This window comes from Pelomonas sp. BJYL3 (genome assembly GCF_027257975.1).
GTDB classification, from domain to species: Bacteria; Pseudomonadota; Gammaproteobacteria; order Burkholderiales; family Burkholderiaceae_C; genus Roseateles_B; species Roseateles_B flavus.
On record NZ_JANZKX010000006.1, the window covers coordinates 225,197 to 281,238 of the forward strand.

Genomic DNA, 56,042 nt, shown 5'->3' on the forward strand with positions numbered 1-56,042 from the left:
CAGACCCTGCCGCCGAACATCGAGGTCCACGAGTTCTTCCTGAAGACCGGTGACTACCTCGGCAACCCGCTGGCGCAGCAGGGCTTCGTCTGCACCAACTACAGCTTCGTGGTGCGGGACATGATGAGCCACGGCGTCAACCTCATCCTGCAGGCGGTGGCTTGCCGTGAGGACGCGAACGGGCGCCAGCTGTCCCTCTCCTGCAATCCCGACCTCAGCCTGGACCTGATCGAGCGCCTCGCCGCCCAGGGCCGCAAGCCGCTGACGGTGCTGATGATCAACCGCCAGCTGCCCTTCATGCCCGGCCCCGCCGTGGTGCCACCGGGCATCGTGGACCTGCTGGTCGAGACACCCGAGACCTCCCACCAGCTCTTCGCCCCGCCCAATGCCGCCATCGGGTGGGCCGACTACGCCATCGGCCTGCATGCCGCCAGCCTCGTCAAGGACGGGGGCACGCTGCAGATCGGCATCGGCTCGCTGGGCGATGCCATCGCGCAGGCCCTGATCGTGCGCCAGACACGGCCCGAGGCCTTCCGCCAGATGCTGGCCGGGCTGACGCTGGAGGGCACGGCCGCACGCGAGCTGGCGCCCTTCGAGCAGGGGCTCTATGGCTGCTCGGAGATGTTCGTCAATGGCCTGCTGCAACTGATCCGCGCGGGCATCGTGAAGCGCTGCGTCTACCAGGACGAGGCCCTGCAGACCCTGGCGCTGGAGGGCGCGCTCGGCGAGGCGCCCAGCATCGGCACCCTGCTCGCCCTGCAGGCGATGGGCGCTCTGCGCCTGCCCCTGGACGCCGCCGCGCTGCGGCACTGGCAGGCCCAGGGCCTGCTGAGCGACACGTTGACCCTTGACGCAGCACGGGCCCTGCCCGCCGAGCTGGCCAGCAGCCAGTCCCTGCAGGCCTGGAGCGAGGTGCTGGGCCCGAGATGGCGTCAGGCCGCCCTGCTGCATGGCGGCTTCTTCCTGGGGCCGCGGGATTTCTACCAGACCCTGCGTGAGCTGGACGAGCCGCTGCGCGAGCAGATCGCCATGACCCGTATCGGCTACATCAACGAGCTCTACGGCGATGCCCTGGGCAGCGAGCGCCTCAAGCGCCTGCAGCGCCGCGACGCGCGCTTCATGAACACCACCATGAAGATGACCCTGCTGGGCGCGGCGGGCTCGGACGCACTGGAATCGGGCCAGGTGGTCTCGGGCGTGGGCGGCCAGTACAACTTCGTGGCCATGGGCCACGCGCTGCCGGACGCCCGCTCCGTGCTGATGCTGCGCGCCACGCACGACAACCACCACGGCCTCACCAGCTCCATCGTCTGGAACTACGGCAACGTCACCATCCCGCGCCATCTGCGGGACCTCGTCATCACCGAGTACGGCGTGGCCGACCTGCGCGGCAGGACGGACACCGAGGTCGTGCAGGCCCTGATCCGCATTGCCGACTCGCGCTTCCAGGACGAGCTGGTGCGCGAGGCCCAGGCCCACGGCAAGCTCGCCGCGGACTGGCAGCTGCCCGACACCTGGCGCTGCAACCGCCCCGAAACCCTGCGCGAGCTGCTGCGTCCCTGGCGCAACGAGGGCCTGCTTCCGGACTTCCCCTTCGGCACCGACCTCACGGAGGACGAACTCAAGATCGTCCGCGCCCTGAAGAAGCTCAAGCACGCCAGCACGCATCCCGTGGAGCTGGTCAGTCTCGTGCTGCGCAGCCTGCAGGGCCTGCCCGAGGTGCCCGAGGCCTACCTGGAGCGCCTGGGTCTGGACCAGGCCCACAGCTTCAAGCAGCTCTTTCTCAAGCGCCTGTTCGCCGCCAACCTCTGAATGCGGGGGCGGCCGGGGCGGACGCTCAGGAAGGGCTTGCCAAGACGGCAAATCTGGAATTAAAGTGATATCACATTAATTCACCGGAGGGCCTCCATGAGCACCGTCGCATCGATCCCGCTGCAAGCCCGCACCACCGAGCGCCTGGCGCGCGCCGCCAACGGCTACCTGGCCCTGCTGGGCATGCTGGCGCTGTGGGCACTGGCCGCGTTCATGGCCGCCGGAGCGCACCACCTGATCGGGGCGGTGCTGAGCATGGTCCTGTCCGGCCTGGTCGGTGCGGGCCTGTACATGCAGCAGCCCAACGAGGGGCGGGTGATGACCCTCTTCGGCCGCTACATCGGCACCGACCGCGAGGCCGGCCTGCGCTGGGCCAATCCCTTCGCCGGCAAGCAGCGGATCTCGCTGCGCTCGCGCAACCTCACCTCGCCCACACTGAAGGTCAATGACAAGCGCGGCAATCCCATCGAGATCAGCGCCGCCGTCGTCTGGCGGGTGAGCGACACGGCCCAGGCCCTGTTCGACGTCGACAGCTACGAGACCTATGTGCAGATCCAGGCCGAGGCCGCACTGCGCCACACCGCCAATCTCTACGCCTACGACGACGGCGAGGACCTGCAGCCGGGAGAGACCACGCTGCGCGCCGGCCAGGACGAAGTGGCCGCGGCCATGAAGGGCGAGCTCCAGGAGCGCTTCGCCGCGGCGGGCGTGGAGGTGCTGGACGCCAAGCTGACGCACCTGGCCTACGCCCCCGAGATCGCCCAGGTGATGCTGCGCCGCCAGCAGGCCGAGGCCATCATCAGCGCCCGCCAGCGCATCGTGCATGGCGCGGTGAGCATGGTGGAGTCGGCGCTGAAGGGCCTGTCCGAGCGCGAGATCGTGGTGCTGGACGACGAGCGCAAGGCCGCCATGGTGTCCAACCTGCTGGTGGTGCTGTGCTCCGACAAGGACACCCAGCCCATCGTCAACGCAGGCACGCTCTACAACTGAGTGCCACATGGCCAGCCCGGGCAAGAAGAGCTTCCTGCTGCGCCTCCCGCCGGAACTGTGGGACGAGATCGAGCGCCTGGCCGCGCGTGAGCTGCGGTCCAGCAATGCGCAGATCGAGTACCTGCTGCGGGAGTCCTTGCAGCGGCGCGGCATCCGCCTGGACACCGGTCCCGCCGCCAAGCGGGGCCGCCCCCCCAAGGAGTCCGAGGCCGACGAGACGGCCGCAAACGAAAAGGGCGAGGACCGCTGAGGCCTCGCCCTTTTTTATGCCGACGGCTTCAGTGCGCGCCGCCCGCGTCGACCGGCGCCGCCAGGCGCGGCGGCCTCTTGGTGAGCCACACGGAGGCGATCAGCACCAGGAAGATGGCGGCCGAGGCGATGAAGATGTCGTCCGCCGCGCGGGTGAAGGCCTGCTGGTCCACCATGCGGTTGAGCCAGGCCAGGGACTGCTCCTGGCTCATGCCGCCGGCCTGCAGCTGGCGCAGGGTCTCGGTGGTCACCGCATCGCCCTGCGCCAGGCGCTCGGCCAGGTGGTGGTGGTGCAGCGCGGCGCGGTTCTCCCACAGCGTGGTCGAGATCGAGGTGCCCATGGCGCCCGCCGTGATCCGCACGAAGTTCGACAGCCCCGCGGCCGCCGCGATGCGGTCCGGCGTGATGCCCGACAGCGTCAGCGTGGTCAGCGGAATGAAGAAGAAGGCCAGCGCCGCGCCCTGCAGGATCGTGGGGATCATGATGGTGGCGAAGTCCGTCTGCGTGGTGAAGTTGCCGCGCATCTTCAGCACGATGGCGAACATCACGAAGGCGAAGCTGGCCATCCAGCGCGGGTCCACCCGGGCCACGTTGCGGCCCACCACCGGCGACAGCAGGATGGCCAGCAGGCCCACCGGCGCCAGCGCCATGCCGGCATCGGTGGCCGTGTAGCCCATCCACTGCTGCAGCCACAGCGGCAGCAGCACCACATTGCCGAAGAAGAGGCCGTAGGCGATGGACAGCGTGGCCGCACCGAAGAGGAAGTTGCGCCGCGCGAAGAGGCGCAGGTCCACCACCGGGTGCTCGTCCGTCAGCTCCCACACCAGGAAGAAGGCGAATCCGATCAGCGCCGTCAGGCCCAGGATGCAGATTTCGGGGCTGGCGAACCAGTCCAGCTCCTTGCCCTTGTCCAGCATGACTTGCAGCGCGCCGACCCACAGCACCAGCAGGGCCAGGCCCACGCCGTCGATGGGCAGCTTCTTGATCTGCGTCTCGCGCGAGCGGTAGATGCTCCAGGTCATGCCTGCGGCCAGCAGGCCCACGGGAACGTTGATGTAGAAGATCCAGGGCCAGGAGACGTTGTCCGTGATCCAGCCGCCCAGCAAGGGCCCGACCACGGGCGCGACCAGCGTCGTCACCCCCCACAACGCGAGGGCCGTGCCGGCCTTGGCCGGCGGATAGCTGGACAGCAGCAGGGTCTGGGACAGCGGGATCATCGGCCCCGCCACCAGGCCCTGCAGCACGCGGCAGGCCACCAGCATCTCCAGCGAATGCGCGAAGCCGCACAGCCAGGAGGCCAGCACGAAGAGCAGCACGCTGGTGGTGAACAGGCGCACGGCGCCGAAGCGCTGGGTCAGCCAGCCAGTCAGCGGCACGGAGATGGCATTGGCCACGCCGAAGCTCGTGATCACCCAGGTGCCCTGCACCGGGCTCACGCCCAGGTCACCAGCGATGGCCGGCAGCGACACGTTGGCGATGGACGAGTCCAGCACGTTCATGAAGGTCGCCAGTGACAGGGCAACGGTGCCCATCACCAGGTCGGAGCCCTTGAGCGGTGGCGGTGGCGCCACGGCAGCAGCGGGGGCGCTCATGCTCAGGCCTTTCCGTGCAGGGCGTCGGTGTTGCGATGGGCCTTGGCCACGGCCTTGGGCGCGGTGGCCACGGGCTTGGCCGCGCGTCCCAGGTTGGACTGGATGATGCGCTGGACCTCGGCGTCAGCCGCGCGGTCCTGGTCCTCGAAGACCTTGGTCGCGGTGGCGCTGCCGGCGGCAACGGTCTCGGACAGCGGCTTGCCCGACTGGTCCTTCACGTCGACGGCCACGTTCATGGACAGGCCCACGCGCAGCGGATGCTCGGCCAGCTCCTTGGCGTCCAGGGCGATGCGCACCGGCACACGCTGCACGACCTTGATCCAGTTGCCCGTGGCGTTCTGGGCCGGCAGCACGGCAAAGGCCGCACCGGTGCCCGCGCCCAGGCCCACGACCTTGCCGTGGAACTCGGCCTTGTCGCCGTACACATCGGCCACCAGGGTCACCGGCTGGCCGATGCGCAGGCGGGCCAGCTGGCCTTCCTTGAAATTGGCGTCGACCCAGGCCTGCTGCAGGCCCACCACGCTCATCAGGGGGGTGCCGGCGGCCACGCGCTGGCCCAGCTGCACGCTGCGGCGTGCCACCCAGCCGTCGACCGGAGCAACGAGCTCGTTGCGCTGCACGGCCAGGAAGGTCTCGCGCACGCGGGCGGCGGCGCGCTGCACATTGGGGTGCTGCTCGACGCTGGTGCCATCGGTCAGCGACTGGCTGGAGGCCAGCTGCTCGCGGGCCGCCTCGGCCGCGGCTTCGGCGGCCGCGACGGCAGCCTGCGCGGTCTTGAGCTGGGCGCGGGCATGCTCCAGCTCCTCCTTGCCGACGGCGCCGGTAGCCACCAGGGGCTCGCGGCGGCTGACGTCGTCCTTCAGGCGGGCCGCCTCGCTGCGGGCGCGCAGCAGGTCGGCCTCACGGCTGCGGACCTGGGCCTGCAAGGTGGCGTTGTTGGCGAAGAGGGTGCGGACCTCGCGCACCGTCTGGCCCAGCTGGGCCTGGGCCTGGTCCAGGGCCATGCGGGCATCGACCGGGTCCAGGCTCACCAGCTTCTGGCCGGCCTTGACGGCGTCGGTGTCATCCACATGGATGGCGCGCACGGTGCCGCCCACCAGGGGCGTGATCTGCACGACATTGGCCTGCACATAGGCGTTGTCCGTCTTCTCGAAATGGCGGCCGACGAGCCACTCGTAGGCGCTGTAGGCGCCAAAGCCCAGGATGAGGGCGACGGCCACGGTGGTCAGGCCCTTCTTGCGCTGGGGGTTGCCGTTCTTCGCCGGAGCGGTGGCGGAGCTGTTGCTGTTGTCTTGGCTCATGGTGTGCTGGTCTTGATGTTGGGGGGCGGCCCGCTCGGCGGCGCCGCTGGACTATTCGGGCGTGTGGTCAGGCGCGGGGCTCGGTGCGGAGGGCTTCGCCGCCCAGGGCACGCATCAGCTGCACGCGGCTGTCGAGCTGCTGGGCGCGCAGGTCCAGGGACTGGCGCTGCTGCTGGATCAGCGCCTGCTGCGCCTGGATCACCGGCAGGCGGTTGCCCAGGCCGGCGGCCTGCCGCTCCTGGGCCAGGCGCAGCTGCTGCTCATTGCTGCGCAGCAGGGCCTCCTGGGGCGACTGCTGGGCCTGCAGCGAGCGCAGCGCTTCCCACTGCTCGCGGGCGTCGCGCACGCCTTCGAGCACGGCGGCGTTGTAGGCAGCCACCGCGGCCTCCTGCTCGGCCACGGCGGACTTGAAACCGGCACGCAGGCGGCCGGTATCGAACAGGGGCAGGCGCAGCGAGGGCCCGAAGCCCAGCTGGTGGCTGCCGCTCTCCAGCAGCTTGTCCAGGCCGATGCTGCTGAAGCCGGCGAAGGCATTGAGCGTCAGGTCCGGATAGAAGCGGCCACGGGCCGCGGTGATCTCGTAGCCGGCGGCCTCGACGCGCGCCAGAGCCGCGCGCACGTCAGGCCGCGAGGCCAGCAGGTCCAGGCTGGGTACGGTGGCCGGGGCGACCGTGGCTGGCAGCGCCGGCTGCCAGTCGGCCAGCGATTCCAGCGGCTGCACACTGAGGGCCGCCAGCTGCACGCGGTAGCCCTGGGCCTGCTGCTGCAGGACCAGGAGCTGGCGCTGCAGGTCGGCCAGAGGCGCCTCGGCGCCGCGCAGTTCGATGTCGGTATCCAGGCCGGCGGCGCGGCGCTGGCGGACCAGCTCCAGTGCCTGCTGGCGCAGCACGACTTGCTGCTGCAGCAGCTGCTCCTGGCTCACGCTGCGAGCCAGGCCCAGCCAGGCACGCAGCACGGCGCTGGCGATGTTCAGCCGGGCTGCCTCGCCCTCGGCCTGCAGGGCGCGCTGCTGGCCGAGGCTGGCCTGCAGCGCGGCCTGGTGGCGGCCGAAGAAGTCCCAGTCATAGCTGACGCCCGCCTGCAGGGTCGCGGTGTTGTAGACGTGACCGGCCAGGGGCGGCGGGTACATGCCGTGCTCGCTGAAGCGCTGGCGCTCGACGTCCAGACCCACGCCGATGATGGGCTTGTCGGCCGCGGCGGCGTTGTCCACCACGGCGCCAGCCTTGGCGATGCGGGCACGGGCCAGGGCCAGGCTGGGGGCATCGCGCAGGGCCTTGTCCATGAGGGCGTTGAGGCGCTCGTCGCCCCAGGCGCGCCACCAGGCGGCGTCAGCCACCGCGCCACCGGCCTGCAGACCCAGCGCCTCGCCCTTCAGGCGCTCGGGCACGGCCGGCTGCGGCGGCACGGGCGCACAGGCCGTCATCAGGCCCAGGGCCAGCATCAGCGCTGGCAATGCAGACAGGCGCAGCGCGCCCAGGCGGGGGTGTGGGTACATCGGTTTCATTCCTTGCTTGCCTCGCGCAGCGCTTCGCCATTGGCCATCAGGCGCTGCAGCAGTTCGATCAGGGTGCGCCACTCGGCCTCGGTAAAGCCGGCCAGGTGGGCGTTGAAGACTTCGGACAGCACGGCCGGCAGCTCGGCAGTGACCCGCTGGCCTTCCTCGCTCAGCGAGACCTGGACCACGCGGCGGTCCGTGCTGGAGCGCTCGCGCTGCACCAGGCCCTTGGCCTCGAGCCGGTCCAGCAGGCGGCTGAGGGCGCCGGCGTCCATGTCGAGGTCCTTGCCCAGCTGCAGGGTGGAGTTGGGCCCATGCAGGCGCAGCTTGAGCATCGGCGCCCATTGCGCGTGGGTCAGGCCGTGCTGGCACAGGCGCTTGTCGGCCAGGTGGACGATGGACTGCTTGATGCGGTGCATCAGCCAGCCGATGCTGTCCTGGCTGCGGTAGGTGTCGGCGCTGTAGAAGGCGGCCGGCGGAGGGAGTGGTGTGGGTTGCTTCATATCAATTGCCTAGGCAATTATTGCTCAGGCAAGTATCCTTGTGGAAGACGGGGATTTCGCGATTCCCGTTCCAATTGCCGCATCTCGCACAGATCTGCTTGCAAAGCGCGGACCTGTCCCCAGATGCCTGCCACCCCTGCCGCACGCCCATCCCATGCCGGACACCGCCCAAGCCATCGCCTCACCCGCCCCCGCCCAGCGCAGCGCCCCTGGCGCCGACCAGGCCAAGGGCCCGCCCCAGGCCCTGGCCGCCCTCTGGCCCTTCCTGCGGCCCTACCGGGGGCGCGTGGTACTCGCCGGGCTCTTCCTGCTCCTGGCAGCCGTCAGCACCCTGCTCTTTCCCGTCGCCCTGAAGCAGTTGATCGACCAGGGTCTGGTGTCCAGCGACCCCAGCCAGCGCGTGATGGCCTTGCGCGGCCATTTCGGCGCCCTGTTCGGCGTGGGCATCGCCCTGGCGGTGTTCTCGGCAGCGCGCTTCTACAGCGTCACCTGGCTGGGCGAGCGGGTCACCGCGGACCTGCGCAACGCGGTCTACCGCCACGTGCTGAAGCAAAGCCCCGCCTTCTTCGAGACCACCCAGACCGGCGAGGTGCTGAGCCGGCTCACCACGGACACGACGGTGGTGCAGACCGTCGTGGGCTCCAGCTTCTCCATGGGCCTGCGCAATGTGGTGATGGGGATCGGCGCCCTGCTGATGCTGGTCTGGAGCAATCCCGGCCTGATGCTGCCGGTGCTGGGCCTGCTGACGCTCGTGGTGCTGCCCGCGGTGCTGCTGGGGCGCCGGGTGCGCAAGCTCAGCCGCGCCAGCCAGGACCGCGTGGCGGACACCAGCGCCATCGCCGCCGAGGTGATCAATGCCGTCACCGTGGTGCAGAGCTACACGCAGGAAGCCCGCGAAGGCCAGCGCTTCGAGCAGGCCAGCGAGGCCGCCTTCGACACCGCCCGCAAGCGCATGAAGGTGCGCGCCGGCCTCGTGGCCTTCCTGATCACCGCCACCTTCGGGGCCATGCTCTTCGGCCTCTACCGCGGCACGGAGGCCGTCATCGAGGGCCGCATGAGCGCCGGCCTGCTGGGCCAGACCCTGGTCTACGTCACCCTGCTGGTCTCCAGCGTGGCGGTGCTCGCCGAGGTCTGGGGCGACGTGCTGCGCGCGGCCGGCGCCATGGAGCGCCTCAGCGAGCTGCTGGCGGCCCAGTCCCCCATCCAGGACCCGCCACGCACGCTGACTCTGCCGCCGGCCCGCGCCGGCGCCACCCTGGTGCTGGAGGACGTGCATTTCCACTACCCCTCCCGGCCGGACAGGCCGGCCCTGCAGGGCCTGAGCCTGCGCCTCGCACCCGGCGAGACTGTCGCCCTCGTCGGCGCCAGCGGCGCGGGCAAGAGCACCGTGCTGCAGCTGCTGCAGCGCTTCTACGACGCGCAGCAGGGCCGGATCGAGCTCGATGGCGTGCCCATCACGCAACTGCCCCTGCAGGCCCTGCGCCAGCGGGTGGGCCTGGTGCCCCAGGACAGCGTGATCTTCTCGACCAATGCGCTTGAGAACATCCGCTACGGCCGGCCGGACGCCACGGACGAGGAAGTCATCGCCGCCGCCCGGGCGGCCTTCGCGCACGACTTCATCAGCGCCCTGCCCCAGGGTTACGAGACTTTCCTGGGCGAGCGCGGCGTCCGACTCTCGGGCGGCCAGCGCCAGCGCATCAGCATTGCGCGGGCCATCCTGAAGAACCCGCCCCTGCTGCTGCTGGACGAGGCCACCAGCGCCCTGGACGCCGAAAGCGAGCGCGTGGTGCAGGCCGCGCTGGAGGCCGCCATGCGCCAGCGCAGCACCCTGGTCATCGCCCACCGCCTGGCCACCGTGCAGCGGGCTGACCGCATCCTGGTGCTGGACCACGGACAGATCGTCGAGCAGGGCACGCATGCCGAGCTGGTGGAGCGCGGCGGCATCTATGCGCGGCTGGCGGCGCTGCAGTTCCAGACCGGCACCTGAGGCGGCTCCCGGCGGGTAGAGTTGGGCCCGCCCTGCTCACCCGGACCGCCCATGACACGGACCTGCCCACCCGCGCGCCTGCGCCCCTTCCCGACGCTGCTCGACCGCCTCGCTCACGGCCTGCTCCTGCTGCTGCCGGTCCTGCTGACGGTCCTGCTGATGGCACTGCCCCTGGCCGGTCTCGCGCAGACGCCGGCGGCGGCGCCCTCCTCGGCCGTGACTGCAACGCTCCCGGCAGGCGTCCCTGCGTCAGGGCCCGCTCTCGCCGAGCCCCGGCTGCAGCTCGCGGGGCGAGAGATCCTCGTGTTCCGCGCCAGCTCGCTGGGCCTGAGCCCGGCCGACCGGCAGCGGCGCGCGCAGGCCCAGCTGCAGGGCGTGCTGGAGGCGCAGGCGCCCGAGTATCAAGTGACGCTGCGCCCCGCCCCCGACGGCCGGGCCCTGCTGGTGAACGGGCAGCTGATCAGCACCCTCATGCCGGCCGACCTGGGCCTGGACGCCCCCACGGAGCAGGACCTGGACCAGCGTGCCCAGCACGCCAAGACCCAGCTGCAACGGGCTCTGGCCGAACACCAGGAGGCCCACAGCTGGCAGCGCCTGGGGCTCTCGGCGCTGTGGGTGCTGGGCTCGCTGGGCCTGCTGCTGCCGCTGCTCTGGGCCCTGCGCAGGGTGTCGCGGATCAGCCTGCGCCTGCTCGCGCGCGGGGCCGGCGCACAGGCCCGCAAGCTGCAGGTCAGCGGGGTCACGCTGCTGAGCCTGGACCGCCTGGGCGACGGCGTGCGACTGGTCGTGCGCCTGCTGCATGCCGGCCTGTGGCTGCTGCTGGTGTACGAGTGGCTGGGCTGGGCCCTTCGCCAGTTCCCCTACACACGGGTGTGGGGCGAGCAGCTGCATGCCGCGCTGCGCGACGCCCTGGGCGGCGTGCTGATCGGTGCGGCCAGTGCTCTGCCCCAGCTGCTGGTGGCCGTGCTGATCTTCGTGCTCGCGCATTTCCTGAGCACTGCCCTGGACCCCTTCTTCGAGCGAGCCGAATCCGGCGCCGTCGACCTGGGCTGGCTGGACGCCGACACCGCCCGCCCCACGCGCCGCCTGATGCGACTGGGCATCTGGACTTTCGCCGTGGCCATGGCCTACCCCTACCTCCCCGGCGCGCAGACCGAGGCCTTCAAGGGCCTGTCCGTGCTCATCGGCCTGATGGCCTCGCTGGGCGCCTCCAGCGTGGTGGGCCAGGCCGCCGCGGGGCTGATCCTCATGTACACGCGCACGCTGCGCATCGGCGAGTACGTGCGCATCGGCGAGCATGAAGGCACCGTCACCGAGCTGGGCACCTTCGCCACCCGCATCCGCACCGGCCAGGGTGACGAGCTCACGCTGCCCAACGCCCTGATCGCCGGAAGCGTCACGCGCAACTACTCCCGCACCGGCGGCGGCGCAGGCTTTGCGCTGGACACGACCGTGACCATCGGCTATGACACCGCCTGGCGCCAGGTCGAGGCCATGCTCAAGCTCGCGGCAGCCCGCACGCCTGGCATCCTCCAGGATCCCGCGCCGCGCGTGTTCCAGACCGCGCTGTCGGACTTCTACGTCGAGTACCGCCTGGTGGTGCAGGCCCAGCCCACGGAGCCGGGCCCGCGGGCTCAGGTGCTGAGCCTGCTCCACGCGGAGATCCAGGACGTCTTCAACGAGTTCGGCGTGCAGATCATGTCCCCGCACTATCTGGGCGATCCCGACGCAGCCAAGGTGGTTCCACCCGCCCACTGGCACCCCGAGCCTGCGCAGGGCGGGCCGGCGGCACAGGCCCCGGCAGGCGAACAGCGGCTCGCATAAACTACGCTGCCTCATCTGCTGCCCTGACGCTGCCCGGACCCCTGCCGTGACCACCCGCCCCGTTCGAAGCCAGTACGAAAATTTCATGCGCCTTGTCTTTGAACAGGGCGTGAGCAAGGGCGACCGCACGGGCACCGGCACGCGCTCGCTCTTCGGCCACCAGATGCGCTTCGACCTCAACGAGGGCTTCCCGCTGGTGACCACGAAGAAGGTGCACCTCAAGTCCATCATCCTGGAACTGCTGTGGTTCCTGCGCGGCGATTCCAATGTGCAATGGCTGCAGGAGCGCGGCTGCACCATCTGGGACGAATGGGCCCGCGAGGACGGCGACCTCGGTCCGGTCTACGGCGTGCAATGGCGCTCATGGCCCACGCCGGACGGCGGCCACATCGACCAGATCAGCGAGGTGCTGCAGCAGCTGCGCAGCAATCCGGACTCGCGCCGCCTCATCGTCAGCGCCTGGAACGTGGCCGATCTCTCGAAGATGGCCCTGATGCCCTGCCACGCCTTCTTCCAGTTCTACGTGGCCCCCGCCACCGAGCCCGGCGGCCGCGGCAGGCTCTCCTGCCAGCTCTACCAGCGCAGCGCGGACATCTTCCTGGGCGTGCCCTTCAACATCGCCAGCTACGCCCTGCTGACCCACATGGTGGCCCAGCAGTGTGACCTGGACCTGGGCGACTTCATCTGGACTGGCGGCGACTGCCACATCTACAGCAATCATTTCGAGCAGGTGCAGACCCAGCTCGGCCGCGAGCCCTTCCCCTACCCCACCCTGCACATCCGTCGCAAGCCCGACAGCCTGTTCGGCTACCAGCTCGACGACTTCGAAGTGCAGGACTACCAGCACCACGCCGCCATCAAGGCGCCCGTGGCGGTCTGAGGTCCGGGGCAAGCATGCAAGACCTGACCCTCATCGCCGGCCTGTGCCGGGATCGCGGCATCGGCCTTGGCAACGAGCTGCTGGTGCGCCTGCCCGAGGACATGGCCCACTTCAAGGCGCTCACCCTGGGCCACACGGTGCTGATGGGGCGCAAGACCTGGGATTCCATCCCCGCGAAGTTCCGCCCCCTGCCCGGCCGCCGCAACCTGGTGCTGAGCCGCCAGGCGGGCCTGCAACTGCCCGGCGCCGAGGTCTTCACCGACATCACCGCGGCCCTGGCCGCCTGCGGCCCCGCAGAGCGGGTCTTCGTGATGGGCGGCGCCGAGATCTACGCCCTGGCCCTGCCCATGGCCACGGCCCTGGAACTGACGGAGTTCGACCTGCAGCGCCCGGCCGACGCCTTCTTCCCGGCCTGGGATGCCACGCAGTTCCGCATGAGCCGCCGCGAGGCGCACACGCACCGCGCCGGCGAGCCAGAAGGTTTTTCTTACAGCTTCGTGCGCTACGAACGCGTAGGCTGAGCGGTTTTTCAATTTCGGGAGGAATGAACAATGTCCGGAGGCGGTTTCCACGTCCACGGCCCGCATGACCACGAACTGGAGCATGCGGCCCAGCACGAACCCAAAGGCATGGCCGGCCAGCTGGCCGTGATCACGGCCATCCTGGCCACGGTGGGTGCGCTCTTCGCCTACATGGGCGGTGCCACCCAGGCCAATGCCGGCCTCTACAAGAACGACGCGGCCATCAAGAAGACGGAAGCGGCGAACAAGTGGGCCTACTTCCAGTCCAAGAGCAGCAAGCAGAACCTGGCCGAGATTGCCATGGACCTGGCTCCCAGCGAGGAGCAGAAGGCCAAGTACAAGGCCAAGATCGAGCGCTACGAGACCGAGAAGAACGAGATCAAGAAGGAAGCCGAGGCCCTGGAGAAGGAGTCCGCCGACTTCGACCACCAGAGCGAGCAGCAGCTCCACCAGCACCACCGCTGGGCGCAGGCCACCACGGCGCTGCAGGTCTCCATCGCCCTGGCCGCCATCGCCTTGCTGACCCGCCGCCGCTGGATGGAAGGCGCGACGCTGGCCGTGGGCGGCGTGGGCGTGCTGATCGGCATTGCGGCCTGGCTGCATTACTGAAGCCTGCAGGTCGCGGGCCGCAGTGAGCGGCCCGTTTCCGGGCGGCGGCCTCAGGCCGTCGGTTCCAGCCTGAAGGCCCGCACCGCCTCGATCAGGGCCTGGGCCTGCTGGCTCAGGCTTTCCGCCGCAGCGGCACTCTCCTCCACCAGGGCGGCGTTCTGCTGCGTGACCTGGTCCAGCTGACCCACCGCACTGCTGATCTGCTGGATGCCCGTGGTCTGCTCATTGTTGGCGGTGCTGATTTCGCTGATCAGATCCGTCACGCGACGCACCTGGCTGACGATGTCCGCCATGGTGCTGCCCGCCTCGTTCACCAGCTGACTGCCGGCCTCGACCTTGCCCACGCTGTCGTGGATCAGGCCCTTGATCTCGCGGGCCGCCTCGGCGCTGCGCTGGGCCAGGCTGCGCACCTCGCTGGCCACCACGGCAAAGCCACGGCCCTGCTCGCCAGCCCGCGCGGCTTCCACAGCGGCATTCAGGGCCAGGATGTTGGTCTGGAAGGCAATGCCGTCGATGACGCCGATGATGTCGACGATCTTGCGTGAGGCCCCGTTGATCTCCTCCATGGTCGAGACCACGCGGCTGACCACCTCGCCGCCGCGCTCGGCGACCGCGCTGGCCGAGCCCGCCAGCTGCGTGGCCTGGCGGGCGGTGTCGGCATTGCTGCGCACGGTGTCGGACAGCGTCTCCATCGAAGCCGCCGTCTGCTGCAGGTTGCTGGACTGCTGCTCGGTCCGCTGAGACAGGTCGGCATTGCCCGTGGCGATCTGGGCTGAGCCGGTGACGATGCTGTCGCTGCTGGCGCGCACGACGCCCACCACATCACGCAGGGCATGCTGCATCCGGGACACGGAAGCCAGCAGGCTGTGAGATGAAACGTCCTGCAGCTCGACCGGGCTGGTGAGGTCACCTGAGGCGACCCGCTCCACGATGCTGCGCACCTGGGCAGGCTCTGCACCCAGCTGCGAAAGAATGGCGCGGTAGCCCCACCACAGCAGGGCGGCCACGGCCAGCACCAGCAGGACGGCCAACAACACCGAGACATTGGCCCAGGTGCTGCGCTGCTCGCTGGCCTGCGCCACAGCCAGGGCGGTGCGCTGGTCCAGCAGCTGGAGGAACTCGTCCACCGGTCGCATGATCTTGGCCTTGAACCGGTGGTAGTCCAGGTCATGCATCATGGCGCGGGCCCGCTCCAGGTCTGGCTCGCCCTGCTTGGTGAAGCCGCCCTTGCCATCGTCATAGAGTCCCTTGACGAGGTTCATGGCGATGGTCTCGGTGCGCACCAGGTCGTTGGAGTTCTGCTGGGCTTCCCGCAACTTGGCGAATTCGGCCTCGGTGAAGCCGGCCTTCTTCATCAAGTCCTGCAGCGGCACTGAGGCGCCGCTGCCCTTGCTGGGTGTTTCATCGGCAGCGCGAAAGTCCCAGTAGATGCCCTGGTAGTTCGCCGGCCTGGGAAGTTTTCCGTTGCGGACATCCAGCACCTCGAAGTACTGCTTCTCCCACTTGGAATCGGCACTGATCACATAGGTGCGGGCGAGGCGGGTGAGGTCGTCCGAGCTTTGCCGCAGCTCGTCGGCGAGGAGGTAGGAGTCATAGCGTGCCTGGGTGGCCCGCTCCACGCTCTCTGCCGCGCGCCGCATCGCCAGCGTCGAACACAGGAGCAGAACCGAGATGCCGAACACCGCAGCGAACAGCGTGCCGAAGATGCCGCGAACCGAACTTGCCTTGCCTTGTTGCATGGTTCTCTCCATGAGATGGCTGGAGCAGGCACGCAGGATGTACGCTGCTCACGTTGCCGGGCAGAGATGCACCATCACGACGGTCAGGCACCAGCCTCGCCGTGCGGATGGAGAAGTGGATGTGGAAGTGGAAGTGGAAGTGGAATGCGGGCGTCTAAGGCCCGAAAGCACAGTTCTGCATGAATCGCTCCCTTGCGCGGGCCAGCCTCTTGGCTTGTTATCCCGCTGATTGCAGCCATCGGCGCGCGCCTAGCATCCCTTGAGGGTGTCGCGCGACCCAACGTGGTGCAACCTTACGCAGGGCGGTTGGGCAACGCAATCTCAGTTCTGGCCGACAATGGCTCACCCCCCCGTCATTTGCCTCGAAGTCATGAAATTTGCCACGTGGAACGTCAACTCCCTTGCCGTGCGCTTGCCACAGCTCCTGGACTGGCTGGCGGCCAATCCGGTCGATGCCCTGGTGCTGCAGGAGACCAAGCTCACGGATGACAAGTTCCCCACGCTGGAGATCGGCGCGGCGGGCTACCAAGTGCAGTGGTTCGGCCAGAAGACCTACAACGGCGTGGCCCTGCTGAGCCGCAAGCCGGCCACGGACGTGGTCAAGAACATCCTCGGCTTTGCGGACGAACAGGCGCGCGTGATCGCCGGCACGGTGGACGGCGTACGAGTCATCGGCGCCTATTTCCCCAACGGCCAGGCGCCGGACAGCGAGAAGTTCGTCTACAAGATGGGCTGGCTGGAGGCCTTGCGCGAGTGGGTCCGGGCCGAGCTGAAGACGCACGAGCGCCTGGTGCTGATGGGCGACTTCAACATCGCCCCCGAGGACCGCGACGTTTACGACCCCGTGGCTTGGGCGGGCCAGATCCACTGCACGCCGCAGGAACGCGAGCACTTCCAGGCGCTCCTGGGCCTGGGCCTGGTCGACGCCTTCCGGATGTTCGAGCAGCCGCCCAAGAGCTGGAGCTGGTGGGACTACCGCAACCTGGCTTTCCGCAAGAACCAGGGCCTGCGCATCGACCACATCCTGGTCAGCGAGGCCTTGCGCCCGCGCGTGAAGGCCTGCGAGATCGACAAGCAGCCGCGGCGCAACGAGCGGCCCAGCGACCATGCGCCTGTCATCGTCACCCTGGATTGAAGCCCTCAGGAGATCCCATGAGCCGAGCCGACCCTGCCACGCATGCCGACGCCCAGCTCCAGCGCTGGTGCGACGAGGAAGCCCGGGTCCGTCAGCGCATGCAGCCCGAGCCCGGGCTGGCGCGCCTGGACCAGCTGGCCGGCCTGGACGGCCTGGCCCAGATGCAGGCCATGCTCGACGGCGAGCTGCCACCCCCGCCCATCGCACTGACGCTGGACTTCCTGCTGATCGAGGTGGCCAAGGGCAAGGCCGTTTTCCAGGGCAAGCCGCAGTTCCGTCATTACAACCCCCTGGGCACCGTGCACGGCGGCTGGTTCGCCACGCTGCTGGACTCCGCCCTGGGCTGCGCGGTGCACACCACGCTGGAGCCGGGCAGCGGCTACACCACGCTGGAGTTCAAGGTCAATCTGGTGCGCGCCTTGACGGACAAGGTGCCCCTGGTCCGCGCCATCGGCGAGGTGACGCACCGCGGCCGGCAGGTGGCCACCTCGGAGGCCCGCCTGCTGGGGCATGACGGCAAGCTCTACGCCCACGCCAGCACCACCTGCCTGATCTTCGAGCAGCGGCAGGGCTGAGGGGCAGGCGCCCGCGGGCGCCCTGAGCCGCCCTGAGTCGCCCTGAGCCACCCTCAGGCGCGCAAGGCGTGCGTCGCGCGGGCCAGCTGGGTGATGCGGCCCCAGTCTCCGGCATCCATGGCGTCCTGCGGCGTGAGCCAGGAGCCGCCGCAGACCTTCACATTGGGCAGGGACAGGAACTGTGGGGCGGACTCCTGCGTGATGCCGCCCGTCGGGCAGAAGGCCACGTCCGGGAAGGGCCCGGCCAGGGCCTTGAGCAGGTTGACGCCGCCCACGGCCACCGCCGGGAAGAGCTTCAGGAAGGTGTAGCCCGCGGCATTGGCCTGCATGACCTCGCTGGCGGTGGAGACACCCGGCAGCAGGGCCAGGTCTTGCCCCTGGGCCGCCACGGCGATCTCGGAGTTGAAACCCGGGCTGACGCCGAAGCGGCAGCCGGCGTTCTTGGCCGCCGCCACATCCGCTGCGGTGCGCAGGGTGCCCGCCCCCACGATGGCCTCGGGCACGGCACGGGCCATGGCTTCCATGGCCTGCAGCGCCACCGGCGTGCGCAGCGTCACCTCCAGCACCCGCACGCCTCCGGCCACCAGGGCCTCGGCCAGGGGCACCGCATGCTCCAGCTTCTGGATCACGATGACGGGGATCACGGGGCCGTGGCTGGCCAGGCTCAGGGTCTGATTGCTCATGCTAGTTCCTCTGCTTTGTTCCACTGCTGCGTGCCGGGCGCTCAGAGCCAGGTGACCGCGCCTTCCTCAGCGCTGCGGACGTTGCGGCGGAAGCCACCGAACAGATTGCGGCCCAGGCCGGTGGCGTTGTCCGCCGCCTGCGCGGGATCGATGGTGGCCAGCTCGCGAACGGCCCATTCATCGGCAGGCACCCGGGCCTGCAGCTCGCCCGTCACGGCATCCAGGCGCACCACGTCGCCATCACGCAGGCGTGCCAGCGGCCCGCCGGCCAGCGCCTCGGGGCTCACATGGATGGCGGCCGGCACCTTGCCCGAGGCCCCGCTCATGCGGCCATCAGTCACCAGGGCCACCTTGAAGCCCTTGCCCTGCAGCACGGCCAGCGGCGGCGTGAGCTTGTGCAGCTCGGGCATGCCATTGGCGTGCGGGCCCTGGAAACGCACGACCACAACGACGTCCTGGTCCAGCTCGCCGGCCTTGAAGGCGGCCTGCATGGATTCCTGGTCGTTGAAGATGCGGCACGGGGCCTCGATCACATGGCGGTCCTCTGGCACGGCCGAGACCTTGATCACGGCGCGGCCCAGATTGCCGTCCAGCAGCTTCAGGCCTCCCGTCGGGCTGAAGGGCGCCGCGGCGGTTCGCACCACGCTGTCATCGCCCGACCCCGCCGGCAGGTCCTTCCATTCGACGCCCGCCGCCGAGGCCTGGGGCACGCGGCCGTAGGCTTCGAGGCCCGGCCCGTGGATGGTCAGTACATCGCCGTGCATCAGCCCGGCGCCCAGCAGCTCGCGGATCACGAAGCCCGGGCCGCCGGCGGCCTGGAACTGGTTCACGTCAGCGCTGCCATTGGGGTAGACGCGGGCCAGCAATGGCACCACGGCGGAGAGCTCGGAGAAGTCCGTCCAGTCGATGCTGATGCCCGCCGCGCGGGCCACGGCCACCCAGTGGATCAGGTGATTGGTGGAGCCGCCGGTCGCCAGCAGGGCCACCATGGCGTTGACGATGCAGCGCTCGTCCACCAGGCGGCCGATGGGCGTGAAGTCTGCCCCGGGCGCAATGCGCAGGGCCTGGCGCACGGCCTCGCGGCTCAGTTGCTCGCGCAAGTCGTCATGAGGGTGGACAAAGGCGGCACCCGGCACATGCAGGCCCATGGCCTCCAGCAGCATCTGGTTGCTGTTGGCCGTGCCGTAGAAGGTGCAGGTGCCGGCCCCGTGGTAGGCCGCGGACTCGGCCTTCAGCAGCTCCTCACGGCCGACCTTGCCCTGGGCAAAGAGCTCCCGCACCTTGGCCTTGTCGCTGTTGGACAGGCCGCTGCTCATGGGGCCGGCCGGCACGAAGACGCAGGGCAGATGGCCGAAGCTCAGGGCGCCGATCAGCAGGCCGGGCACGATCTTGTCGCAGATGCCCAGCAGCAGGGCGGCGTCGAAGACGTCGTGGCTCAGAGCCACGGCGGTGCCCATGGCGATGGTGTCCCGCGAGAAGAGGCTCATCTCCATGCCCGGCAGGCCCTGGGTGACGCCGTCGCACATGGCCGGCACGCCGCCGGCCACCTGCACGGTGGCGCCGTGGCGGCGGGCCTCGTCGCGGATCAGCTCGGGGTAGTGCTCGTAGGGCTGGTGGGCCGAGAGCATGTCGTTGTAGGCCGTGACCACCGCGAGATGAGTGGGCCGCTCGGCGACGATGCGCAGCTTGTCGTTCGCCGGCATGGCCGCAAAGGCATGGGCCACGTTGGCGCAGCCCATGCGCTCGGGACCCTTCTTGCGTTGGGCGAGGCGCTCGACCTCGGCCAGATAGCGTTCACGGGCCGGTGCACTGCGCTCGCGAATGCGGGCGGTCACCGTTTGCAGCGTCTTGTTCATGCGTCTGTGCCTCGGGCCGATGTAACTCAACCCTTATTAAGTTGGTAACCATATTACAAGAAGTGCGCCTGCTGCGGGTTACAAGGCGAGTACATGTGCAAGACAGGTGCCCGGCCGACAATGGAGCGCCGCCCCGAAACCGGGCAAGACACAATCCTGCCAGGCCGCGCCTGGCCGATGAAAGAGACTGACATGCCTGCAGCACGCATCATCCACGGCCATGAAAAAGACCTGGGCGGAGGCTTCAAGGTGTCCCGCCTGCTGCCGGCCGTGGCCCAGCGCAGCGTCGGGCCGTTCATCTTCATGGACCACTTCGGCCCCACCACCAGCCACGGCAATCCGGCGCACGACGTCCGCCCCCACCCGCACATCGGGCTGAGCACCGTGAGCTACCTCTTCGAAGGGGCCCTGCTCCACCACGACAGCACCGGGGCGCGGCAGGAGATCCGCCCGGGCGACATCAACTGGATGACGGCCGGCAAGGGCATCGTGCACAGCGAACGGGCGCCGGAGCAGCGCCGCGGGACCGCCTACGGCATGCACGGCCTGCAACTGTGGTGCGCCCTGCCCCGGGACGAAGAGGAATGCGACCCCGCCTTCCAGCATGTGGCCGCAGCGGACCTGCCCGTGCTGGAGCGGCCGGGTGTTCGGATCCGGGTGCTCGTGGGGCAATTTGGCGGCCTTCGCTCGCCCGTTCGCGCCTCGGCCGGCACGCTGTACCTTCACCTGAGCCTGGACCCCGGCGCCAGCCTGGCCCTCAGCGACTGGAGCTCCGAACTGCCGGAGGAATGGGCGATCTATGCGCCCAAGCAGGAATTGCTGCTGGACGGAGAGCCGCTGCCCGCTCGCAACCTGGCGGTGCTGCGCTCGGCGCAGGGGAGCCCGGCGGGCGCAAACCTTCAGGCGGAGGGACCTCAGGGCACTGCCTCGCCGACAGACGGCGGCCAGGCCGGCGGCTCCCATGCGGGCGCCACTCAGGAATACCAGGAAAGCCACGATCAAGGCCGCACTCAGGGCCAGGGCCAGGGCCAGGGCCAGGGCCAGGGTCAGGGTCAGGGTCCAGCCCGGCCATCAAGCCAGGCAGCCCAAGCGGCCTTCGAGCTGAGCGCCCCGCCCTGGGAGCCAGAGCCCACCGAACTGGTGCTGCTGGGCGGCAAGCGCCTGGACGGGCACCGGCACCTCTGGTGGAACTTCGTCTCCAGCCGCAAGGAGCGTGTCGAGCAGGCGGCCAAGGACTGGGCCGAGGGCCGCTTTCCCAAGGTGCCGGGCGAGGACGACTTCATTCCCCTGCCAGCCACCCGCCCCTGAGAGGCGCGCGCTTCAGCCCAGCACGCCCAGTGCCAGGCCCAGCAGCGTCAGGCCGCCAATGCCCACGATCCAGGATTCCGGCTCCTGCATGCGGCCGCTGACCACCTTGCCCACCGTCAACCCTACCGTTTGACCCACTGCATGGCCCACTGCGTGGCCCATCTTCACACCCATGCGCTTGACCGCTGCCATCTGCTGCTCCCGCTGTATTGCTTGACCAGGCGGCAGGAGGCGCCGGGTTGGCGTGCCTGCCTTGATTCGTGATGGCGCAAGAATACTGTATACCCATACAGTATTCAAGTGGCTTTTTTGAGTGGCCGCCCAGAGCCCCGGGGCCGGCCGCGCGGCGTGACAGGCCCCTCTATCCTGCAGGCCATCCGCTGCCGCTAAGATGCCAGCCCCGCGAGCCCGGATGGGCTCGCTTCCCAATTTCAGCCTCCCGCACGCCGACATGGCCCAAGCACCCAGCGCCGCCCCTGCCAAGGCAGACCCCGCAGCCCAGGACTTCTCCGCCCACACGCCCATGATGCAGCAGTACCTGCGCATCAAGGCCGAGTTCCCGGACACCCTGGTCTTCTACCGCATGGGTGACTTCTACGAGGTCTTCTACGACGACGCCCGCAAGGCCAACGCGCTGCTGGACATCACCCTGACCGTGCGCGGCCAGAGTGGCGGCGAGCCCGTGGTGATGGCGGGCGTGCCGGTGCATGCGCTGGAGTCCTACCTGTCCAAGCTGATCAAGCTGGGCGAGGCGGTCGCCATCGCCGAGCAGGTGGGTGAGGTGGGTGCCACGAAGGGCCCGGTGGAGCGCAAGGTCGTCCGCGTGGTGACGCCCGGCACCGTCACCGATACCGAACTGCTGGCCGACAAGCAGGACAGCATCCTGCTCGCCGTGGCCAGCACCGGCGCCCGGTCCAAGCCTACGCTGGGCCTGGCCTGGCTCTCGCTTACCCAGGGCCAGCTGGGCCTGGCGGAGTGCAGCGCGGAGGAACTGCCCTCGTGGCTGGCCCGCCTCTCACCGGCCGAGGTGCTGGTGGACCGCGAGCGCCAGCCGGCCGGCGTGCTGGCCGCGCGCCTGCCCATCACCAACCGCCCCAGCTGGCAGTTCGACACCGCCCTGGGCTTGCGCAAGCTCTGTGAGCAGCTGGGCGTGGCCAGCCTGCAGGGCTTGAACGCGCAGGAGCTGACGGCCGCCCAGGCCGCCGCGGCCGCGCTGCTGAGCTATGCCGAGCACACCCAGGGCCGGGCCCTGGCTCACGTCAAGAGCCTGCAGGTGCAGCGCGCCTCCGATCTGCTGGACCTGCCGCCGGCCACCCAGCGCAACCTGGAGCTGACCCAGACCCTGCGCGGAGAAGCCAGCCCCACCCTGCTCTCGCTGCTGGACAGCTGCCGCACCGGCATGGGCAGCCGCGCGCTGCGCCAATGGCTGCTGCATCCGAGGCGCGAGCGTGCGGAGGCGCTGGCGCGGCACGAGGCCATCGCCACCTTCCTGTCCCAAGGCTTCGAGGGCCTGCGCGAGGCCCTGCGCCAGGTGTCCGACGTGGAGCGCATTGCCGCCCGCGTGGCCCTGCGCCAGGTGCGCCCGCGCGAGCTGGCGGGCCTGCGCGCCACGCTGCTGAACCTGCCGGCGCTGCGCTCGCAGGTGCCCGCGGCCGGCAGCGCGCTGCTGCAGTCCCTGGGCGAAGGCCTGCTGGCTTCGCCCCACCTCGCGGAACTGCTGAGCCGCGCCATCGCCGAGGAACCGGCGGTGCTGGTCCGCGACGGCGGCGTCATCGCCCCCGGCTTCGACGAGGAGCTGGACGAACTCCGCGGCATCAGCCAGAACTGCGATGCCTACCTGCTGGACCTCGAGGCCCGTGAGCGAGCCCGCACCGGCATTGCCAATCTGCGCGTGCAGTACAACAAGGTGCATGGCTTCTACATCGAGGTCACCACGGGCCAGCTGGACAAGGTCCCCATGGACTTCCAGCGCCGCCAGACGCTGAAGAACGCCGAGCGCTTCATCACGCCCGAACTCAAGAGCTTCGAGGACAAGGCGCTGTCGGCCCAGGAGCGTGCGCTGTCCCGCGAGAAGGCGCTGTACGAGCTGGTGATCGACGAGCTCACCAGCGAGCTGCCCGCCCTCACCCGCCTGGGCCGCGCCCTGGCCAGCCTGGACGCCCTCGCGGCCCTGGCCGAGCGTGCCGCCACCCTCAACTGGGCCCGGCCGGACTTCGTGCCTCAGCCCTGCATCGACATTCAAGGCGGCCGCCATCCGGTCGTCGAAATGCGCCTGCGCGAGACCGGGGCCGGTGAGTTCATGGCCAATGACTGCCGGCTCGACGCCCGCACCCGCATGCAGGTCATCACCGGGCCGAACATGGGCGGCAAGAGCACCTTCATGCGCCAGGTGGCCCTGATCTGCCTGCTGGCGGCCATGGGCAGCTATGTGCCGGCCCGCAGCTGCCGCCTGGGGCCCATGGACGCCATCCACACCCGCATCGGCGCGGCGGACGACCTGGCCAACGCCCAGTCCACCTTCATGCTGGAGATGACCGAGGCCGCCGCCATCCTGCACGGCGCGACGGACCAGTCCCTGGTGCTGATGGACGAGATCGGGCGCGGGACGTCCACCTTCGACGGCCTGGCCCTGGCCGGTGCCATCGCCAGCCACCTGCACGACAAGTGCCGGGCCTTCACGCTCTTCGCCACCCACTACTTCGAGCTGACCGAGTTCCCGGCAAAGCATGCGCAGGCGGTGAACATGCATGTCTCGGCGGCGGAGAGTGGCGAGGACATCGTCTTCCTGCATGAGATCCAGCCCGGCCCCGCCAGCCGCAGCTACGGCGTGCAGGTGGCCCGCCTGGCCGGCATGCCCGGCAGTCTGGTGCGACAGGCGCGCGCCACGCTGGAGGCCCTGGAAGCCAAGGCGGGCAAGGCCGAATCGCAGATCGACCTGTTCGCGGCGCCGCCCGAGCCGGTGGCCGCTGTCGCCGAGGCGACCCATCCCGCGCTGGACGCCCTGCATGATCTCGACCCCGACGCCCTGAGCCCGCGCGAGGCCCTGGAGCAGCTCTACAAGCTGAAGCAGCTGGCCCGCGCCTGAAGCCGCCAACCGACACCTCATGCCCCAGACCCCTCCGGCCGAGCGCCACCTCGTCTTCTCCCACGCCAACGGCTTTCCCGCGGGCTGCTACCGCGTGCTGTTCGAGACCTGGGAGCGGGCCGGCTGGACGGTGCATGCCATCCCGCGCCTGGGCCACGACCCGCAGTACCCGGTCACCAGCAACTGGCCGCACCTGCGGGACCAGCTGATCCATTTCATCGAGCGCCAGGTGCGCCCGCGCATGAAGACGCCTGGGCCGGTGATGCTGGCTGGCCATTCGCTGGGTGGCGGCGTGAGCCTGCTCGCGGCCTGCCGGCGGCCGGACCTGGTGCGCGGCCTGCTGATGCTGGACTCGCCCGTGGTCTCGGGCTGGAAGGCGCACAGCATCCATGTGGCCAAGCTGACGGGGCTGATCGAGCGGGTGTCGCCCGGCAAGATCTCCAGCCAGCGCCGCCATCGCTGGCCCTCGCGCGAGGTGGTGTTCGAGCACTTTGCCAGCAAGCACAAGTTCGCCCGCTGGGACGAGCGCGTGCTGCGCGACTACATCGCCAGCGGCTTCGATGAGATCGAGGGCGAGGTCCACCTGGGCTTCCGCCGCGAGATCGAGACCCGCATCTACAACACGCTGCCGCACACCTTCGACCGCATCATGCGCCGCCACCCGCCGCGCTGCCCGGTGGCCTTCGTCGCGGGCACGCAGTCCGAGGAGCTACGCCAGGCCGGGGCAGAGGCCAGCAAGCGCCTGGCCGGCCACAACTTCCATTGGATGGAAGGCGGCCACCTCTATCCTTTCGAGCGGCCCGACGACACGGCCGCCCTCGTGCTGCAATTGCTGGATCGGCTGGAAGCGGAGGCTGCGGCCCCCGGCGCGACCTCGCTATAATCGCGCTTTACCACCACAGCGTTCTTGCATCGGACGCTGCAAGACATGACCAAGTACGTCTTCGTCACCGGCGGTGTGGTGTCCTCCCTCGGCAAGGGCATCGCATCGGCCTCTCTGGCTGCCATCCTCGAATCGCGCGGCCTCTCCGTCACCCTCATCAAGCTGGATCCCTACATCAACGTGGATCCGGGCACGATGTCCCCCTTCCAGCACGGCGAAGTCTTCGTCACCGATGACGGTGCCGAGACTGACCTCGACCTGGGCCACTACGAGCGCTTCATCACCACGCGGATGAAGAAGGCCAACAACTTCACCACCGGGCAGATCTACATGTCGGTGCTGGAGAAGGAACGCCGTGGCGACTACCTCGGCAAGACGGTGCAGGTGATTCCGCACATCACCAATGAAATGCAGGAGTTCATCCGTCGCGGCGCCGGTCACGGCACGCCTGAGGCGGTCGACGTGGCCATTGTCGAGATCGGCGGCACGGTGGGCGACATCGAGTCCCTGCCCTTCCTGGAAGCCGCCCGCCAGATGAGCCTGAAGATGGGTCCGACGAACGTTGCCTTCGTCCACCTGACCTATGTGCCCTGGATCGCCGCTGCCGGCGAGCTCAAGACCAAGCCCACGCAGCACACGGTGCAGAAGCTGCGCGAGATCGGCATCCAGCCCGACGCCCTGCTGTGCCGCGCCGACCGCCGCATCCCGGATGACGAGCGCGAGAAGATCTCGCTGTTCACCAACGTGCCCGAGTACGGCGTGATCTCCATGTGGGACGTGAACACCATCTACAAGGTGCCGCGCGTGCTGCATGAGCAGGGCCTGGACCAGCTGATCTGCACCAAGCTGCAGCTCAACACCAAGTCGGCCGACCTGAAGCGCTGGGACACCCTGGTGCACGAGGTGGAGAACCCGGCCCAGCAGGTCACCATCGCCATGTGCGGCAAGTACACCGACCTGTCGGACTCCTACAAGTCCCTCAACGAGGCGCTGCGCCACGCCGGCATCCACAACCATGCCGGCGTCAGGATCGAGTACGTCGATTCCGAGCAGCTGAGCAAGGACAACATCGCCCAGCTGGCCCAGTACGACGCCATCCTGGTGCCGGGCGGCTTCGGCAAGCGCGGTGTCGAGGGCAAGATCCTGGCGGCCCAGTACGCCCGCGAGCACAAGGTGCCCTACCTCGGCATCTGCCTGGGCATGCAGGTCGCGACCATCGAGTACGCCCGCCACATGGCCGGCCTGGAAGGCGCGAACTCCACCGAGTTCGACCCCGAGACCCAGCACCCGGTCATCGCCCTGATCGACGAATGGCAGGACGCCGACGGCACCATCCAGAAGCGTGACGAAAAGAGCGACCTCGGCGGCACCATGCGCCTGGGCGCCCAGAGCTCGGACGTCAAGCCGGGCACCCTGGCCCACGAGATCTACGGCCCGGTCGTGACCGAGCGCCACCGCCACCGCTACGAAGCCAACGAGCACTACCTCGACAAGCTCCAGGCGGCCGGCCTGGTGATCTCGGCCATCACCCAGCGCGAGAAGCTCACCGAGATCGTCGAGCTGCCGCGCGAGGTGCACCCCTGGTTCGTGGGCGTGCAGTTCCACCCCGAGTTCAAGTCCACCCCCTGGGACGGCCATCCGCTGTTCACCGCCTTCATCAAGGCGGCCCTGAGCCACAAGAAGGCCTGAAGGAGCGCTGTCCATGAAGCTGTGCGGCTTTGATGTCGGGATCGACAAGCCTTTCTTCCTGATCGCCGGCACCTGCTCGATCGAGAGCCTGGAGCTCTCCATCGAGGTGGCCGGCCAGCTCAAGGAGGCCTGTTCGGCCCTGGGCATCCCCCTCATCTACAAGGGCTCCTTCGACAAGGCCAACCGCTCCTCCGGCACCAGCAAGCGCGGTGTCGGCATGGACGCCGGCCTGAAGATCCTGGACGAGGTGCGACGCCAGCTCGGGCTGCCCATCCTGACCGATGTGCACGACGAATCCCAGGTGGCCCCCGTGGCCGCCGTGGTCGACGTGCTGCAGACCCCGGCCTTCCTCTGCCGCCAGACGGACTTCATCCGTGCGGTGGCCAAGTCGGGCAAGCCGGTGAACATCAAGAAGGGCCAGTTCCTCGCGCCCTGGGACATGAAGAACGTCATCGACAAGGCCCGCGAAGCTGCCCGCGAAGCCGGCCTGCCCGAAGACAGCTTCCTGGCCTGCGAGCGCGGCGTGAGCTTCGGCTACAACAACCTGGTGGCCGACATGTGCAGCCTGGCCGAGATGCGCAAGTCCGGCGCCCCCGTGGTGTTTGACGTGACCCACTCGGTGCAGAAGCCCGGCGGCCAGGGCACCACCAGCGGCGGTGCCCGCGAGATGGTGCCGGTGCTGGCCCGCGCCGGCGTGGGCGTGGGCGTGGCGGGGCTCTTCATGGAGACCCACCCGCGTCCGGCCGAGGCCTTCTCCGACGGCCCCAATGCCGTCCCCCTGAACCGCATGCGGGCGCTGCTGGAGCAGCTCGTGGCCCTGGACCGCGTGGTCAAGAGCCAGCCCCTGCTGGAGAACGACTTCTCCGCCTGAACCTGAACACCACCCCGGCGCGGCCTGCACAGACCGCGCCGCTTTTTCTTCAAGGATGCCCATGCCCGCCGCCTTCGTGATTGCCGACGTGACCGTGACCGATGCCGAACAGATGGCCAAGTACCGGGAATGGAGCACCAAGGCCATGCAGGAGCATGGGGCCGAGATCCTCGTGCGCGGTGGCGCCGTCGAGGTGCTGGAAGGCGACTGGCAGCCCACCCGCCTGGTGCTGCTGAAGTTCGCCGACCACGCCACCGCCCGCGCCTTCTACGATTCCGAGACCTACCGGCATGCCCGGACCCTGCGCGAGAACGCAGGCGTCATGCGCATGCTGATCGTGGACGGGGTCTGAGCCCCTGCCGGCCCGATGACCACGATTGTTCAGCGCGCGTAACCTTTTGCTGGCACCATGCGCGCCGAACGTAACTAAGTTACCAACTTCCTACCGGAGACCTTCTCAATGAGCGCCATTGTTGACATCGTCGGACGCGAAATCCTCGACAGCCGCGGCAACCCCACCGTGGAGTGCGACGTCCTGCTGGAATCGGGTGTGATGGGCCGCGCGGCTGTGCCGAGCGGTGCCTCCACCGGCTCGCGCGAAGCCATCGAACTGCGTGACGGCGACAAGAGCCGCTACCTGGGCAAGGGCGTGCTGAAGGCCGTCGAGCACATCAACACCGAGATCAGCGAAGCCGTGCTGGGCCTGGACGCCTCCGAGCAGGCCTTCCTGGACAAGACCCTGATCGACCTCGACGGCACCGAGAACAAGAGCCGCCTGGGCGCCAACGCCATGCTGGCCGTCTCGATGGCCGTGGCCCGCGCCGCCGCTGAAGAGAGCGGCCTGCCCCTGTACCGCTACTTCGGCGGCATGGGCGGCGTGCAACTGCCCGTGCCCATGATGAACGTGATCAACGGCGGCGCCCACGCGAACAACTCGCTGGACCTGCAAGAGCTGATGATCATCCCCGTGGGCGCCCCGAGCTTCCGCGAGGCCCTGCGCTGGGGCGCCGAGGTCTTCCATGCACTGAAGAAGATCATCGACGCCAAGGGCATGTCCACCGCCGTGGGTGACGAGGGCGGCTTCGCCCCCAGCGTCGAGAACCACGAGGCCGCCATCCAGCTGATCCTGGAAGCCATCGACAAGGCCGGCTACACCGCCGGCGAGCAGATCGCCCTGGGCCTGGACTGCGCCGCCAGCGAGTTCTACAAGGACGGCAAGTACGTGCTGGAAGGCGAAGGCGGCATCTCGCTGAGCGCCGAGCAGTGGACCGACATGCTGGCCACCTGGGTCGACAAGTACCCCATCATCTCCATCGAAGACGGCATGGCCGAAGGCGACTGGGACGGCTGGAAGCACATCACCGAGCGCCTGGGCGCCAAGGTGCAGCTGGTGGGTGACGACCTCTTCGTGACCAACACCAAGATCCTGAAGGAAGGCATCGACAAGGGCATCGCCAACTCGATCCTCATCAAGATCAACCAGATCGGCACCCTGACCGAGACCTTCGCCGCCATCGAGATGGCCAAGCGCGCCGGCTACACCGCCGTGATCTCGCACCGCTCGGGCGAGACCGAGGACTCCACCATCTCCGACATCGCCGTGGGCCTCAACGCCGGTCAGATCAAGACGGGTTCGCTGTCGCGCTCGGACCGCATGGCCAAGTACAACCAGCTGCTGCGCATCGAGGAAGACCTGGGCGACATCGCCGTCTACCCGGGTCGCGCCGCCTTCTACAACCTGCGCTGATCCAGCATCCGGGCGTCGTGCCCGATGCCACCCGATGCCAGGAATGGCCCCGCACCCCCTGGTGCCGGGGCCTTTTTCATGGACATCCCGCAAGGCTGGCGCCAGCGGACTGCCTTACACTCGCCCCTCGTGAAAGTCCTTGCGCTCATCCTCGCCGCCTTCCTCATCGCCATCCAGGGCCAGCTCTGGTTCGGCAAAGGTGGCCTGGCCCGTGGCGTGCAGCTGCGCGCCGAGCTGCGCCAGCAGCAGCAGGCCAATGAGCAGGCCCAGGCGCGCAATGCGCTGATCCAGGCCGAGCTGCGCGACCTGCGCGAAGGCCTGGAGATGGTCGAGGAAAAGGCCCGGCTCGAGCTGAGCATGGTCCGCCCCGACGAGATCTACGTCCAGGTCCACCGCTGATCCCTCACTGCCCATGGATGCCCTGCTCGCCTGGCTGAGCCCCCTGCTGCTGCCTGCCTTCGAGGCCTTCGGCAGCCCCATCACCTGGCTGGAGCTGGTGGCCTTCGTGCTGGCCGTGTGGATGGTGATCTGCAATATGCGGGTGCAGGTGCTGGGCTGGCCCCTCGCCCTCGTCAGCTCCCTGCTGTACTTCCTGCTGTTCTGGTCCGGCAAGCTCTACGGCGAGGCCTCGCTGCAGCTGGTCTTCGCCGTACTGGCGCTGTGGGGCTGGCTGCAATGGCTGCGCGGACGGACGAAAGACGGCGAAGCCCTCTTCGTGCGCCGACTGGAGCAGCGCCACCTGCTGCAGGCCCTGGGGCTGACCCTGCTGGCCTGGCCCCTGCTGGGGCTCTACCTGGCCCGGTACACCGATTCCCCCCTGCCCTACTGGGACGCCTTCCCCACCGTGGCCAGCCTGCTGGGCCAGTACCTGCTGGGCCGCAAGTACCAGGAGAACTGGGGCGTGTGGGTGGTGGTCAATGTGGTGTCGGTGGCGCTGTTCGCCTTCAAGGGCTACTGGCTGACGGTGCTGCTCTATGCGGGCTTCATCCCGATGTCCGTCGCGGGCTGGCGGGCCTGGTCCCGCGAGCTGCGCACCCAACCCGCGGGCTGAGCCGCTGCGATGTCTGCCTTGAGGATCGCGCTGCTGGGCGCCGAGAGCACAGGCAAGAGCACGCTCGCCCGCGCCCTGCATGAGACGCTGCCGTCGCTCACCGGCCTGCGCGTGGCCCGCGTGGACGAGTACCTGCGCGAATGGTGCGAGCGCGAAGGCCGTACGCCGCGCGCCGACGAGCAGCGGGCCATCATCGAGGAGCAGGAGCGCCGCGCCGACGCGCTGGCCGCCAGCCACGAACTGCTGATCGCCGACACCACCGCGCTGATGCCGGCCATCTACAGCGAATACCTCTTTGCCGACAGCAGCCTGGCGGCCTGGGCCCACCAGGCGCACCGGCGCTATCACCTCAGCCTGCTGATGGGCACGGACCTGCCCTGGGTGGCCGACGGCATGCGCGATGGCCCGCATGCCCAGGCGCCGGTGGACCGCCTGCTGCGGCGCTGGCTGCGCGAGGCGGGCCACGCCTTCGTCGTGGTCCAGGGTCAGGGCGACAGCCGCCTGCAGCATGCCCTGGACGCCATCACGCCCCTGCTGGCCGGCATCCAGCACGCGCAGGGACCGACGCGCGCCTCCGGCGGTCTCTTCAGCCGTCTGATAGATCGCCAGTCACGGCTCTCGGGCAGCACGCGCTGGACCTGCGAGCTCTGCGACGACCCGGGCTGCGAGCATGCCCTGAAGACCGCGCCACCGGCCCCAGGTAGCGACGGGCCAGCGTCTTGACGCCTGGGCGCTCGCCCTGCACACTGGCCGCCGCATGCGGCAAACGTTTGGCATTTCGAGAGGTGCCTGGCGCAGGCCCGCTCCCCCTGTCCTGAGCATTCACGAAGTTCCATGACTGTCCCAGCTGCCCTGCACGGTTCCCGTTCCGCCCCTCAGCGCCCGTCCTGGCGCCCCGCCCTGGCTGCCGCGCTGGCAGGCCTGGGGCTGGCAGCCTGCAGTACCGCGCCCCTGCCGCCGACTCCCACGCCCCCTCCTGCGGCCACGGCGCCCACGGACCTCGTGCCGCTGCGCATCCTGGCCATCAACGATTTCCACGGCAACCTGAAGCCGCCCGCCGGTGGCATCCGCATCAAGGATCCGCAGCGCCCGGAAGGGTTTGTCGACGTCGAAGCCGGGGGTTCAGAGTACCTCTCGACCGCCGTGGCTCAGGCCCGCGCCGGCCACGCCCACAACGTCTTCGTGGCGGCGGGGGACCTGGTCGGTGGCTCGCCGCTGCTGTCGGCGCTGTTCAACGACGAGCCGGCGATCGAGTCCCTGTCCGCCATGGGCCTGGCCCTGAGCAGCGTGGGCAACCACGAGTTCGATGCCGGGCTCGAGGAGCTCCAGCGCCGCCAGCATGGCGGCTGCCACCCCGAGAAGGGCTGCCAGGGGCCCGCGCCGTTCAAGGGCGCGGCCTTCCAGTACCTGGCGGCCAGCACCATCGCGACGGCCACCGGCCAGCCCATCTTCCCGGCCTATGCCATCCGTCATTTCGACGGCATCCCCGTGGCCTTCATCGGGCTGGCGCTCAAGGGCACGCCGGGCATCGTGGTGCCCAGCAGCGTCAAGGGACTGCGCTTCGACGACGAGGCCCAGACCGTCAACCGCCTGGTGCCCCAGCTGCGCGCCCAGGGCGTGGAGGCCATCGTGGTGCTGATCCACGAAGGCGGCTTCCCCGCGGGTGACTACAACGAATGCCCGGGCATCTCCGGCCCCATCGTGGACATCGTCAAGCAGCTGGACCCGGCCGTGGACCTGGTGGTCAGCGGTCATACGCACCGGGCCTACAACTGCCGCATCGGTGGCCGCCTGGTGACCAGCGGTGACAAGTACGGCACCATCGTCACCGCCATCGACGTGCATCTGGACCGCAGGACCCGCGATATCGTCAGCACCACGGCCGAGAACCGCATCGTGCGACATGACCAGTACGGCCGCGATGCCTCGCAGACGGCGCTGATCGCGGCCTATGAGTCCAAGGCCACCGCCATCATCGACCGCCCCGTGGGGCGCATCGGCGCCAGCTTCACCCGCGAGGAAGACGCCGCCGGGGCCACCACCATGGGCCAGCTGGTGGCAGACGCCCACTGGGCCGCCACCCGCGCGCTCGAGGATGGGGGCGCCGACTTCGCCATCACCAATATCGGCGGCGTGCGCTCCAGCCTGCTGTTCAGCGGCGATGGCTCGGTGAGCTTCGGGCAGGTCTACACCACGCAGCCCTTCAACAACAATCTTGTCGTGATGCAGCTGAGCGGCGCACAGCTGAAGGCGGCGCTGGAGCAGCAGTGGATTGGCCAGCCCAAGTTCCGCCCGCTGCAACTCTCGGAAGGCCTGAGCTACGCCTACGACGCCACCCGGCCCATCGGCGAACGTGTGCTGCCGGGCAGCCTGCAGCTGCGCGGCCGGCCCTTGAACATGGAGGCCAGCTACAAGGTCGGGATGAACATGTTCCTGGCCGCCGGCGGTGATGGCTTCCCGGCCTTTGCGGAAGGCAAGATCCTGCAGCGCGGCGTCGTGGACCACGAGGCGCTGGTGAACTATCTGCAGGCCCATCCGGGCATCAAGCCCGCCCCGCGGGATCGCGTACAGGCGCGCTGAACTGGCGTGCGCAAATGGCAAAGGCCCGTCATCGACGGGCCTTTTCACATGTGCGTCAGGGCGCTTACTGCAGCGTCTGGCTCCCGCCGGCGCTGGGCGCCGCGAACAGGCCGCCCACGTCCACGGCATCGAAGCGGTACTGGGCGCCGCAGAACTCGCAGTCGACCTCCACCTCACCACGCTCCGCGACCACCCCTTCGACCTCCTCGCGGCCCAGGCCGGCCAGCATCTGGCCCACGCGCTCGCGCGAGCAGGTGCAGGCGAAGCGCGGGCGCAGGGGCTCGAAGCGGCGCATGTCCTCTTCCCAGAACAGGCGGCGCAGGATGGTCTCGGCATCCAGGCTCAGCAGCTCCTCGCTGGTCAGTGTGGCGGCCAGCATGGCGATGCGGTTGAAGTCCTCGTGCTCGCCGATGCTCTCGCCACGCCCGGGCTGGCCCTCCAGATTGGCCTCGCCCTCCACGGGCATGCGCTGGATCAGCAGGCCGGCGGCCATCTCGTCATTTGCGGCAAGGATGAGGCGGGTGTCCAGCTGCTCGGACTGCAGCATGTAGTGCTCCAGGGCCTCGGAGATCTTGTGCAGCGGCTCGCGCTGGTCGCCATGCAGGGGCACCACACCCTGGTAGGGCTGCATGCCGGGCATCTTGTCCTTGGGGTCCAGGGTGATGGCACAGCGGCCCTGGCCCAGCACATTGACCATCATCTCCAGCGGCGCGTCATCCGCCACCTCGCCGATCACCTTGGCCGTGGAGCGGTAGCTCAGGTCATGCTGCACCTCGACCACGGCCAGCTTGACCGGGCCGTCGCCCATCACCTGCAGCACCAGGGCGCCGTTGAACTTGATGTTGGACTGCATCAGCACGCCTGCCGCCGACATCTGGCCCAGCAGGCTGCGCACCGCCGGCGGAAAGGCCTTGTCGCCGGGGCGGCGGGCCAGCAGCTCCTTCCAGCTGTGGGTCAGTCGCACCAGCATGCCGCGCACGGGCAGGCCTTCGAACAGGAATTTGTGCAGTTCACTCATGGTCTTGCGCCCCTCCAGCCCCTTCATGGAGGGCCGGGGGCGTCCTTGCAGGTTTCAGAAAAACAAAGTCCCGACGCCTGGGCGACGGGACGGCCGCGGCGCTTGCACCCCGCGGCATCGATGCATATGGGGCCTATCACGCTCAAAGCAAGCGCCCCGTCAGAACGCTCAGCGCAGGCGCTTGAGCTCCTTGGCGTACCGCTGGCCGTTGCCCACGTAATGCCGCGCACTGGCGGCCAGCCCGGCGATCTGCTCGGGGCGGAGCTCCTTCACCACCGTGGCAGGGCGGCCCATGATCAGGCTGCCGTCCGGGAATTCCTTGCCTTCGGTCACCAGGGAGCCGGCACCCACGAGGCAGTTCTTTCCGATGCGCGCGCCGTTGAGCACCACCGCGCCGATGCCGATCAGCGAGTTGTCCCCCACCGTGCAGCCATGCAGCATGACCTGGTGGCCCACGGTGACGTTCTCGCCCAGCACAAGAGGAAAGCCGGTGTCGGCATGCAGGACCGAGCCGTCCTGGATGTTGCTGCCACGGCCGATGGTGAGGGTGTCGCTGTCTCCGCGCAGCACGGCCTGGAACCAGATGCTCACGTCCTCGGCCAGGCTCACGCGCCCGATGACCTCGGCGCTGTCGGCCACCCAGGCCGTGTCGGCCACCTCGGGCACATGCTCGCCCAGCTGATAGATCGCCATCGAGGCACTCCTTGTCCAGCCACCCTCGGCGGGCGCCGTCCGTTCTCTTGTGGGGCGTCAGACCGAAGGGCCTGACGGCAAAGCGATAATTTTAAGGATGGAAACACGCATGAGGGCGCTCGCCGTGCTGGCCGAGCCCGATCCGGCCCGCAAGGCTGCCGCGGCCACGCAACTGCGGGCCGATTTTCTGGCCGGCGCGCCGCTGGACACCGTGGCCCGCCTGACGCCCACCCAGCCCCTGCCCGGCCGCCCGGCCCGCCCCGCGCTCAAGCAAGCGCTGCAGGTACCCAGCCGCTCGCCCTTCACGATCGAAGGCCGGGCTGCGCTGATCCATGCGATCTGCCATATCGAGTTCAATGCCATCAACCTGGGGCTGGACGCCGTCTGGCGCTTCCCCGGCATGCCGCGTGAGTTCTACGCCGACTGGCTGCTGGTGGCCGCCGAGGAAGCCCTGCACTTCAGCCTGCTGCACGAGCACCTGCAGACCCTGGGCCACCGCTATGGCGACTTCGACGCCCACGACGGCCTCTGGACCATGGCCGAGCGCACCCGCGACGACGTGCTGGCCCGCATGGCCCTGGTGCCGCGCACCCTGGAAGCCCGCGGCCTGGACGCCACGCCGCCCCTGCAGGCCAAGTTCCGCAAGGCGGGGGACGAGCGTGCCGTGGCCATCCTGGACATCATCCTGCGCGACGAAATCGGCCACGTGGAGATCGGCAACCGCTGGTACCGCCACCTTTGCCTGGAGCGCGGGCTGGACCCCGTCGCCAGCTACCCGGCCCTGGTCGAGCGCTACCAGGCACCCCGGCTGCGCCCGCCCTTCAACTTCGAGGCCCGCAGCGCCGCCGGCTTCAGCGAAGCCGAGCTGGACTACCTGCGAAGCTGAGCCCAGCGGTCCACCGTTCCCGCTCGCTATGATGCGCGGTTCCCCTGACCGCCTCCGAGGCTCCCGCCCGTGACCCGCATCCAAGCCAATCTGCTGCTGACCGTCATCGCCCTGATCTGGGGCTCGGCCTTCGTGGCGCAGAGCCAGGGCATGGCCCATATCGGGCCCATGATGTTCACCGGCGTGCGCTTCCTGGTGGGTTCGCTGGTCGTGCTGCCCCTGGCCTGGCGTGAGCAGCGCCAGCTGGCCGCCCAGGGCGCCGCCTTGCAGCAGCGGGACTGGCACAAGATCGCCGCGCTGGCCTCGCTGCTCCTGATGGGGGCGGCCATGCAGCAGATCGGCATCGTCAGCACCACGGTCACCAATGCCGGCTTCCTGACGGCGCTGTACGTGCCCCTGGTGCCGGTGCTGGGCTGGTTGCTGCTGCGTCACGTGCCGCATTGGTCCGTCTGGCCCGGTGGCCTGGCCTGCCTGGTGGGCGCCTTCCTGCTGTCGGGTGCCCATGAGCTGAAGATCGGCCTGGGTGACGCCTGGGTGATCGCCTCTTCCCTGCCCTGGGCGGTGCACGTGCTGATGGTGGGCCGGGTGGCCGACCGCATGAACGCGCCTTTCTCGGTAGCCTGCGGCCAGTTCTTCCTGGTGGGCCTGGCCGCGCTGGCCTATGCCCTGGCCTTCGAACCCTGGAGCTGGACCGGCCTGCGCGAGGCCACCGGCGCCATTCTCTACACCGGCGTCATGTCTGTGGGCGTGGCCTTCACCGCCCAGGTGGTGGCGCAGCGCTACTCACATGCGGCGGACGCCGCCATCATCCTGTCCTCCGAGACCGTGTTCTCGGCCGCCTTCGGCTACCTGCTGATGGGCGACCGCCTCAGTGCGGCCGGCTTGGCGGGCTGCGGACTGATCCTGGTCAGCATGCTGGGCGTGCAGATGCTGCCCATGCTGGCGACCCTGAGGCGAGAACGCGCCTGAAGCCTCAATGTTCGATTGACGCACTTTTCCGTTTCAGATAGTCACGTTTCTGACGGCTTGGCATCAATCTATGCAGAAAAGTTCGGGTTAACCCGAAAACTTGTCATAGGGTTTTCACGGATCTCTGCGATACTCCTTCCTGTGACGCCCTGGAGGGCATCACAAGGCCTAAGGCGCTGGACAGATCCCGGTGCCGACACGCCAGGCGGATGTCGCATGTGGACGTGCCCATCCGGCTGGTGAGAGTGACAGCTGTAGGGTCACTCACGAGGTCTTCTCACCCCACCGTCCAACAGACACGATGAGAAGCTCCATGTTTGCATTCAAGAAGTTCCTGCCCCCGGTGACCACCTCCTTCGTGGCCGCCAGCCCCGCCGCCCTGAGCGCCGGTGGCGCCCCTTCCTTCGAACCCGTCTCGGCTGGCAAGGTCGAGGAAGCGATGATCGTCGCGATGCTGGCCTTCTTCGGCCTGAGCTCCGTCATCGCACTGCTGGCAGCCTGACTGGAGCGCCCCCTACCCGCTTCGCGGACCCCCTGGAGGGGGCGACTTCGTAGGCCCGGCGCAGCCGGATCCTCGGATACCGTGCGGTGCTGCAGGCGCTTCGCGCTTTGCAGATCGTCGCTCCGGCGAATCACCTGTCTGAACGGACCCTCGTGGTCCGTTTTGCTTTTCTGACGGGGATCACAAAGCAAAGGCCGTGGTTTTCTTGATGGTCCGCAAGACGAGCATGCTGTTGGACCGCGCCACCTCGGGCAGCTGCATCAGCACATGAGTGTGGAAGCGCTCCAGGTCCTCGGCGTCTTTGTAGGCGAAGCGGATGACGTAGTCATTGGTGCCCGCCACATAGAAGCAGTCCAGGATGTCGGGGCTGTCCAGCACGGCCTGCTCGAAGGCGGCCAGGGCGGCGGTGGTCATGCGCTCCAGGTTGATGATGGTGTAGCTGGTGCCCTGCTTGCCCACCGCCTTGGGGTTGACCAGGGCGACGTACTGCGAGATCACCCCGCTGTCCTCCAGCCGCTTGACCCGGCGCAGGCAGGCCGAGGGGGACAGGTGGACCCGCGCGGCCAGGTCCTGGTTGGAGAGGCGGCCATCCGCCTGCAGCTCATTCAGGATGGCGCGGTCAATCGAATCCAATTGCACTTCAGAGCTCATCATTCGAATCCAATGCGAATTGCAGGCCATGCTACCGCATGAAATTGCAAATCCAAGGGTTTGCACGGTGCGCATCTGCAAGCCTATTGCGTGACGGAATGCCTAGACTGGGTGAATTGCCTGCTGCGTCTGAATGCACCGAAACGCAGCCGATTCGATCACCCGGAGCCTTTTCATGACCCTCAATCCCGCCGCGCTGGATGCCTACTGGATGCCCTTCACCGCCAACCGGCAGTTCAAGAAGGCGCCCCGCCTGCTGACCGGCGCCGACGGCATGTACTTCCGCGATGACCGCGACCGCCAGGTGCTGGACGGCATCGCCGGCCTCTGGTGCGTCAATGCCGGCCACAACCGCCCGCACATCGTGCAGGCCATCCAGGCGCAGGCCGCCGAGCTGGACTTCGCCCCGCCCTTCCAGATGGCCCACCCCAAGGCCTTCGAGCTGGCCGAGCAGCTGGTGCAGCTGACGCCCGCCGGACTCAACAAGGTCTTCTTCACCAACTCCGGCTCCGAGTCCGTGGACACCGCGCTGAAGATGGCCATTGCCTACCACCGCGTGCGTGGCGAGGGCTCGCGCACCCGGCTGATCGGGCGGGAGCGGGGCTACCACGGCGTCAACTTCGGTGGCATCTCCGTGGGCGGCATGGTGGCCAACCGCAAGATGTTCGGCACCATGCTGGGTGGCGTGGACCACATCCGCCACACCCATGACCCCGCGCGCAATGCCTACTCGGTGGGTCAGCCGGCCCACGGCGTCGAACTGGCAGACGATCTCGAACGCCTCGTCGCCCTGCATGATGCCTCGACCATCGCCGCGGTGATCGTCGAGCCCATCGCCGGCTCCACAGGGGTGCTGATCCCGCCGCAAGGCTATCTGCAGCGCCTGCGCGACATCTGCGACAAGCACGGCATCCTGCTGATCTTCGACGAAGTCATCACCGGCTTTGGCCGCACCGGCAACCCGTTCGGCGCCCAGACCTTCGGCGTCACGCCCGACCTGATGACCGTGGCCAAGGGCCTCACCAACGGCTGCGTGCCCATGGGCGCCGTCTTCGCCCAGCAGAAGATCTACGACACCTTCATGAGCGGGCCTGAGCACCTGATCGAGTTCTTCCACGGCTACACCTACTCGGCCCACCCGCTGGCCTGCGCTGCCGCCCTGGGCACACTCAAGACCTATGCCGAGGAAGGCCTGCTGACCCGTGCCAGCGCCCTGCAGGGCCAGTTCGCCGAGGCCCTGCACTCGCTGAAGGGCGAGCCGCATGTGATCGACATCCGCAACATGGGCCTGGTCGGCGGCATCGAGCTGTCGCCCCTGCCGGGCGAGCCGGCCAAGCGGGCCTTCAACGTCTTCCTGGACTGCTGGGAACAGGGCGTGCTGATCCGCACCACGGGGGACACCATCGCGCTGTCACCGCCCCTGATCATCGAGCCCGCGCAGATCGACCGCCTGGTCGACACCATCCGCACCGCCCTGCGTCGGGTGGCCTGAGGCTGCGGCCTCGTCTCATCGCTGCTGCATGCGCCTGCTCCGGATCGACCAGGACCTCGCCCGGGATTCCTACTACGCCGCCACCGCGCCGCGCCAGGAGGGCTACGCGCCGCTGCACGAGGCCGTGGAGGCGGATGTGGCCGTCGTGGGCGGTGGCCTGGCGGGCTTGTCCGCCGCGCTGGAGCTCGCTGAGCGTGGCATGGACGTGCGCCTGCTGGAGGCGGGGCTGGTCGGCGGCGGGGCCTCGGGCCGCAACGGCGGGCAGGCCATCCATGGCCTGGCCTGTGACAACACGACGATCGAAAGCCAGCTGGGCCTGGCCGACGCCCGCCGCCTCTGGGACATGAGCCTGGAGGCCCTGGACCTGATCCAGCAGCGCTGCCAGCGCCATGGCATCGAGGCCGAATGGCAGCCGGGCTTCCTGGGCCTCAGCACCAAACCCTCCAAGACGGTGGAGCTGCGCGCCTGGGCCGACCGGGTCGAGCGGGATTACGGCTACCCACTGACCTGGATTCCACCGGGGCAGCTGCAGGACTGGATCGCCAGCCCGCGCTTCGATGCCGGCATCCACGACGCCCGCTCCGGCCACCTGCATCCATTGAAGTACTGCCTGGGCCTGGCCCGTGCCGCACGGGCCGCCGGGGCGACCCTGCACGAGCACAGCGCCGTGCACCGCATGGAGGCGCAGACCGACGGCAGCCAGCGGCTTTGCACCAGCAGCGGCAGCGTGCGCGCCAGACAGGTGCTGCTGGCAGGCAACGTCTACCTGCAGGCGCTGGCCCCCGGGCTCGCGCCCGCGCTCGCGGACCGCATCATGCCGGTCGGCACCTACATCGTCTGCACCGAGCCCCTGGACCCGGCGCGCCTGCAGGCCCTGATTCCCAGCCGCAGCGCGGTCTGTGACACCAATTTCGTGCTGGACTACTTCCGCCCCACGGCCGATCACCGCCTGCTCTACGGCGGCCGCGTCAGCTACAGCATGGTCACGCCGCGGGACCTGATGCAGAGCATGCGCGAGCGCCTCGTGCGCACCTTCCCGCAGCTGGCCGACGTTGGCATGAGCCATGCATGGGGTGGCTTCGTGGACATCAGCATGAACCGCGCGCCGGACTTCGGCCGCCTGGGCGATCATCGGAACGTCTATTACCTCCAAGGCTTCTCCGGCCACGGTCTGGCGCTGACCGGGCTGGCGGGCAAGGTGGTGGCCGAGGCCATGCATGGCGATGCCAGCCGCTTCGACTGCTTTGGGAAGTTGCGCCACCGGTCCTTTCCCGGTGGCACACTGATGCGTACGCCGGCCCTGGTGCTGGGCATGGCGTACTACCGACTGAGGGACCTGCTGTGATGCACCGCGACGCGCCTTCCGCTGCCGGCCCGGCCGGCAAGCCCATCGTGCTGGTCCCCGCCTGCAATCGCCAGGTGGGAGAGCACCCCTTCCACATCGCTGGCAAGAAGTACGTGGACGCCGTGCGCCTGGCGGGCTGCCTGCCCCTGGTCGTGCCCTCGGCCAGCCTGCAGGAGATCGACGAGCTGCTGGCCATCGCGCATGGCGTGCTGCTGACGGGCTCGCCCTCGAATGTGCACCCCAGCCATTTCGACGAGGACGTCCACAACCCCGCCCTGCCCCTGGACCCGGACCGCGACGCCTGGACCCTGCCCCTGATCCCCAGGGCCCTGCGGCTGGGCATGCCGCTGTTCGCCATCTGCCGCGGCTTCCAGGAGGCCAATGTGGCGCTCGGCGGTTCGCTGCACCAGGCCGTGCAGGAGCAGTCGGGCCTGAACGATCACCGCGCGCCGGAGGGCCAGCCGCCCGAGATTGCCTATGCCGAGCAGCATGAGGTGCATGTCATGCCCGGTGGTGTGCTCGAAGGCCTGCTGGGTCATGAGCACTTCCGCGTGAACTCCCTGCATGGCCAGGGCGTGAAGACACTGGCACCGGGCCTGCGCGTCGAGGCCGTGGCGCCGGACGGCCTGGTCGAGGCCTTCAGCGTCGAGGCCAGCCGGGGCTTCTCGCTGTGCCTGCAATGGCACCCCGAATGGCAGGCGGCCAGCAATCCGGTCTCGATGAAGATGCTCAAGGCCTTCGGCGAAGCCTGTGCGGCCTTCCGCGACTACCGCAACGAGATCCGCCAGCCCCGCCACGATTTCAAGAGCGACCCCGAGACCTAGCGCCGCTGACCCCCGACCGAGTTCTAGCAATCCGAAGCCCCGGTGGGTATGACCCGGGGCCAAGACCAGAAGATGAGGCAACGATGGTGGTCAGAAAAGAAATCACGTTCAGCGAGCTCGAACAATGGTTCCGTGAGCATCGCGTCACCGAGGTGGAATGCCTCGTGCCCGACCTGACCGGCGTGGCACGCGGCAAGATCCTCCCGCGCGAGAAGTTCACCGAGGACCGCGGCATGCGCCTGCCCGAAGCGGTGGTGGCGATGGGCGTCACCGGCGAGTTTCCTGAAGAGGGGCCCTACTACGACGTCATCAGCCCCAATGACATGGACATGCACCTGCGGGCCGACCCCAGCACGGTGCGCCTGGTCCCCTGGGCCGTGGACCCGACCGCCCAGATCATCCACGACTGCTTCGACCGCGACGGCAAGCTCGTGCCCTTCGCCCCGCGCTCGGTGCTGCGCCGGGTCTGCGACCTCTTCGCGGCCGAGGGCTGGGACCCGGTGGTGGCGCCCGAGCTGGAGTTCTACCTCGTCGCCCGCAACACCGACCCCGACGTGCCCCTCAAGCCGCCCGTGGGCCGCAGCGGCCGCGCCGAGACCTCGCGCCAGGCCTACTCCATCGACGCAGTGAACGAGTTCGATCCGCTTTTCGAGGACGTCTACGACTACTGCGAGAAGATGGAGCTCAACGTGGACACCCTGATCCACGAGATCGGCGCCGGGCAGATGGAAATCAACTTCTTCCACGCCCACCCGCTGGGGCTGGCGGACGAGGTCTTCTTCTTCAAGCGCACGGTGCGCGAGGCCGCTCTGCGCCACGACATGTTCGCCACCTTCATGGCCAAGCCCATCGCCGGCGAACCGGGCAGCGCCATGCATGTGCACCAGAGCGTGATCAACAAGGCCACGGGCCGCAACCTCTTCAGCAACGAGGACGGCAGCCCCAGCCAGGAGTTCTACTGGTACATCGGCGGCCTGCAGCGCTACATTCCCGCGGCCATGGCCCTGTTCGCGCCCTATGTGAACAGCTACCGGCGCCTGGCCCGCTTCACGGCCGCCCCCATCAACATCCAGTGGGGCATCGACAACCGGACGGTGGGCATCCGCTCGCCGGTGGCGCCACCCGCCGCGCGGCGCGTCGAGAACCGCGTGATCGGTGCCGATGCGAACCCCTACGTCGCGCTGGCCGCCACCCTGGCCTGCGGCTACCTGGGCGTCAAGAATCGCATCGAGCCCACGCCCGAGTGCAAGGGCGACGCCTACCTGGGCGACTACCAGCTCCCGCGCAGCCTGGGCGAGGCCCTGGCCCTGCTGCGCGCCGAGACGGACCTCGCCTCGGTCCTGGGCGAGTCCTTCGTGACGGTCTACTCGGAGATCAAGGAGATCGAGTACGCCGAGTTCATGAAGGTCATCTCGCCCTGGGAACGAGAGCACCTGCTGCTGCACGTCTGAGTCTGTCCCGCCTGACCCGGCTCCGGCCGGGCAGGCAAGACCTGACCCTCAGCCGCTGCCTACACCGACAAGATTCCAGTGACCCCATTCCACGCCACGGCGTGAGGAAGGACACCCCATGAGCACCGTGCAAGCCCCCGTCAGCGCCGCCGCGCGCAGCACCCGCCAATGGCAGGAGGCCGACAGCGCCCATTTCATGCACCCCTTCACCGACCACGCCGGTCTGGCACGCAAGGGTGCGCGCATCATCACCCGCGCCGAGAACATCTACCTCTGGGACAGCGAGGGCCACAAGATCCTCGACGCCATGAGCGGCCTGTGGTGCGTCAACGTCGGCTACGGCCAGCAGGCCCTGATCGACGCCGCGGCCCGGCAGATGAAGGAGCTGCCCTTCTACAACGCCTTCTTCCAGACCTCCACGCCGCCGGCCATCCAGCTGGCCGAACTGCTGGCCGAGGTCACGCCGCCGCAGTTCAGCAAGGTCTTCTTCACCAGCTCGGGTTCCGAGGGCAATGACACGGTGGTGCGCATGGTGCGGCACTACTGGGCCAGCCTGGGGCAGCCAGAGCGCCAGATCATCATCGGCCGCAAGAACGGCTACCACGGTTCCACCATGGCCGGCGCCTCGCTGGGCGGCATGAGCGGCATGCATGCGCAGGGCGGCCTGCCCATCCCGGGCATTGCGCACATCGAACAGCCGCACTGGTTCGAGCTGGGCCGCGAGCAGTCCCGCGAGGACTTCGGGCTGACGGCCGCGCGCTGGCTGGAGGCCAAGGTCCTGGAGATCGGCCCCGAGAAGGTGGCCGCCTTCATCGGCGAGCCGGTGCAAGGCGCGGGCGGCGTCATCGTGCCGCCCAGCACCTACTGGCCGGAGATCCAGCGCATCTGCGACCGTTACGGCATCCTGCTGGTCAGCGACGAAGTCATCTGCGGCTTCGGCCGCACCGGCCAGTGGTTCGGCTGCGAGACCATGGGCACGAAGCCCGACCTGATGACCTTTGCCAAGGGCGTCACCTCGGGCTACATCCCGCTGGGCGGGGTGATGGTGTCGGACAAGGTGGCGAAGGTGCTGATCGAGCAGGGCGGCGAGTTCAACCACGGCTTCACCTACTCCGGCCACCCGACGGCCTGCGCGGTGGCGGTGGCCAACATCCGGCTGATCCAGCAGCTCAACCTGGTCAACCATGTGCGCCAGAACATCGGCCCGCAGCTGGCTGCAGGCTTCGCCAGCCTCGAGGACCATCCCCTGGTGGGCGAAACCCAGACCTGCGGAATGATGGGCGCGCTCCAGCTCGTCAAGGACAAGGCCAGCGGCCAGCCCTTCGACCCCGCGCTGGAGGTGGGCATGCTGTGCCGCGCGCACTGCTTCGGTAACGGGCTGATCATGCGCGCGGTGGGTGACCGCATGATCGTCGCACCGCCGCTCGTGATGAGCCGGGATCAGGTCGACGAGATGATCGCCCTGATCCGCCGCTGCCTGGATCTCAGCTTGAGCGAACTCAAGACAAAGGGCTGGCTGTGACGGCGGGCCCGCGCCACAGCACGGGTTTTGGCGAATGCCTGGCGGCTGGCCCGCCGCCTAGACTGGCTCGCACCATTTTCTGCCCAGGGGTTCAGACCTGACCCCAGCGCTTCATGACACGCGCTCTTGCAGCGTCCACTGGTTCTGATTGTTTTCCAGGAGGTTCTTCCATGTCGCAGCCCACCCGGTCCCTTCCGCAGTCCCTGCTCCGTGCCCTGCCCGGCTTTCTGCTGCCCCTGGCGGCAGCCTGTGGCGCCCTCTTCGCGCCGGCCGCCCAGGCGCAGGAGGAGGAGAAGGTGCTCAACGTCTACAACTGGTCCGACTACATCGCCGAGGACACGCTGAAGCTCTTCGAGAAGGAGACCGGCATCAAGGTGCGTTACGACAATTTCGACAACAACGAGATCGTCCACGCCAAGCTGGTTGCGGGCAAGACGGGTTATGACGTCGTCGTGCCCTCCTCCTACTGGGCCAAGCTGCAGGCGGACGGCGGCCTGCTGCGCAAGATCGACAAGAGCCTCATCCCCAACTACAAGAACCTGGACCCCGAGGTGCAGACCCAGCTGGCCAGGCTGGACCCGGGCAACGAGTACATGGTGAATTGGCTGTGGGGCTTCACCACGGTGGGCATCAATGTGGACAAGGTCAAGGCCGCGCTGGGCAGCACGCCCATGCCGGAGAACACCTGGGACCTGGTCTTCAAGCCCGAGTACATCTCCAAGCTCAAGAGCTGCGGCGTGAGCTTCCTGGACTCCGCCACCGAGGTCGTGCCCGCCGCCCTGCACTACCTGGGCAAGCCGGCCTACAGCAAGAGCGTGTCCGACTACGCCGGCGTGCCGGCCCTGCTCAAGGCCATCCGCCCCTACGTGACCCTGTTCAGCTCCTCGGGCTACATCAACGACATGGCCAACGGCTCCATCTGCCTGGCCCTGGGCTGGTCCGGTGACATCAACATCGCCCGCCAGCGCGCCATCGACGGCAAGACCGGCCAGAAGATCGAGGCCCTGATCCCCAAGACCGGCGGCATCATCTTCATGGACACCATGGTGATCCCCATGGACGCGCCCCACCCCGGCAACGCGCACAAGTTCATCAACTTCATCCTGCGCCCCGAGATCCATGCCGGCCTGACCAACAAGGTCTTCTACGCCAACCCGAACAAGGAGGCGCGCAAGTTCGTGAAGCCCGAGGTGGCCAGCAACCCGACGGTCTTCCTGAGCGACACCGACATGAAGCGCATGGCCGCGCCCGATGCCATCAACAACGACGTGCGGCGCCAGATGACCCGCATGTACACCTCGTTCAAGACCGGCATCTGATCCCCCTCCGGAGCACGCCCGCATCATGATGAGCCCCAGCGCCGCCTCGACGCCCTACCTGCAGATCGACCAGGTACTCAAGGACTTCGGAGGCGGCGCCGTCGCCGTCAACCGCGTGTCCCTGGACATCGCGCAGGGCGAAATCTTCGCCCTGCTCGGCTCCTCGGGCTGCGGCAAGACCACGCTGCTGCGCATGCTGGCCGGCTTCGAGACGCCCACCAGCGGCCGCATCGTGCTCAACGGCCAGGACCTCGCCGGCCTCGCGCCCTACGAGCGTCCGATCAACATGATGTTCCAGAGCTATGCGCTCTTTCCGCACCTCAGCGTCTGGGACAACATCGCCTTCGGCCTGCGCCGCGACGGCTGCCCGAAGCCGGAGATCGAGGCGCGGGTGGAGGCCATGCTCAAGCTCGTGCAGCTCGGCAAGTATGCGAAGCGCAAGCCACACCAGCTCTCCGGCGGCCAGCAGCAGCGGGTGGCGCTGGCCCGCAGCCTCGCGAAGAAGCCTCAGCTGCTGCTGCTGGACGAGCCGCTCGGGGCGCTCGACAAGAAGCTGCGCGAGGAGACGCAGATCGAGCTGGTCAACATCATCGAGGAGGTCGGCGTGACCTGCGTGATGGTGACCCACGACCAGGAGGAGGCCATGACCATGGCCTCACGCATCGGCGTGATGAGCGAGGGCCGCATCCTGCAGGTGGGCCCACCGGGCGAGATCTACGAGACGCCGGCCACGCGCTTCGTGGCCGACTTCATCGGCAACGTCAACCTCATGGAGGGCACGCTGGACGTGGACGAGGCGGACCACGTGGAGATCCAGTGCGCGGACTGCCGCCATTACGTCGGTCACGGGATCACGGGCACCAAGGGCATGGAGCTGGCCGTGGCGCTGCGGCCCGAGAAGATCCAGCTGGGGCGCACGCCGCCGGTGCGGACCGATGTCAATGCGGTGCGGGGCCGCATCCGCGACATGTCCTACTTCGGCAGCTACACCGTCTACCACCTGGCGCTGCCCAGCGGGGCGGTGCTGAAGGTCTCGCAGGCCAACACGGCGCGGCATCCGGACGAGGTGCTGTCCTGGGACGACGAGGCCTGGGCCTACTGGACGGACAGCGCCCAGGTCGTGCTGACGCAATGAGGCCCTCATGAGCACGCCCTCCAAGCTTCTTGCCTGGCGACCCCGCTGGTGGCGCGGTCGCAGCGCCGTCATCGCCCTGCCCTATGCCTGGCTGCTGGTCTTCTTCGCCCTGCCCTTCCTGATCGTGCTGAAGATCAGCGTCTCCGAGATGGAGACCGTTCATGTGAAGGACCTGCTGCGCTACGCCGACGGCGTGGCCACACTGACGGTCAAGCTCAGCAACTACCTCTTCATCACCGAAGACGAGCTCTACTTCAAGGCCTACCTCAACAGCCTCAAGTACGCGGGCATCACCACCCTCGGCTGCCTGTTCATCGGCTATCCCTTCGCCTACTTCATGGCGCGGGCCCGGGCCACGCTGCAACCGGCCCTGCTGATGCTGGTGATGCTGCCCTTCTGGACCAGCTTCCTGCTGCGCGTCTATGCCTGGAAGGGCCTGCTGGCCGACAAGGGCTGGGTGGCGCAGGCCATCGAGGGGCTCGGCCTGGACAGGCTCATGGCGGCCGCAGGCTGGATCCCCGCGCCGGGCATGCTGCTGAACACGCCCTTCTCGCTGGCCCTGGGCATGATCTACACCTACCTGCCCTTCATGGTGCTGCCGCTGTACGCCAACCTCTCCAAGATGGACCTGCGCCTGCTGGAGGCCGCGGCGGACCTGGGGGCCACGCCCTGGACGGCCTTCTGGAAGATCACGGTGCCGCTGTCCAAGGCCGGCATCATCGCGGGCTCCATGCTGGTCTTCATCCCCTGCGTGGGCGAGTTCGTGATCCCCGAGCTGCTGGGCGGCCCGCAGACGCTCATGATCGGCCGCGTGCTGTGGGACGAGTTCTTCAGCAACAACGACTGGCCCATGGCCTCGGCCGTGGCGGTGGTCGTGATCCTGCTGATCATCGTGCCGCTGGCGCTCTTCAACAAATACCAGGCGGAGAGCCAGGAGGCCAGATCATGAGCCGCGCGATCTTCGGCCCGCGCAGCAGCCGCGCGGTGGCCCGCACCTGGCTGCTGCTGGGCTTCGCCTTCCTCTACCTGCCCCTGCTGGCCCTGGTGATCTACAGCTTCAATGCCTCGCCCGTGCCCTCGGTCTGGGGCGGCTTCACGCTGAACTGGTACAGCCAGCTGGGCGAGGACCGCGAGTTGCTCGCCGGTCTGTGGCTCTCGCTCAAGATCGCCTTCTTCACGGCCTCGGCCTCGGTGCTGCTGGGCTGCTTCGCGGCCTTCGCGCTGGTGAAGTACCGCCGCTTCAAGGGCCGCACGCTCTTCGCGGGCATGGTCAATGCGCCGCTGGTGATGCCGGAGGTGATCGTGGGCCTGTCCTTGCTGCTGATGCTGGTGTCCGTGCAGCGAGCCCTGGGCTTTCCGGAGCGTGGCAGCCTCACCATCTGGATGGGCCACCTGCTGCTGGGCCTGGCCTATGCCACGGTCGTGATCCAGGCGCGGCTGCAAGACCTGCCCCCCTCGCTGGAGGAGGCCGCCATGGACCTCGGTGCGCGGCCGCTGCAGGTCTTCTTCCTGGTCACCCTGCCGATGATCTCGCAGTCCCTGCTCTCGGCCTGGCTGCTGACCTTCACGCTGTCGCTGGACGACGTCGTCCTCTCGGCCTTCCTGTCGGGCCCGGGTTCCACCACCCTGCCCCTGGTGATCTTCTCGCGGGCGCGCCTGGGCGTGTCGCCCAGCATCAATGCGGTGGCCACGGTGGTCATCGTGGTGGTGTCCCTGGGCATTGTCGCGGCCAGCCTGGCCATCGCGCGGCGCGAGCGGCGCCTGGCCCGCGAACTCGCCGCGGCGCAGCGCGACAGTGGCTGAGCCCCCGGTCACCACCTCCCGTTTCCTTCCCTGTCAACGCATCCGACTCACGACTCACCACAACCTCAGGAGCTCCCCATGAAGCAGCACACCCTGGCCCTCCTCGCCGCCGCCCTGGCCCTGGCCTATGGCTGGCCCGTTCAGGCTCAAAGCAATGAGGAGCTGCTCAAGGAGCTGCGCGCACTGAAGGAGCGCGTCACCCAGCTGGAAGACAAGCTCAAGGCCGCCGAAGGCAAGGCGGCCAAGCCCGCCGAGGCCCAATGGGGCATGACGCCCGAACAGGTGCGGGAGTTCAACCGCATCGCCGTCAAGACCGAGGCGCTGGAGGACTCCCAGGAAGCGCTGGGCCTCAAGAACCTCAAGATCACCGGCTTCATCGATCCCACCTTCATCGCCAACAAGGCCCAGAACACCGCCGGCTTCCAGCTCCTCAACAAGGACCCCTACGCCTACGACTCAGGCTACTTCGGCATGGCCCTGCTGGACTTCCAGAAGGAGATGGACGGCGGCACCCGCTACAAGCTGACCCTGGCACCGGACCGCGGCACGGGCTCGGTCTTCAACGGGGGCTCGATCGTCCACGAGGCCAGTGTCAACATCCCCCTGGGCGACCTGCAGACCCGCCTCTGGGTGGGCCAGATCCCCGACTGGACGGGCTACGAGATGACCGCCCCGCCCCTCAACAAGCTCATCACCCACAACCTGCTCTTCGACTACACCGCGCCCACCGCCTACACCGGCGCCGTGGCCGACATCACCCGCGGCAAGTGGATGATCAAGGCCGGCCTGGCCAATGTGAACAACTCGCGCAAGAGCGCCGGCAACAAGACACCAGCCCTGGTCTACCGCGTGGACTACGCCAAGGGCGAGTTCCAGGGCTTCGGCTTCACCGGCCTGCACGGCAAGGCCTACAACTACGCGACCGACGCCCTCGACGGCAGCGGCGCCCCGCGCTTCGCCGACCAGGCGGGCAAGGACACGCGCGTGGACATGCTGGAGTTCGACGCCTACTTCATCCGCGGCGACTTCACCTGGCAGGGCCAGCTCTCCTGGGGACGCCAGCGCCACGCCGCCATCTTCAACGAGGACGGCCAGCTGCGCGACGCCAGCTGGAGCGGCCTGTCCACGCTCATGGCCTACAAGTTCATCCCGCGCTGGGAAGTCACGGGCCGCCTGGACTACCTGCGCAACAGCAAGAACGGTGGCGGTCTCTTCGGCTACAGCTACGACGACAGCCACAACGGCATCGGCCGCGGCAACGGCTTCTTCTGGGATGACGCCAACCCCGACCCCGACACCGCCGGCAAGGGCGCGAACCGCTACGCCCTCAGCCTGGGTCTCAGCTACCTGCTCAACCAGAACACGATCTGGAAGCTCGAGTACCGCTACGATGGCGCTAGCCTGCCGGTGTTCCTGAACACCAAGGATGGCAGCTTCACCAAGACCAACCAGCTGCTGGGCACCTCCATGGTGCTGAGCTTCTGAGCCCGCGGTCCGGCCGGCCCACGAGGCCCGGCCGGCCCCGCCAACGATCACGGATGACCCATGAGCACCATTGACTGGCACCAGCGTGCCCAGGCCCTTCAGATCGACGGCCGCCCCTTCATCAAGGGCCGGCGCGTGGACAGCGTGGCGGGCGAGCACTTCGACTGCATCTCGCCCATCGACGGCCGCGTGATCGGCCAGGTCGCCCGCTGCGGCGCCCAGGACATCGACGCCGCCGTGCAGGCCGCGCGCCAGGCCTTCGAGGACGGCCGCTGGTCCGCCAAGCCGCCGGCCGTGCGCAAGAAGATCCTGCTGAAGTTCGCCGACAAGATCCTGGCCGCGCGTGACGAACTCGCCCTGCTCGAGACCGTGGACATGGGCAAGCCCATCCAGTACGCCCTGAGTGTGGACGTACCGGCCGCGGCCCGCTGCATCCAGTGGTACGCCGAGGCCGTGGACAAGATCTATGACGAGATCGCCCCCACCGGCCCCAGCGCCCTGGCCCTGATCACCCGCGAGCCCATGGGCGTCATCGGCGCCATCGTGCCCTGGAACTACCCCATGATCATGGCCTCGTGGAAGCTGGGCCCGGCACTGGCGGCGGGCAACTCGGTCGTGCTCAAGCCCAGTGAGAAGTCCCCGCTGACGGCCCTGCGCCTGGCCGAGCTGGCCGTCGAGGCCGGGCTGCCGGAGGGCGTGTTCAACGTGGTGCCCGGCTACGGCCACGAGGCCGGCGAGGCGCTGGCCCTGCACATGGACGTCGACGCCATCGGCTTCACCGGCTCCACGCGCGTGGGCCGCAAGATGCTGGAGTACGCCGGCCGATCCAACCTCAAGCGCGTCTTCAACGAGCTGGGCGGCAAGAGCGCCTTCCTCGTCTTCCCGGACTTCAAGGACCTGGCCCGCGCCGCCCGCACCGTGGCCGGCAGCATGTTCTTCAACCAGGGCGAGAGCTGCAATGCGCCCTCGCGGGTGATGGTGCACGCCAGCATTGCCGACGAGTTCGAGGCATTGCTGGCCCAGCAGGCGCCGCGCTACCAGCCGGGCGACCCGCTGGACCCCGCCACCGTGATGGGCGCCCTGGTCGACGAGGGCCAGCTGCGCACGGTGATGGGCTACATCGAGTCCGGCCTGGCCGAGGGTGCGCGCGCCCTGTGCGGCGCCACGCAGGCCCGGGCCGAGAGCGGCGGTTTCTACGTCGCACCCACCATCTTCAGCGGCGTGAGCAATGGCATGAAGATCGCCCGCGAGGAGATCTTCGGCCCGGTGATGAGCGTGCTGCGCTTCAACGACGAGGCCGAGGCCCTGCGCCTGGCCAACGACTCCAGCTATGGCCTGCAGGCCAGCGTCTGGAGCTCCGACCTCGACCGCGCCCACCGCGTGGCCCGCGCCCTGCGGGCCGGCACCGTCCACGTCAACCAGTACGACGAAGACGACATGACCGTGCCTTTCGGCGGCTACAAGCAATCCGGCAATGGCCGCGACAAGAGCCTGCACGCCTTCGACAAGTACACGGAGCTGAAGACGACCTGGCTGCGCATCAACGGAGCCTGAACGGGTGTGGCGGGGCAAGCCGCCCTGCGCACATCGAGAAGGGCCTGAAGCGCTGAGGCGGCCCACAATGGCGGGATGAAGTCCCTGCACGCGACAGCCCGCGTCCCCCTCGCCGCCTACCTCAGCCTCGCCGCCAGCACCAGCCTGGTCGGCAGCTATGTGGGCCTGTCCAAGCTCCTGCTGCTGAGCTTTCCGGTCTTCCTCTTGGCCTGGCTGCGCTTCGGCATCGCGGGGGTGCTGATGGCGGGCTGGGTGAAGGCCCCGACGGGCGCCGCGCCGCTGAGCCCGCGCACGCGCGGCCTGCTCTTCCTGGAGAGCTTCATCGGGAACTTCCTGTTCTCCATCTGCCTGCTCTTCGGCCTGCGGCAGTGCTCGGCCATGGCGGCGGGGGTGATCATGGCGGGCATCCCGGCGGCGGTGGCACTCTTGAGCGCTCTGTTCCTGAGAGAGCGGCTGCGGCCGCAGGTGCTGGCGGGCCTGGTGCTGGGTGTGGCGGGCATCGCGCTGGTCGCGCTGGAACGCCAGGGCGGCGCGGCGCAGTCCACGCCCCTGGGCCTGGCCCTGGTGCTGGCGGCGGTGTTCTGCGAGGGGACCTATGTCGTCATCGGCAAGCGCCTGACGCAAGACCTGGCCCCGCGCCGCATCAGCGCGCTGATCAACCTCTGGGGCCTGGCGCTGGTCACGCCACTGGGCTTGTGGCAGGCGCTGAGCTTCGACTTCAGCGCGGTACCCCTGCCGCACTGGGCGCTGCTGCTCTTCTATGCCGCGGCAGCCAGCATGGTCACCGTGGTGCTGTGGATGCGCGGCCTGCGCGCCGTGCCGGCCTCGCAGGCCGGGGTGTTCATGGTCTTTCTGCCGGTGGCGACGGCCCTGGTGGGCTGGGCCTTCCTGCAGGAGCAGCTGCAGCTGACGCAGGGCCTGGCCTATGGGCTGGCGCTCAGCGGCGTGCTGCTGGCGACCTGGCCCGAGCGTGGCGAGCGGCCCACCGCCGTGGTCGCGCCAGGGCAGGGCAATCCCTGAGTTTGGGGGCATTTGCGCGGCATGCGGGCGCACGGTGCCCGCTCCATGCCCTACCATTGAGCGGACCGTCGCCGCTGTACTCTCGATGCCCTCTCCACGCCCCCCAGCCCTCGAAGCCGAAGATGCCCAGCAGGGCCGTCTGCCCGCCACTGAGACTGCCCGAGCCCGCGAACTCGCCGCCTGGCTGGACTGGGTCAACGACTGGGCCCGCCTGATGCAGCTCCCCCCGTGCGACGAAGCCTCGCCGGCCCGCAAGCGCCGCGGCCACACGCCGCTGGCGCTGATCTTCTCGCCCCATCCGGATGACGAATGCATCGTCGGCGCCCTGCCCCTGCGGCTGCGGCGCGAGTCGCACTGGCGCGTCTGCAATGTGGCCGTGACGCTGGGCAGCAACCAGGCCCGGCGCCAGCCGCGCTGGCAGGAGCTGCGCCAGGCCTGCGAACTGCTGGACTTCGAGACACTGCAGCTGGCCGACGGCGGCCTGGAGCAGGTCCGCCCCGACACCCCCATCGCCCAGCCCCTGCTGTGGCAGTCCCATGTCGACAAGGCCGCCGCCCTGCTGCGCCGTGAGCAGCCTGCCCTGGTGCTGCTGCCGCACGAGGGCGACGGCATCGCCACCCACATGGGCGTGCACCGCCTGGCCCTGGATGCCCTGCAGGCCGCGGGCTACAACGGCCTGGTGGCCCAGACCGAATACTGGGCACCGCAGTCCGGCGCCAACCTGATGGTGGAGAGCTCCAGGCAAGACCTGGCACGCCTGGTGCAGGCCCTGTCCCGTCATGTTGGCGAGGTCGCCCGCAACCCCTACCACCTGCGCCTGCCGGCCTGGATGGCCGACAACGTGCGCCGCGGCGGCGAGATGATCGCCGGCGCCGGCACCGCACCGCCGGCCTTCGGCTTCGCCACCCTGTACCGCCTCACCCGCTGGCTGGCCGGCCGCGAGCAGGATGACCTGCCGCCCCGCATGGCCGGTGCCGCCGAGCGCCTCAGCCTGGCCTGAGCGCCACTCGCATGGGGCTCCTGCCATCCGAGTCCGTGCCTCTGGGCCATCTGCGCCTGCACCAGTACCTCGCGCTGGAGCCCGGCCCTCGCCTGCTGGTCACCGCCGCCGTGCATGGCAACGAGACCTGCGGTACCCAGGCCCTGTCTCGCCTGATCGACGATCTCGACACCGGCGCGCTGCCACTGCGCCGCGGCCAGCTGACGCTGCTGCCCGTCACCAACCCCCTGGCCTACCAGCGCCGTCAGCGCCAGGGCGAACGCAACCTCAACCGCCAGCTGATGCCCACGCCGCAGCCGGCAAACCACGAGGACCGCATCGCCACAGCGCTGTGCCCGCTGCTGGCGGCACACGAGGTGCTGCTGGACCTGCACTCCTTCCAGGGTGAAGGCGAGCCCTTCGTGATGCTGGGCCCGCCCGACAACAGCGGCCCCCTGGAGCCCTTCGCCCATGCCGCGGCCGAGGCCCGGCTGGCGCGGGCCCTGGGCGCCCCCCGCATCGTCGAAGGATGGATGCGCTGCTATGCCCGCGGGCTGGCGCAGCGGGGCGCGGACCCGGCCGGCATCGCCCAGGCCATTGGCACGACCGAGGCCATGCGCCGGGCGGGCGGCTACGGCGTCACGCTGGAGTGCGGCCAGCATGCGGACCCGGCGGCCGTGGGCGTCGCCTATCGCGCCGTGCGGCGGGCGCTGGCCCTGCTGGACATGATCGATCCGGGCGAGGCTGAAGCCCCGCCCTCCCCGGCCCCCGAGCTGCTGGAGATGCTGGAGGTCTTCGATCGACAGCATCCCCAGGACCGCTTCGCCCGCGCCTGGCGCAATTTCGAGGCGGTCAGCGCCGGCGAATGCATCGGCTGGCGACACGACGGGCAGGCCGTGCGGGCGCCGGGCGACGGCCGCCTGGTCTTCCCGGACGAGAAGGCCGCCGTCGGCACCGAATGGGTGTTCTGGGCCCGGGCCAGCGAGCGTCCGGTGTGATCCAGGGCATGGCATCGCTTTCACAGCCCTCTACACTCGCCGCAGGAACAGCTCACTGAACAGCTCATGGACTGGAATCAACACGGCAACTTCCACCTCCAGTGGCGGGGTGATGTGCTTGTGATCCGCTACGAGGGCGTCTGGAACGAGGTCGCGGCGCGCCACCTGCACCGCGACGCGAGTGCGCTGTGGGCGCGGCATCCGGCGCCCTGGGCCATGGTGGGCCTGTTCGAGGCCTGGGAAGGCGCGACGCCCGAGGCGCTCAAGGCCTGGCTGGACTTCTTCCTGGACGCCGTGGCCCATGGCCTGGGCGCCTACGCGGTGGCCATGCCCACGACCCTGCATGCCAGCATGGCAGAGGGCCTGCGGCGCGAGACCTCCAAGCGCGTCGCCCGCAAGGACTGCGCCGACCTGCCCGACGCCCTGCAATGGCTGGGCAGCCTGGGCTACGCGTCCTGAGGCCGTCCCGGCCGGCAAGACCCCATGCCGGCAGGCGCGGCCGCCGCACACTACCATCGCCCCATGCTCAAGATCGATTTCGTCTCCGACGTCTCCTGCCCCTGGTGCGCCATCGGGCTCAAGTCCCTGGATCAGGCCCTGAGCCAGGTCCCCGAAGTGCAGGCCGAGATCCGCTTTCAGCCCTTCGAGCTGAACCCGCAGATGCCGGCCGAGGGCGAGGAGATCAACGCCCACCTGGCCCGCAAGTACGGCGCCAGCCCCGCCCAGCTGGAGCAGACCCGCGAGCAGATACGCCAGCGCGGTGCTGCACTGGGGTTCAGCTTCACCAAGGGCGCGCGGGACCGCATCTACAACACCTTTGACGCCCACCGACTGCTGCATTGGGCCGGCGAGACCGACCTCGTCAAGCAGAAGGCCCTGAAGCTGGCGCTCTTCACCGCCTATTTCACCGAGGGACGCAACCCGGGCGCCCGTGAGGTGCTGCTGGCCGCCGCCGAAAGTGCCGGCCTGGACCGCGCCGCCGCCGAGGCCGTGCTGGACAGCGATGCCCATGCCGAGGCCGTGCGCGAGCAGGAGTCCTACTGGCAGGCTCAGGGCATCAGCTCGGTGCCGGCGCTGGTCATCAACGAACGCTACCTGCTGCAGGGCGGCCAGCCGCCGGAGGTCTTTGCCCAGGCCCTGCGCCAGATCGCCGCCGAGGAAGCCAAGGCCGCGGGCGCCTGAGCACCAGCCGCACCCGCATTTGCCACGGCTTGTAAAGGGGGCCGCCCCCAGGCGGAGCCGCCGTCCGGCTGAGCGACAATGCCCTCCGGTCGGCCGCGGCACGCGGCCCTGGGAATGAATCGTTGAACGCCCCGCCGGGGCGTTTTTGCTTGAGAGAGGTCGTCCGTGTTCAAGAATCTCCTGCTGTACCGCATCGCGCCTGAATGGCAGGCCACGATCGAGGAGATCGAAGAGGCCCTGGAGCCCGAG

52 protein-coding genes (2 of these 52 running past the window's edge) are annotated in these 56,042 nt (G+C 68.8%); 41 read left to right on the forward strand and 11 right to left on the reverse strand.

Going from position 1 to position 56,042, the window contains the following annotated elements; translation table 11 throughout:
• The 3 genes from O9Y01_RS18490 to O9Y01_RS18500 form a co-directional block, all read left to right on the forward strand.
• Window positions 1-1,812, forward strand: partial view of an acetyl-CoA hydrolase/transferase C-terminal domain-containing protein gene (locus tag O9Y01_RS18490; protein WP_269633076.1) — the 3' portion only. Its footprint begins 324 nt before the window's first position; the window shows 1,812 of its 2,136 coding nt (coding positions 325-2,136); the start codon falls outside the window, past its left edge; it ends in the stop codon at window positions 1,810-1,812.
• Window positions 1,813-1,908: 96 nt separating this feature from the next.
• Window positions 1,909-2,802, forward strand: a complete 894-nt coding sequence (locus O9Y01_RS18495) for an SPFH domain-containing protein (RefSeq protein WP_269633077.1) — start codon at window positions 1,909-1,911, stop codon at window positions 2,800-2,802.
• Window positions 2,803-2,809: 7 nt separating this feature from the next.
• On the forward strand, window positions 2,810-3,052 hold the full coding sequence (locus tag O9Y01_RS18500; RefSeq protein ID WP_269633078.1) for a hypothetical protein: 243 nt from the start codon (window positions 2,810-2,812) through the stop codon (window positions 3,050-3,052).
• 28 nt (window positions 3,053-3,080) lie between these two features.
• Here O9Y01_RS18500 and O9Y01_RS18505 read toward each other — a convergent pair whose 3' ends face one another.
• The 4 genes from O9Y01_RS18505 to O9Y01_RS18520 all read right to left on the reverse strand — a co-directional run bounded on the left by O9Y01_RS18505 (window position 3,081) and on the right by O9Y01_RS18520 (window position 7,942).
• Complete coding sequence (locus O9Y01_RS18505) at window positions 3,081-4,643, reverse strand: DHA2 family efflux MFS transporter permease subunit (RefSeq protein WP_269633079.1); 1,563 nt, start codon at window positions 4,641-4,643, stop codon at window positions 3,081-3,083.
• A gap of 2 nt (window positions 4,644-4,645) precedes the next feature.
• Window positions 4,646-5,944 (reverse strand): HlyD family secretion protein, encoded by a 1,299-nt coding sequence (locus O9Y01_RS18510; RefSeq protein WP_269633080.1) that lies wholly within the window; start codon window positions 5,942-5,944, stop codon window positions 4,646-4,648.
• Between the two features lie 67 nt (window positions 5,945-6,011).
• A complete protein-coding gene (locus O9Y01_RS18515) occupies window positions 6,012-7,439 on the reverse strand; it encodes an efflux transporter outer membrane subunit (protein WP_269633081.1) in 1,428 nt (475 codons plus the stop codon).
• A 5-nt stretch (window positions 7,440-7,444) separates the two neighbouring features.
• Window positions 7,445-7,942 carry a MarR family winged helix-turn-helix transcriptional regulator gene (locus O9Y01_RS18520; protein ID WP_269633082.1) on the reverse strand — a complete coding sequence of 166 codons (498 nt, stop codon included), beginning with the start codon at window positions 7,940-7,942 and terminating at the stop codon, window positions 7,445-7,447.
• A gap of 154 nt (window positions 7,943-8,096) precedes the next feature.
• On the opposite strand from O9Y01_RS18520, the gene O9Y01_RS18525 reads away from it, so the two are divergent.
• Genes O9Y01_RS18525 through O9Y01_RS18545 form a run of 5 tightly spaced genes read left to right on the forward strand, consistent with a single transcriptional unit; the run spans window position 8,097 to window position 13,763 of the window.
• The gene (locus O9Y01_RS18525; protein WP_269633083.1) at window positions 8,097-9,929 is read left to right on the forward strand and encodes an ABC transporter transmembrane domain-containing protein; all 1,833 of its coding nucleotides are present in this window, start codon (window positions 8,097-8,099) and stop codon (window positions 9,927-9,929) included.
• Window positions 9,930-9,980: 51 nt separating this feature from the next.
• Window positions 9,981-11,753 carry a mechanosensitive ion channel family protein gene (locus O9Y01_RS18530; protein WP_269633084.1) on the forward strand — a complete coding sequence of 591 codons (1,773 nt, stop codon included), beginning with the start codon at window positions 9,981-9,983 and terminating at the stop codon, window positions 11,751-11,753.
• Between the two features lie 13 nt (window positions 11,754-11,766).
• Window positions 11,767-12,633, forward strand: coding sequence for a thymidylate synthase (locus tag O9Y01_RS18535; RefSeq protein WP_269633238.1), 867 nt, complete (start codon window positions 11,767-11,769; stop codon window positions 12,631-12,633).
• 14 nt (window positions 12,634-12,647) lie between these two features.
• The gene (locus O9Y01_RS18540) at window positions 12,648-13,154 is read left to right on the forward strand and encodes a dihydrofolate reductase (RefSeq protein WP_269633085.1); all 507 of its coding nucleotides are present in this window, start codon (window positions 12,648-12,650) and stop codon (window positions 13,152-13,154) included.
• 30 nt (window positions 13,155-13,184) lie between these two features.
• The gene (locus O9Y01_RS18545) at window positions 13,185-13,763 is read left to right on the forward strand and encodes a DUF4337 domain-containing protein (protein ID WP_269633086.1); all 579 of its coding nucleotides are present in this window, start codon (window positions 13,185-13,187) and stop codon (window positions 13,761-13,763) included.
• 50 nt (window positions 13,764-13,813) lie between these two features.
• Here O9Y01_RS18545 and O9Y01_RS18550 read toward each other — a convergent pair whose 3' ends face one another.
• Window positions 13,814-15,502, reverse strand: coding sequence for a methyl-accepting chemotaxis protein (locus O9Y01_RS18550; RefSeq protein WP_269633087.1), 1,689 nt, complete (start codon window positions 15,500-15,502; stop codon window positions 13,814-13,816).
• A gap of 370 nt (window positions 15,503-15,872) precedes the next feature.
• Between O9Y01_RS18550 and xth the strand changes: the two genes are divergently transcribed.
• Both xth and O9Y01_RS18560 read left to right on the forward strand, forming a co-directional pair.
• Entirely contained in the window at window positions 15,873-16,637 is a 765-nt protein-coding gene (xth, locus tag O9Y01_RS18555) for an exodeoxyribonuclease III (RefSeq protein WP_269633088.1), read from the forward strand.
• Between the two features lie 17 nt (window positions 16,638-16,654).
• Window positions 16,655-17,212, forward strand: a complete 558-nt coding sequence (locus tag O9Y01_RS18560; protein ID WP_442952770.1) for a PaaI family thioesterase — start codon at window positions 16,655-16,657, stop codon at window positions 17,210-17,212.
• A 53-nt stretch (window positions 17,213-17,265) separates the two neighbouring features.
• Here the strand turns inward: O9Y01_RS18560 and eda are convergent, their stop codons facing one another.
• Window positions 17,266-17,895, reverse strand: a complete 630-nt coding sequence (gene eda, locus O9Y01_RS18565; RefSeq protein WP_269633089.1) for a bifunctional 4-hydroxy-2-oxoglutarate aldolase/2-dehydro-3-deoxy-phosphogluconate aldolase — start codon at window positions 17,893-17,895, stop codon at window positions 17,266-17,268.
• Window positions 17,896-17,936: 41 nt separating this feature from the next.
• Entirely contained in the window at window positions 17,937-19,751 is a 1,815-nt protein-coding gene (edd, locus tag O9Y01_RS18570; protein WP_269633090.1) for a phosphogluconate dehydratase, read from the reverse strand.
• 192 nt (window positions 19,752-19,943) lie between these two features.
• On the opposite strand from edd, the gene O9Y01_RS18575 reads away from it, so the two are divergent.
• Entirely contained in the window at window positions 19,944-21,059 is a 1,116-nt protein-coding gene (locus O9Y01_RS18575; RefSeq protein WP_269633091.1) for a pirin family protein, read from the forward strand.
• A gap of 12 nt (window positions 21,060-21,071) precedes the next feature.
• Here the strand turns inward: O9Y01_RS18575 and O9Y01_RS18580 are convergent, their stop codons facing one another.
• Window positions 21,072-21,251 (reverse strand): hypothetical protein, encoded by a 180-nt coding sequence (locus tag O9Y01_RS18580; RefSeq protein WP_269633092.1) that lies wholly within the window; start codon window positions 21,249-21,251, stop codon window positions 21,072-21,074.
• A 259-nt stretch (window positions 21,252-21,510) separates the two neighbouring features.
• On the opposite strand from O9Y01_RS18580, the gene mutS reads away from it, so the two are divergent.
• From mutS to O9Y01_RS18630, 10 genes are all read left to right on the forward strand, one after another.
• Entirely contained in the window at window positions 21,511-24,144 is a 2,634-nt protein-coding gene (gene mutS / locus O9Y01_RS18585) for a DNA mismatch repair protein MutS (RefSeq protein ID WP_442952771.1), read from the forward strand.
• A 19-nt stretch (window positions 24,145-24,163) separates the two neighbouring features.
• A complete protein-coding gene (locus tag O9Y01_RS18590) occupies window positions 24,164-25,027 on the forward strand; it encodes an alpha/beta fold hydrolase (protein WP_269633093.1) in 864 nt (287 codons plus the stop codon).
• A gap of 45 nt (window positions 25,028-25,072) precedes the next feature.
• A complete protein-coding gene (locus tag O9Y01_RS18595) occupies window positions 25,073-26,716 on the forward strand; it encodes a CTP synthase (RefSeq protein WP_269633094.1) in 1,644 nt (547 codons plus the stop codon).
• Window positions 26,717-26,729: 13 nt separating this feature from the next.
• On the forward strand, window positions 26,730-27,587 hold the full coding sequence (gene kdsA, locus O9Y01_RS18600; RefSeq protein ID WP_269633095.1) for a 3-deoxy-8-phosphooctulonate synthase: 858 nt from the start codon (window positions 26,730-26,732) through the stop codon (window positions 27,585-27,587).
• Window positions 27,588-27,648: 61 nt separating this feature from the next.
• Window positions 27,649-27,939, forward strand: coding sequence for a DUF1330 domain-containing protein (locus tag O9Y01_RS18605; protein WP_269633096.1), 291 nt, complete (start codon window positions 27,649-27,651; stop codon window positions 27,937-27,939).
• A 108-nt stretch (window positions 27,940-28,047) separates the two neighbouring features.
• The gene (gene eno, locus O9Y01_RS18610) at window positions 28,048-29,334 is read left to right on the forward strand and encodes a phosphopyruvate hydratase (RefSeq protein ID WP_269633097.1); all 1,287 of its coding nucleotides are present in this window, start codon (window positions 28,048-28,050) and stop codon (window positions 29,332-29,334) included.
• A 129-nt stretch (window positions 29,335-29,463) separates the two neighbouring features.
• The gene (locus O9Y01_RS18615) at window positions 29,464-29,733 is read left to right on the forward strand and encodes a septum formation initiator family protein (RefSeq protein ID WP_269633098.1); all 270 of its coding nucleotides are present in this window, start codon (window positions 29,464-29,466) and stop codon (window positions 29,731-29,733) included.
• Between the two features lie 13 nt (window positions 29,734-29,746).
• Window positions 29,747-30,385, forward strand: a complete 639-nt coding sequence (pnuC, locus tag O9Y01_RS18620; protein ID WP_269633099.1) for a nicotinamide riboside transporter PnuC — start codon at window positions 29,747-29,749, stop codon at window positions 30,383-30,385.
• Window positions 30,386-30,394: 9 nt separating this feature from the next.
• On the forward strand, window positions 30,395-31,108 hold the full coding sequence (locus tag O9Y01_RS18625; RefSeq protein ID WP_269633100.1) for an ATP-binding protein: 714 nt from the start codon (window positions 30,395-30,397) through the stop codon (window positions 31,106-31,108).
• Window positions 31,109-31,219: 111 nt separating this feature from the next.
• Window positions 31,220-32,965 (forward strand): bifunctional metallophosphatase/5'-nucleotidase, encoded by a 1,746-nt coding sequence (locus tag O9Y01_RS18630; protein ID WP_269633101.1) that lies wholly within the window; start codon window positions 31,220-31,222, stop codon window positions 32,963-32,965.
• Between the two features lie 64 nt (window positions 32,966-33,029).
• Here the strand turns inward: O9Y01_RS18630 and hslO are convergent, their stop codons facing one another.
• Together hslO and O9Y01_RS18640 are read right to left on the reverse strand one after the other, a co-directional pair.
• Window positions 33,030-33,983 carry an Hsp33 family molecular chaperone HslO gene (gene hslO, locus O9Y01_RS18635; protein ID WP_269633102.1) on the reverse strand — a complete coding sequence of 318 codons (954 nt, stop codon included), beginning with the start codon at window positions 33,981-33,983 and terminating at the stop codon, window positions 33,030-33,032.
• A gap of 168 nt (window positions 33,984-34,151) precedes the next feature.
• On the reverse strand, window positions 34,152-34,676 hold the full coding sequence (locus O9Y01_RS18640; RefSeq protein ID WP_269633103.1) for a gamma carbonic anhydrase family protein: 525 nt from the start codon (window positions 34,674-34,676) through the stop codon (window positions 34,152-34,154).
• A gap of 109 nt (window positions 34,677-34,785) precedes the next feature.
• Here O9Y01_RS18640 and O9Y01_RS18645 point away from each other — a divergent pair, with 109 nt between their 5' ends.
• The 3 genes from O9Y01_RS18645 (at window position 34,786) to O9Y01_RS18655 (ending at window position 37,033) form a co-directional block, all read left to right on the forward strand.
• Complete coding sequence (locus O9Y01_RS18645) at window positions 34,786-35,562, forward strand: ferritin-like domain-containing protein (RefSeq protein WP_269633104.1); 777 nt, start codon at window positions 34,786-34,788, stop codon at window positions 35,560-35,562.
• A gap of 69 nt (window positions 35,563-35,631) precedes the next feature.
• Window positions 35,632-36,531 carry a DMT family transporter gene (locus O9Y01_RS18650; RefSeq protein WP_269633105.1) on the forward strand — a complete coding sequence of 300 codons (900 nt, stop codon included), beginning with the start codon at window positions 35,632-35,634 and terminating at the stop codon, window positions 36,529-36,531.
• 313 nt (window positions 36,532-36,844) lie between these two features.
• Window positions 36,845-37,033, forward strand: a complete 189-nt coding sequence (locus O9Y01_RS18655) for a hypothetical protein (protein WP_269633106.1) — start codon at window positions 36,845-36,847, stop codon at window positions 37,031-37,033.
• Window positions 37,034-37,213: 180 nt separating this feature from the next.
• Here O9Y01_RS18655 and O9Y01_RS18660 read toward each other — a convergent pair whose 3' ends face one another.
• On the reverse strand, window positions 37,214-37,672 hold the full coding sequence (locus O9Y01_RS18660) for an Lrp/AsnC family transcriptional regulator (RefSeq protein WP_332108759.1): 459 nt from the start codon (window positions 37,670-37,672) through the stop codon (window positions 37,214-37,216).
• A gap of 187 nt (window positions 37,673-37,859) precedes the next feature.
• Here O9Y01_RS18660 and O9Y01_RS18665 point away from each other — a divergent pair, with 187 nt between their 5' ends.
• From O9Y01_RS18665 to O9Y01_RS18745, 17 genes are all read left to right on the forward strand, one after another.
• Window positions 37,860-39,176 (forward strand): aspartate aminotransferase family protein, encoded by a 1,317-nt coding sequence (locus O9Y01_RS18665; RefSeq protein WP_269633108.1) that lies wholly within the window; start codon window positions 37,860-37,862, stop codon window positions 39,174-39,176.
• Window positions 39,177-39,204: 28 nt separating this feature from the next.
• Complete coding sequence (locus O9Y01_RS18670) at window positions 39,205-40,521, forward strand: NAD(P)/FAD-dependent oxidoreductase (protein WP_269633109.1); 1,317 nt, start codon at window positions 39,205-39,207, stop codon at window positions 40,519-40,521.
• Window positions 40,521-41,345, forward strand: a complete 825-nt coding sequence (locus tag O9Y01_RS18675) for a gamma-glutamyl-gamma-aminobutyrate hydrolase family protein (RefSeq protein WP_269633110.1) — start codon at window positions 40,521-40,523, stop codon at window positions 41,343-41,345. The genes O9Y01_RS18670 and O9Y01_RS18675 overlap by 1 nt, the downstream gene beginning before the upstream one ends.
• 83 nt (window positions 41,346-41,428) lie before the next feature.
• The gene (locus O9Y01_RS18680) at window positions 41,429-42,796 is read left to right on the forward strand and encodes a glutamine synthetase family protein (protein WP_269633111.1); all 1,368 of its coding nucleotides are present in this window, start codon (window positions 41,429-41,431) and stop codon (window positions 42,794-42,796) included.
• A gap of 118 nt (window positions 42,797-42,914) precedes the next feature.
• Window positions 42,915-44,318 carry an aspartate aminotransferase family protein gene (locus O9Y01_RS18685; RefSeq protein WP_269633112.1) on the forward strand — a complete coding sequence of 468 codons (1,404 nt, stop codon included), beginning with the start codon at window positions 42,915-42,917 and terminating at the stop codon, window positions 44,316-44,318.
• Window positions 44,319-44,488: 170 nt separating this feature from the next.
• Window positions 44,489-45,637: a polyamine ABC transporter substrate-binding protein gene (locus O9Y01_RS18690; protein WP_269633113.1), complete on the forward strand. Its 1,149-nt coding sequence runs from the start codon at window positions 44,489-44,491 to the stop codon at window positions 45,635-45,637.
• Between the two features lie 25 nt (window positions 45,638-45,662).
• Complete coding sequence (locus O9Y01_RS18695) at window positions 45,663-46,772, forward strand: ABC transporter ATP-binding protein (protein WP_269633114.1); 1,110 nt, start codon at window positions 45,663-45,665, stop codon at window positions 46,770-46,772.
• 7 nt (window positions 46,773-46,779) lie between these two features.
• Window positions 46,780-47,721, forward strand: coding sequence for an ABC transporter permease subunit (locus tag O9Y01_RS18700; RefSeq protein WP_269633115.1), 942 nt, complete (start codon window positions 46,780-46,782; stop codon window positions 47,719-47,721).
• Window positions 47,718-48,575 (forward strand): ABC transporter permease subunit, encoded by an 858-nt coding sequence (locus tag O9Y01_RS18705; RefSeq protein ID WP_269633116.1) that lies wholly within the window; start codon window positions 47,718-47,720, stop codon window positions 48,573-48,575. The genes O9Y01_RS18700 and O9Y01_RS18705 overlap by 4 nt, the downstream gene beginning before the upstream one ends.
• Window positions 48,576-48,653: 78 nt before the next feature.
• Entirely contained in the window at window positions 48,654-50,060 is a 1,407-nt protein-coding gene (locus O9Y01_RS18710) for a DUF3138 family protein (protein ID WP_269633117.1), read from the forward strand.
• 60 nt (window positions 50,061-50,120) lie between these two features.
• Window positions 50,121-51,614, forward strand: a complete 1,494-nt coding sequence (locus tag O9Y01_RS18715; protein WP_269633118.1) for an aldehyde dehydrogenase — start codon at window positions 50,121-50,123, stop codon at window positions 51,612-51,614.
• A 75-nt stretch (window positions 51,615-51,689) separates the two neighbouring features.
• Window positions 51,690-52,634 (forward strand): DMT family transporter, encoded by a 945-nt coding sequence (locus tag O9Y01_RS18720; protein WP_269633119.1) that lies wholly within the window; start codon window positions 51,690-51,692, stop codon window positions 52,632-52,634.
• Window positions 52,635-52,719: 85 nt separating this feature from the next.
• Entirely contained in the window at window positions 52,720-53,634 is a 915-nt protein-coding gene (locus O9Y01_RS18725) for a PIG-L deacetylase family protein (RefSeq protein ID WP_269633120.1), read from the forward strand.
• An 11-nt stretch (window positions 53,635-53,645) separates the two neighbouring features.
• On the forward strand, window positions 53,646-54,611 hold the full coding sequence (locus O9Y01_RS18730; RefSeq protein ID WP_269633121.1) for a succinylglutamate desuccinylase/aspartoacylase domain-containing protein: 966 nt from the start codon (window positions 53,646-53,648) through the stop codon (window positions 54,609-54,611).
• 66 nt (window positions 54,612-54,677) lie between these two features.
• Window positions 54,678-55,070 carry a hypothetical protein gene (locus O9Y01_RS18735; protein WP_269633122.1) on the forward strand — a complete coding sequence of 131 codons (393 nt, stop codon included), beginning with the start codon at window positions 54,678-54,680 and terminating at the stop codon, window positions 55,068-55,070.
• A gap of 63 nt (window positions 55,071-55,133) precedes the next feature.
• A complete protein-coding gene (locus O9Y01_RS18740) occupies window positions 55,134-55,793 on the forward strand; it encodes a DsbA family oxidoreductase (RefSeq protein ID WP_269633123.1) in 660 nt (219 codons plus the stop codon).
• A gap of 165 nt (window positions 55,794-55,958) precedes the next feature.
• Window positions 55,959-56,042: the 5' portion of a recombination-associated protein RdgC gene (locus O9Y01_RS18745; RefSeq protein ID WP_269633124.1), read on the forward strand. It continues 918 nt past the right edge of the window; the window shows 84 of its 1,002 coding nt (coding positions 1-84); its start codon is at window positions 55,959-55,961; its stop codon lies beyond the right edge, outside the window.

Bases quoted from the DNA above. Each gene is read 5' to 3' on its own strand.
- xth (WP_269633088.1), top strand. From the start codon at position 15,873: ATGAAATTTGCCACGTGGAACGTCAACTCCCTTGCCGTGCGCTTGCCA.
- eda (WP_269633089.1), bottom strand. From the start codon at position 17,895: ATGAGCAATCAGACCCTGAGCCTGGCCAGCCACGGCCCCGTGATCCCC.
- O9Y01_RS18495 (WP_269633077.1), top strand. From the start codon at position 1,909: ATGAGCACCGTCGCATCGATCCCGCTGCAAGCCCGCACCACCGAGCGC.
- O9Y01_RS18530 (WP_269633084.1), top strand. From the start codon at position 9,981: ATGACACGGACCTGCCCACCCGCGCGCCTGCGCCCCTTCCCGACGCTG.
- O9Y01_RS18605 (WP_269633096.1), top strand. From the start codon at position 27,649: ATGCCCGCCGCCTTCGTGATTGCCGACGTGACCGTGACCGATGCCGAA.
- O9Y01_RS18720 (WP_269633119.1), top strand. From the start codon at position 51,690: ATGAAGTCCCTGCACGCGACAGCCCGCGTCCCCCTCGCCGCCTACCTC.
- O9Y01_RS18675 (WP_269633110.1), top strand. From the start codon at position 40,521: ATGCACCGCGACGCGCCTTCCGCTGCCGGCCCGGCCGGCAAGCCCATC.
- O9Y01_RS18670 (WP_269633109.1), top strand. From the start codon at position 39,205: ATGCGCCTGCTCCGGATCGACCAGGACCTCGCCCGGGATTCCTACTAC.
- O9Y01_RS18710 (WP_269633117.1), top strand. From the start codon at position 48,654: ATGAAGCAGCACACCCTGGCCCTCCTCGCCGCCGCCCTGGCCCTGGCC.
- kdsA (WP_269633095.1), top strand. From the start codon at position 26,730: ATGAAGCTGTGCGGCTTTGATGTCGGGATCGACAAGCCTTTCTTCCTG.
- O9Y01_RS18695 (WP_269633114.1), top strand. From the start codon at position 45,663: ATGATGAGCCCCAGCGCCGCCTCGACGCCCTACCTGCAGATCGACCAG.
- O9Y01_RS18515 (WP_269633081.1), bottom strand. From the start codon at position 7,439: ATGTACCCACACCCCCGCCTGGGCGCGCTGCGCCTGTCTGCATTGCCA.
- O9Y01_RS18705 (WP_269633116.1), top strand. From the start codon at position 47,718: ATGAGCCGCGCGATCTTCGGCCCGCGCAGCAGCCGCGCGGTGGCCCGC.
- hslO (WP_269633102.1), bottom strand. From the start codon at position 33,983: ATGAGTGAACTGCACAAATTCCTGTTCGAAGGCCTGCCCGTGCGCGGC.
- O9Y01_RS18510 (WP_269633080.1), bottom strand. From the start codon at position 5,944: ATGAGCCAAGACAACAGCAACAGCTCCGCCACCGCTCCGGCGAAGAAC.
- O9Y01_RS18520 (WP_269633082.1), bottom strand. From the start codon at position 7,942: ATGAAGCAACCCACACCACTCCCTCCGCCGGCCGCCTTCTACAGCGCC.
- O9Y01_RS18545 (WP_269633086.1), top strand. From the start codon at position 13,185: ATGTCCGGAGGCGGTTTCCACGTCCACGGCCCGCATGACCACGAACTG.
- O9Y01_RS18645 (WP_269633104.1), top strand. From the start codon at position 34,786: ATGAGGGCGCTCGCCGTGCTGGCCGAGCCCGATCCGGCCCGCAAGGCT.
- O9Y01_RS18630 (WP_269633101.1), top strand. From the start codon at position 31,220: ATGACTGTCCCAGCTGCCCTGCACGGTTCCCGTTCCGCCCCTCAGCGC.
- O9Y01_RS18590 (WP_269633093.1), top strand. From the start codon at position 24,164: ATGCCCCAGACCCCTCCGGCCGAGCGCCACCTCGTCTTCTCCCACGCC.
- eno (WP_269633097.1), top strand. From the start codon at position 28,048: ATGAGCGCCATTGTTGACATCGTCGGACGCGAAATCCTCGACAGCCGC.
- O9Y01_RS18580 (WP_269633092.1), bottom strand. From the start codon at position 21,251: ATGGCAGCGGTCAAGCGCATGGGTGTGAAGATGGGCCACGCAGTGGGC.
- mutS (WP_442952771.1), top strand. From the start codon at position 21,511: ATGGCCCAAGCACCCAGCGCCGCCCCTGCCAAGGCAGACCCCGCAGCC.
- O9Y01_RS18550 (WP_269633087.1), bottom strand. From the start codon at position 15,502: ATGCAACAAGGCAAGGCAAGTTCGGTTCGCGGCATCTTCGGCACGCTG.
- O9Y01_RS18690 (WP_269633113.1), top strand. From the start codon at position 44,489: ATGTCGCAGCCCACCCGGTCCCTTCCGCAGTCCCTGCTCCGTGCCCTG.
- O9Y01_RS18665 (WP_269633108.1), top strand. From the start codon at position 37,860: ATGACCCTCAATCCCGCCGCGCTGGATGCCTACTGGATGCCCTTCACC.
- O9Y01_RS18595 (WP_269633094.1), top strand. From the start codon at position 25,073: ATGACCAAGTACGTCTTCGTCACCGGCGGTGTGGTGTCCTCCCTCGGC.
- O9Y01_RS18540 (WP_269633085.1), top strand. From the start codon at position 12,648: ATGCAAGACCTGACCCTCATCGCCGGCCTGTGCCGGGATCGCGGCATC.
- O9Y01_RS18740 (WP_269633123.1), top strand. From the start codon at position 55,134: ATGCTCAAGATCGATTTCGTCTCCGACGTCTCCTGCCCCTGGTGCGCC.
- O9Y01_RS18575 (WP_269633091.1), top strand. From the start codon at position 19,944: ATGCCTGCAGCACGCATCATCCACGGCCATGAAAAAGACCTGGGCGGA.
- O9Y01_RS18640 (WP_269633103.1), bottom strand. From the start codon at position 34,676: ATGGCGATCTATCAGCTGGGCGAGCATGTGCCCGAGGTGGCCGACACG.
- O9Y01_RS18500 (WP_269633078.1), top strand. From the start codon at position 2,810: ATGGCCAGCCCGGGCAAGAAGAGCTTCCTGCTGCGCCTCCCGCCGGAA.
- O9Y01_RS18655 (WP_269633106.1), top strand. From the start codon at position 36,845: ATGTTTGCATTCAAGAAGTTCCTGCCCCCGGTGACCACCTCCTTCGTG.
- O9Y01_RS18525 (WP_269633083.1), top strand. From the start codon at position 8,097: ATGCCGGACACCGCCCAAGCCATCGCCTCACCCGCCCCCGCCCAGCGC.
- O9Y01_RS18715 (WP_269633118.1), top strand. From the start codon at position 50,121: ATGAGCACCATTGACTGGCACCAGCGTGCCCAGGCCCTTCAGATCGAC.
- O9Y01_RS18735 (WP_269633122.1), top strand. From the start codon at position 54,678: ATGGACTGGAATCAACACGGCAACTTCCACCTCCAGTGGCGGGGTGAT.
- O9Y01_RS18700 (WP_269633115.1), top strand. From the start codon at position 46,780: ATGAGCACGCCCTCCAAGCTTCTTGCCTGGCGACCCCGCTGGTGGCGC.
- O9Y01_RS18625 (WP_269633100.1), top strand. From the start codon at position 30,395: ATGTCTGCCTTGAGGATCGCGCTGCTGGGCGCCGAGAGCACAGGCAAG.
- O9Y01_RS18730 (WP_269633121.1), top strand. From the start codon at position 53,646: ATGGGGCTCCTGCCATCCGAGTCCGTGCCTCTGGGCCATCTGCGCCTG.
- O9Y01_RS18560 (WP_442952770.1), top strand. From the start codon at position 16,655: ATGAGCCGAGCCGACCCTGCCACGCATGCCGACGCCCAGCTCCAGCGC.
- O9Y01_RS18505 (WP_269633079.1), bottom strand. From the start codon at position 4,643: ATGAGCGCCCCCGCTGCTGCCGTGGCGCCACCGCCACCGCTCAAGGGC.
- O9Y01_RS18725 (WP_269633120.1), top strand. From the start codon at position 52,720: ATGCCCTCTCCACGCCCCCCAGCCCTCGAAGCCGAAGATGCCCAGCAG.
- pnuC (WP_269633099.1), top strand. From the start codon at position 29,747: ATGGATGCCCTGCTCGCCTGGCTGAGCCCCCTGCTGCTGCCTGCCTTC.
- edd (WP_269633090.1), bottom strand. From the start codon at position 19,751: ATGAACAAGACGCTGCAAACGGTGACCGCCCGCATTCGCGAGCGCAGT.
- O9Y01_RS18680 (WP_269633111.1), top strand. From the start codon at position 41,429: ATGGTGGTCAGAAAAGAAATCACGTTCAGCGAGCTCGAACAATGGTTC.
- O9Y01_RS18685 (WP_269633112.1), top strand. From the start codon at position 42,915: ATGAGCACCGTGCAAGCCCCCGTCAGCGCCGCCGCGCGCAGCACCCGC.